Origin of the sequence: Malikia granosa, from assembly GCF_002980595.1 — a bacterium.
Lineage (GTDB): Bacteria > Pseudomonadota > Gammaproteobacteria > Burkholderiales > Burkholderiaceae_C > Malikia > Malikia granosa.
Genome location: NZ_PVLQ01000020.1, coordinates 1 through 56,951, shown reverse-complemented (window position 1 = coordinate 56,951; position 56,951 = coordinate 1). Strand labels below are relative to the sequence as shown.

Annotated in this window: 50 protein-coding genes, 3 tRNA genes and 2 pseudogenes (1 of these 55 running past the window's edge); 29 read left to right on the top strand and 26 right to left on the bottom strand. The window is 61.9% G+C overall.

Features of this window, described 5'->3' with window-relative positions; translation table 11 throughout:
• From chrA to C6P64_RS06230, 5 genes are all read right to left on the bottom strand, one after another.
• Positions 1–976: the 5' portion of a chromate efflux transporter gene (gene chrA, locus C6P64_RS06250; RefSeq protein WP_105747731.1), read on the bottom strand. It extends 392 nt beyond the left edge of the window; 976 of the gene's 1,368 nt are visible here — the first part of the coding sequence; it begins with the start codon at positions 974–976; its stop codon lies beyond the left edge, outside the window.
• A gap of 80 nt (positions 977–1,056) precedes the next feature.
• On the bottom strand, positions 1,057–1,983 hold the full coding sequence (locus C6P64_RS06245; protein ID WP_105747730.1) for a CysB family HTH-type transcriptional regulator: 927 nt from the start codon (positions 1,981–1,983) through the stop codon (positions 1,057–1,059).
• Complete coding sequence (locus C6P64_RS06240; RefSeq protein ID WP_105747729.1) at positions 1,983–2,198, bottom strand: TOBE domain-containing protein; 216 nt, start codon at positions 2,196–2,198, stop codon at positions 1,983–1,985. The genes C6P64_RS06245 and C6P64_RS06240 overlap by 1 nt, the downstream gene beginning before the upstream one ends.
• Positions 2,199–2,260: 62 nt before the next feature.
• The gene (locus C6P64_RS06235) at positions 2,261–3,277 is read right to left on the bottom strand and encodes a sulfate ABC transporter substrate-binding protein (protein ID WP_105747728.1); all 1,017 of its coding nucleotides are present in this window, start codon (positions 3,275–3,277) and stop codon (positions 2,261–2,263) included.
• A gap of 118 nt (positions 3,278–3,395) precedes the next feature.
• Positions 3,396–4,211, bottom strand: coding sequence for a hypothetical protein (locus C6P64_RS06230; RefSeq protein ID WP_105747727.1), 816 nt, complete (start codon positions 4,209–4,211; stop codon positions 3,396–3,398).
• Between the two features lie 119 nt (positions 4,212–4,330).
• On the opposite strand from C6P64_RS06230, the gene C6P64_RS06225 reads away from it, so the two are divergent.
• The 3 genes from C6P64_RS06225 (at position 4,331) to C6P64_RS06215 (ending at position 6,551) form a co-directional block, all read left to right on the top strand.
• Positions 4,331–6,229, top strand: coding sequence for a SurA N-terminal domain-containing protein (locus tag C6P64_RS06225; RefSeq protein ID WP_105747726.1), 1,899 nt, complete (start codon positions 4,331–4,333; stop codon positions 6,227–6,229).
• A 42-nt stretch (positions 6,230–6,271) separates the two neighbouring features.
• Positions 6,272–6,347 (top strand) — tRNA-His (locus tag C6P64_RS06220).
• Between the two features lie 128 nt (positions 6,348–6,475).
• Positions 6,476–6,551: transfer RNA gene (locus tag C6P64_RS06215), tRNA-His, on the top strand.
• A 95-nt stretch (positions 6,552–6,646) separates the two neighbouring features.
• Here the strand turns inward: C6P64_RS06215 and C6P64_RS06210 are convergent.
• Positions 6,647–7,030, bottom strand: coding sequence for a phasin family protein (locus tag C6P64_RS06210; RefSeq protein WP_170073054.1), 384 nt, complete (start codon positions 7,028–7,030; stop codon positions 6,647–6,649).
• A gap of 123 nt (positions 7,031–7,153) precedes the next feature.
• Between C6P64_RS06210 and arfB the strand changes: the two genes are divergently transcribed.
• The 6 genes from arfB to C6P64_RS06180 all read left to right on the top strand — a co-directional run bounded on the left by arfB (position 7,154) and on the right by C6P64_RS06180 (position 13,571).
• Positions 7,154–7,567 carry an alternative ribosome rescue aminoacyl-tRNA hydrolase ArfB gene (gene arfB, locus C6P64_RS06205; protein ID WP_105747725.1) on the top strand — a complete coding sequence of 138 codons (414 nt, stop codon included), beginning with the start codon at positions 7,154–7,156 and terminating at the stop codon, positions 7,565–7,567.
• Between the two features lie 91 nt (positions 7,568–7,658).
• A complete protein-coding gene (locus C6P64_RS06200) occupies positions 7,659–8,381 on the top strand; it encodes an ABC transporter ATP-binding protein (RefSeq protein WP_105747724.1) in 723 nt (240 codons plus the stop codon).
• Between the two features lie 4 nt (positions 8,382–8,385).
• On the top strand, positions 8,386–11,211 hold the full coding sequence (locus C6P64_RS06195; RefSeq protein WP_105747723.1) for an FtsX-like permease family protein: 2,826 nt from the start codon (positions 8,386–8,388) through the stop codon (positions 11,209–11,211).
• 6 nt (positions 11,212–11,217) lie between these two features.
• Positions 11,218–12,513 (top strand): lipocalin-like domain-containing protein, encoded by a 1,296-nt coding sequence (locus C6P64_RS06190; RefSeq protein ID WP_105747722.1) that lies wholly within the window; start codon positions 11,218–11,220, stop codon positions 12,511–12,513.
• Between the two features lie 86 nt (positions 12,514–12,599).
• Entirely contained in the window at positions 12,600–12,791 is a 192-nt protein-coding gene (locus C6P64_RS06185) for a hypothetical protein (RefSeq protein WP_105747721.1), read from the top strand.
• Positions 12,792–12,866: 75 nt separating this feature from the next.
• Positions 12,867–13,571 carry a glutathione S-transferase N-terminal domain-containing protein gene (locus tag C6P64_RS06180; RefSeq protein WP_105747720.1) on the top strand — a complete coding sequence of 235 codons (705 nt, stop codon included), beginning with the start codon at positions 12,867–12,869 and terminating at the stop codon, positions 13,569–13,571.
• Positions 13,572–13,574: 3 nt separating this feature from the next.
• On the opposite strand, the gene C6P64_RS06175 is transcribed toward C6P64_RS06180, so the two are convergent.
• The gene (locus tag C6P64_RS06175) at positions 13,575–15,995 is read right to left on the bottom strand and encodes a penicillin-binding protein 1A (protein ID WP_105747719.1); all 2,421 of its coding nucleotides are present in this window, start codon (positions 15,993–15,995) and stop codon (positions 13,575–13,577) included.
• A gap of 187 nt (positions 15,996–16,182) precedes the next feature.
• Between C6P64_RS06175 and C6P64_RS06170 the strand changes: the two genes are divergently transcribed.
• On the top strand, positions 16,183–18,255 hold the full coding sequence (locus C6P64_RS06170) for a putative bifunctional diguanylate cyclase/phosphodiesterase (protein WP_105747718.1): 2,073 nt from the start codon (positions 16,183–16,185) through the stop codon (positions 18,253–18,255).
• 52 nt (positions 18,256–18,307) lie between these two features.
• On the opposite strand, the gene C6P64_RS06165 is transcribed toward C6P64_RS06170, so the two are convergent.
• On the bottom strand, positions 18,308–19,351 hold the full coding sequence (locus tag C6P64_RS06165) for an AI-2E family transporter (protein ID WP_211296803.1): 1,044 nt from the start codon (positions 19,349–19,351) through the stop codon (positions 18,308–18,310).
• A 5-nt stretch (positions 19,352–19,356) separates the two neighbouring features.
• Positions 19,357–19,962: a C40 family peptidase gene (locus C6P64_RS06160; RefSeq protein WP_245911643.1), complete on the bottom strand. Its 606-nt coding sequence runs from the start codon at positions 19,960–19,962 to the stop codon at positions 19,357–19,359.
• Between the two features lie 59 nt (positions 19,963–20,021).
• On the opposite strand from C6P64_RS06160, the gene clpS reads away from it, so the two are divergent.
• The 11 genes from clpS to rng all read left to right on the top strand — a co-directional run bounded on the left by clpS (position 20,022) and on the right by rng (position 31,284).
• Entirely contained in the window at positions 20,022–20,369 is a 348-nt protein-coding gene (gene clpS / locus C6P64_RS06155) for an ATP-dependent Clp protease adapter ClpS (RefSeq protein WP_105747717.1), read from the top strand.
• A 79-nt stretch (positions 20,370–20,448) separates the two neighbouring features.
• Complete coding sequence (gene clpA / locus C6P64_RS06150; protein ID WP_105747716.1) at positions 20,449–22,794, top strand: ATP-dependent Clp protease ATP-binding subunit ClpA; 2,346 nt, start codon at positions 20,449–20,451, stop codon at positions 22,792–22,794.
• 33 nt (positions 22,795–22,827) lie between these two features.
• The gene (gene sbcB, locus C6P64_RS06145; RefSeq protein ID WP_105747715.1) at positions 22,828–24,285 is read left to right on the top strand and encodes an exodeoxyribonuclease I; all 1,458 of its coding nucleotides are present in this window, start codon (positions 22,828–22,830) and stop codon (positions 24,283–24,285) included.
• A gap of 50 nt (positions 24,286–24,335) precedes the next feature.
• Positions 24,336–25,061 carry a YebC/PmpR family DNA-binding transcriptional regulator gene (locus tag C6P64_RS06140; RefSeq protein ID WP_105747714.1) on the top strand — a complete coding sequence of 242 codons (726 nt, stop codon included), beginning with the start codon at positions 24,336–24,338 and terminating at the stop codon, positions 25,059–25,061.
• A 14-nt stretch (positions 25,062–25,075) separates the two neighbouring features.
• On the top strand, positions 25,076–26,356 hold the full coding sequence (purD, locus tag C6P64_RS06135; RefSeq protein WP_105747743.1) for a phosphoribosylamine--glycine ligase: 1,281 nt from the start codon (positions 25,076–25,078) through the stop codon (positions 26,354–26,356).
• A complete protein-coding gene (gene hemF, locus C6P64_RS06130) occupies positions 26,353–27,273 on the top strand; it encodes an oxygen-dependent coproporphyrinogen oxidase (RefSeq protein WP_105747713.1) in 921 nt (306 codons plus the stop codon). The genes purD and hemF overlap by 4 nt, the downstream gene beginning before the upstream one ends.
• Positions 27,274–27,278: 5 nt before the next feature.
• Positions 27,279–27,941, top strand: coding sequence for a nicotinate (nicotinamide) nucleotide adenylyltransferase (gene nadD / locus C6P64_RS06125; protein WP_245911642.1), 663 nt, complete (start codon positions 27,279–27,281; stop codon positions 27,939–27,941).
• Positions 27,938–28,678, top strand: a complete 741-nt coding sequence (rsfS, locus tag C6P64_RS06120; protein WP_105747712.1) for a ribosome silencing factor — start codon at positions 27,938–27,940, stop codon at positions 28,676–28,678. Before nadD ends, rsfS begins: the two co-directional genes overlap by 4 nt.
• A complete protein-coding gene (rlmH, locus tag C6P64_RS06115; protein WP_105747711.1) occupies positions 28,675–29,142 on the top strand; it encodes a 23S rRNA (pseudouridine(1915)-N(3))-methyltransferase RlmH in 468 nt (155 codons plus the stop codon). Before rsfS ends, rlmH begins: the two co-directional genes overlap by 4 nt.
• Positions 29,139–29,753: a Maf family protein gene (locus C6P64_RS06110; RefSeq protein WP_105747710.1), complete on the top strand. Its 615-nt coding sequence runs from the start codon at positions 29,139–29,141 to the stop codon at positions 29,751–29,753. The genes rlmH and C6P64_RS06110 overlap by 4 nt, the downstream gene beginning before the upstream one ends.
• Before the next feature lie 16 nt (positions 29,754–29,769).
• Entirely contained in the window at positions 29,770–31,284 is a 1,515-nt protein-coding gene (rng, locus tag C6P64_RS06105) for a ribonuclease G (protein ID WP_105747709.1), read from the top strand.
• A 74-nt stretch (positions 31,285–31,358) separates the two neighbouring features.
• Here the strand turns inward: rng and tnpA are convergent.
• A pseudogene (gene tnpA, locus C6P64_RS06100) lies at positions 31,359–31,622 on the bottom strand (IS200/IS605 family transposase); the annotation flags it as partial.
• 69 nt (positions 31,623–31,691) lie between these two features.
• Between tnpA and C6P64_RS06095 the strand changes: the two are divergent.
• The 8 genes from C6P64_RS06095 to C6P64_RS06060 all read left to right on the top strand — a co-directional run bounded on the left by C6P64_RS06095 (position 31,692) and on the right by C6P64_RS06060 (position 38,517).
• Entirely contained in the window at positions 31,692–32,963 is a 1,272-nt protein-coding gene (locus C6P64_RS06095; RefSeq protein ID WP_105747708.1) for an RNA-guided endonuclease InsQ/TnpB family protein, read from the top strand.
• A gap of 87 nt (positions 32,964–33,050) precedes the next feature.
• Positions 33,051–34,370: a Tol-Pal system beta propeller repeat protein TolB gene (tolB, locus tag C6P64_RS06090; protein ID WP_105747707.1), complete on the top strand. Its 1,320-nt coding sequence runs from the start codon at positions 33,051–33,053 to the stop codon at positions 34,368–34,370.
• A 78-nt stretch (positions 34,371–34,448) separates the two neighbouring features.
• Positions 34,449–35,024, top strand: a complete 576-nt coding sequence (pal, locus tag C6P64_RS06085) for a peptidoglycan-associated lipoprotein Pal (protein WP_105747706.1) — start codon at positions 34,449–34,451, stop codon at positions 35,022–35,024.
• A 4-nt stretch (positions 35,025–35,028) separates the two neighbouring features.
• The gene (ybgF, locus tag C6P64_RS06080) at positions 35,029–35,886 is read left to right on the top strand and encodes a tol-pal system protein YbgF (protein ID WP_245911641.1); all 858 of its coding nucleotides are present in this window, start codon (positions 35,029–35,031) and stop codon (positions 35,884–35,886) included.
• The gene (locus C6P64_RS06075; protein WP_105747704.1) at positions 35,883–36,767 is read left to right on the top strand and encodes a tRNA threonylcarbamoyladenosine dehydratase; all 885 of its coding nucleotides are present in this window, start codon (positions 35,883–35,885) and stop codon (positions 36,765–36,767) included. Before ybgF ends, C6P64_RS06075 begins: the two co-directional genes overlap by 4 nt.
• A gap of 24 nt (positions 36,768–36,791) precedes the next feature.
• Positions 36,792–36,867, top strand: a tRNA-Lys gene (locus C6P64_RS06070).
• 67 nt (positions 36,868–36,934) lie between these two features.
• Positions 36,935–37,495, top strand: a complete 561-nt coding sequence (locus tag C6P64_RS06065) for a lipocalin family protein (protein ID WP_105747703.1) — start codon at positions 36,935–36,937, stop codon at positions 37,493–37,495.
• Between the two features lie 20 nt (positions 37,496–37,515).
• Positions 37,516–38,517, top strand: a complete 1,002-nt coding sequence (locus tag C6P64_RS06060; protein WP_105747702.1) for an adenosine kinase — start codon at positions 37,516–37,518, stop codon at positions 38,515–38,517.
• Between the two features lie 53 nt (positions 38,518–38,570).
• On the opposite strand, the gene glmM is transcribed toward C6P64_RS06060, so the two are convergent.
• From glmM to C6P64_RS05995, 16 genes and pseudogenes are all read right to left on the bottom strand, one after another.
• Positions 38,571–39,902 carry a phosphoglucosamine mutase gene (gene glmM, locus C6P64_RS06055; protein ID WP_105747701.1) on the bottom strand — a complete coding sequence of 444 codons (1,332 nt, stop codon included), beginning with the start codon at positions 39,900–39,902 and terminating at the stop codon, positions 38,571–38,573.
• Between the two features lie 17 nt (positions 39,903–39,919).
• Positions 39,920–40,795 (bottom strand): UTP--glucose-1-phosphate uridylyltransferase GalU, encoded by an 876-nt coding sequence (gene galU / locus C6P64_RS06050; RefSeq protein WP_105747700.1) that lies wholly within the window; start codon positions 40,793–40,795, stop codon positions 39,920–39,922.
• Positions 40,796–41,606: 811 nt separating this feature from the next.
• Positions 41,607–42,089, bottom strand: a complete 483-nt coding sequence (locus C6P64_RS06045; RefSeq protein WP_105747699.1) for a WbuC family cupin fold metalloprotein — start codon at positions 42,087–42,089, stop codon at positions 41,607–41,609.
• A gap of 17 nt (positions 42,090–42,106) precedes the next feature.
• Complete coding sequence (locus C6P64_RS06040; RefSeq protein WP_105747698.1) at positions 42,107–43,297, bottom strand: glycosyltransferase family 4 protein; 1,191 nt, start codon at positions 43,295–43,297, stop codon at positions 42,107–42,109.
• Positions 43,298–43,310: 13 nt separating this feature from the next.
• On the bottom strand, positions 43,311–44,438 hold the full coding sequence (wecB, locus tag C6P64_RS06035) for a non-hydrolyzing UDP-N-acetylglucosamine 2-epimerase (protein WP_105747697.1): 1,128 nt from the start codon (positions 44,436–44,438) through the stop codon (positions 43,311–43,313).
• A gap of 23 nt (positions 44,439–44,461) precedes the next feature.
• Positions 44,462–45,592: a UDP-2-acetamido-2,6-beta-L-arabino-hexul-4-ose reductase gene (wbjC, locus tag C6P64_RS06030; protein ID WP_105747696.1), complete on the bottom strand. Its 1,131-nt coding sequence runs from the start codon at positions 45,590–45,592 to the stop codon at positions 44,462–44,464.
• A 49-nt stretch (positions 45,593–45,641) separates the two neighbouring features.
• Positions 45,642–46,670: a polysaccharide biosynthesis protein gene (locus C6P64_RS06025; protein WP_105747695.1), complete on the bottom strand. Its 1,029-nt coding sequence runs from the start codon at positions 46,668–46,670 to the stop codon at positions 45,642–45,644.
• A 9-nt stretch (positions 46,671–46,679) separates the two neighbouring features.
• Positions 46,680–47,900 carry a glycosyltransferase family 4 protein gene (locus tag C6P64_RS06020; RefSeq protein ID WP_105747694.1) on the bottom strand — a complete coding sequence of 407 codons (1,221 nt, stop codon included), beginning with the start codon at positions 47,898–47,900 and terminating at the stop codon, positions 46,680–46,682.
• Between the two features lie 27 nt (positions 47,901–47,927).
• On the bottom strand, positions 47,928–48,704 hold the full coding sequence (locus tag C6P64_RS17885) for an O-antigen polysaccharide polymerase Wzy (protein WP_146115867.1): 777 nt from the start codon (positions 48,702–48,704) through the stop codon (positions 47,928–47,930).
• A gap of 772 nt (positions 48,705–49,476) precedes the next feature.
• Entirely contained in the window at positions 49,477–50,511 is a 1,035-nt protein-coding gene (locus tag C6P64_RS06015; protein ID WP_105747693.1) for an IS630 family transposase, read from the bottom strand.
• 83 nt (positions 50,512–50,594) lie between these two features.
• Positions 50,595–51,692, bottom strand: a complete 1,098-nt coding sequence (locus tag C6P64_RS06010) for a glycosyltransferase family 4 protein (RefSeq protein WP_105747692.1) — start codon at positions 51,690–51,692, stop codon at positions 50,595–50,597.
• Positions 51,689–52,891 carry a glycosyltransferase family protein gene (locus tag C6P64_RS17880; protein WP_146115866.1) on the bottom strand — a complete coding sequence of 401 codons (1,203 nt, stop codon included), beginning with the start codon at positions 52,889–52,891 and terminating at the stop codon, positions 51,689–51,691. Before C6P64_RS17880 ends, C6P64_RS06010 begins: the two co-directional genes overlap by 4 nt.
• A gap of 31 nt (positions 52,892–52,922) precedes the next feature.
• Positions 52,923–53,937 (bottom strand): annotated as a pseudogene (locus tag C6P64_RS06005) (IS630 family transposase).
• A 61-nt stretch (positions 53,938–53,998) separates the two neighbouring features.
• Positions 53,999–55,123 carry a glycosyltransferase family protein gene (locus tag C6P64_RS17875; protein WP_146115865.1) on the bottom strand — a complete coding sequence of 375 codons (1,125 nt, stop codon included), beginning with the start codon at positions 55,121–55,123 and terminating at the stop codon, positions 53,999–54,001.
• 1 nt (position 55,124) lies between these two features.
• Positions 55,125–56,567, bottom strand: coding sequence for an oligosaccharide flippase family protein (locus tag C6P64_RS06000; RefSeq protein WP_105747741.1), 1,443 nt, complete (start codon positions 56,565–56,567; stop codon positions 55,125–55,127).
• 27 nt (positions 56,568–56,594) lie between these two features.
• The coding region (locus tag C6P64_RS05995) for a UDP binding domain-containing protein (RefSeq protein WP_281257944.1) at positions 56,595–56,951 on the bottom strand (357 nt) is incomplete at its 5' end.

Here is a 56,951-nt window from a genome sequence, read left to right as displayed (position 1 = left end):
AGCCGACGAACGCCACCACCATGATCAGCGGCCCCGGCGTGGTCTCGCCCAGCGCCAGCCCGTCCATCATCTGCGCCGGCGTCAGCCAGCCGTAGTGATCGACGGCGCCCTGGAACACATAGGGCAGCACCGCGTAGGCGCCACCGAAGGTCAGCAGCGCCGCCTTGGTGAAGAACCAGCTCATCTGCGTCCACGCATGGTCCCAGCCGTAGCGGGCGCTCAGCCATCCCATCGGCAGCAGCCACAGCAGGCCGCCCGCGCCCAGTACCCTGGCCAGCCGGCCCCAGCCGAAGCGCGCATGCTCGGGCGTGGGCGTGTCGTCGTCGATCAGCGCGGGGCCGAAGGACTTGCCCGCCTTGCCGTGACCGCCGCCGAGCTGGAAGGAATCCGGCGCCATGCGGCCGCCCAGATAGCCGATCAGGGCAGCCGCGGCGACGATGAGTGGGAACGGCAGCCCGAAGGCGAAGATGGCGCAGAAGGCCGCCGCGGCGATCGCGAGCAAGCTGCTGTTCTTCAGCGCACGCGATCCGATGCGGTGCGCGGCCTGGAACACGATCGCGGTGACGGCTGGCTTGATGCCGTAGAACAGGCCGGCGACCAGCGGCAGCTCGCCGAAGGCGACATAGATCCAGGACAGGCCGATCAGCAGCAGCAGCGACGGCAGCACGAACAGCGCGCCCGCCACGATGCCGCCCCAGCTGCGGTGCATCAGCCAGCCGATATAGGTCGCGAGCTGCTGTGCCTCGGGGCCGGGCAGCAGCATGCAGTAGTTGAGCGCATGCAGGAAGCGCCGGTCCGAGATCCAGCGCCGGCGCTCGACCAGTTCCTGGTGCATCAGCGCGATCTGCCCGGCCGGGCCACCGAAGCTGATGAAGCCGAGCTTGAGCCAGAACAGGAAGGCCTGCCAGAAACTGACGGTGACCGGGGCGGTGAAGCTCGGCTCGGGAATGGATGTGCTGATGGGTCGCGAACTCATGATGGAGGACGATTTTCCCACTGCAAATCACGGCAGTGGCTTGCCCAAGCCAGCGGCGTCATGCCGAGGCCAGGCCGTGATCAGGGATTCCCGAACGCCTTGAGCACCTCGTCGCGCGTCAGCGTCGGCACGAAGGTCTCGATGAAACCGAAGGCGAAACCCGGCAGCCAGAGATTGCGCCGCATGCCGAGCCGCGTGACATTGATCTGGAACAGATGGCCGGCATCGATTGCGTGCAGGTGCCGGTCGCGCTCCTCGTCGATCGCGATCGAGGCGACGATGCCCACCCCCATCTCGAGCTCGACATAGGTCTTGATCACGTCGGCGTCCATCGCGGTCAGCACCACGTCGGGCTGCAGTCCGGCCGAGGCGAAGGCCGCATCGATGTGCGAGCGGCCGGTGTAGCCCAGCTCGTAGGTAATGATCGGGTGGGCAGCCAGATCCTGCAGCGTGATTTCCCGTCCGAGCGCGAGCAGGGGATGGCCCGGCGGCAGCACGATGCTGTGGCTCCAGCGGTAGCAGGGCAGGGTGACGAGCTGGTCGTAGCTCGCCAGCGCCTCGGTCGCGATGCCGATGTCGGCCTCGCCCGACAGCAGCATCTCGGCCACCTGCTTCGGGCTGCCCTGGTGCAGGTGCAGGCTCACGCGCGGCCAGCGCTGGCGGAAATCCCTCACCACATGCGGCAGCGCATAGCGCGCCTGCGAGTGGGTGGCCGCGATCGACAGCCGGCCCTCCTCGCGGCCCTGCAGTTCCTGGCCGGCCCGGCGCAGGCTGTCGGCGTCGAGCAGCACCCGCTCGACGATCGGCAGCAGGGCCTTGCCGGCCGAGGTCAGTCCCAGCAGGCGCTTGCCCGCGCGTTCGAACAACTCGACGCCCAGTTCCTCCTCGAGCTCGCGCACCTGGCGGCTGACGCCGGGCTGCGAGGTGTGCAGCGCGGCGGCGACCTCGGTCAGGTTGAAGCCGCAGCGCACTGCCTCGCGCACCGAGCGCAGTTGCTGGAAATTCATTACAGCTTGGCCAGCGAGACTTCGGTCGACTTGACCAGCGCGACCACCTCGGAGCCGATCTTCAGGTCGAGCGCATCGACCGAGCGGCTGGTGATGACCGAGGTCACGATGCCCCAGGGCGTCTCGACATCGATTTCCGACACGACATCGCCGCGGATGATCTCCTTGACCTTGCCCTTGAACTGGTTGCGGACGTTGATGGCTTGGATGGACATGGTTTTCTCCTGAAAAGATGAGGGATGTGAAGGAAGGATTGGTGTGTCAGCGCGTACGGCGCTCACTTCTTGGTGTAGATCTGGTCGAAGCTCGCGCCGTCGGCGAAATGCGCCTGGGTCGCCTGGCTCCAGCCGCCGAAGGCCTGGTCGATGCTGAACAGGTTGAGCTTGGGGAACTGCTTGGCGTACTTGGCCTGCGCCTTGACCGAGATCGGGCGGTAGAAGTTCTTGCCCGCGATGTCCTGGCCCTCGTCGCTGTAGAGGTATTCCAGATAGGCCTGTGCCACCTGGCGCGTGCCCTTCCTGTCGACGGTCTTGTCGACCACGGTCACGGCCGGCTCGGCCAGGATGCTGAGAGACGGGTAGACGATGTCGAACTTGGTGCCGAACTCCTTCTCGAGCAGGTAGGCCTCGTTCTCCCACGAGATGAAGACATCGCCCTGGTTGCGCTGGGCAAAGGTGATCGACGAGCCGCGCGCGCCGGTGTCGAGCACCGGCACGTTCTCGTACAGCTTCTTGACGAAGTCGCGCGCCTGCGCCTCGCCGCCGTACTTGCGCTTGGCGAACTCCCAGGCCGCCAGGTAGTTCCAGCGCGCGCCGCCCGAGGTCTTGGGGTTCGGCGTGATGACCTTGATGCCCGGCCGGGTCAGGTCATCCCAGTCCTTGATGCCCTTGGGGTTGCCCTCGCGCACCACCAGGATGATGGTCGAGGTGTAGGGCGAGCTGTTGTGCGGCAGGCGCTTTTGCCAGTCCTTCGGGATCAGCTTGCCGTTGTTGTGCAGCGCATCGGTGTCGCCGGCCAGCGCCAGCGTCGCGACATCGGCATCGAGCCCGTCGATGATGCCGCGCGCCTGCTTGCCCGAGCCGCCATGCGACTGCTTGATCGTGACTTCCTGGCCGGTCTTGGCCTTCCAGTGCTTGGCGAAGGCGGCGTTGAACTCGACGTAGAGCTCGCGCGTCGGGTCGTACGAGACGTTGAGCAGTTCGACCTTGTTCTGGGCCCAGGCCGGGACCAGGCCGGTCGCCAGCAGGGCGGCGACGGCCAGCTTGTGTTTGATCCAGTGACGGCGTGCTTGCATGAGGGGTTTCCTTGCGATCGGGTGGTGATGGGACCGATCATCGAAGCAAACCCAGCAAACAAGAACTAATAAAAAATCACTTGAAAATTACAAAAACGACTAAAGAGGGCGCACTCGCTCAGCGCTTGGGGTTGAAGTGGCTCAGCATGGCCGACAGCGAATCCATCAGGCACTGGAAGTCCTGGCCGATTGCCGACTCCGCCAGCGTCAGCCGGATGCGGCAGTAATGGCCCTGGTAGCTCGTCAGCGCCAGCGCCGAGAAGCGTTGCCCGGCATCGAAGCTCAGGTAGCGCAGGTTGGCGCCCTTGTTCTCGCTCGCGGGTTGCAGGCCAGGGAACTCGGTCCGCAGATCGGCCAGCGCCTGTTCCAGTTCGACTTGCAGGCCGGTCTCGGTCGGCGTCCGGTCGGGCGCCGGGTAGAGCGTCAGGCTGACCTCGGTCTGGCGCGCCGCGTAATCCAGCCGCAGGCCGCCGGCCGGCTGGTCGAGTGGGCCCATGCGCAAGAAATGCAGCCAGCCGAACTGGGCCGGCAGCCCGAAGCCGAAGCGCTCGCCCAGGCCAAAGCCGCAGGCCGGGGTGCTGCGCCCGGGCGCCAGCTTGAGGCTGCGGGTGTCGAAGTAGAGCTGGCGCGGCTCGGCCACCAGCTTGTCGCCGTCGATGAAGCGGATCTCGTAGTGGCAGCATTCGACCGCCGGCCGTACCGGGTCGGCCTGCTTGGCCACCAGCCGCCATTGCTGGCCGCCGAACAGGCAGGCAGCGATGCTGTCCTGCGCCTCGACCGCAAGGTAGAGCGAATCGGTGGCGATGACGATCGGGTCTTCGGCATTGCGGCCGGAGCCGCCCGCGATGGGCAGGTCCAGGCCAAAGTCTTTGAGCAGCAAGTCGCGCAGCATCGGTTTCCAGTCTTCGAGCGCGGCGGCCAGCCTGGCCGCCATCAGGGATGTCGAGCGGCGATTCTCGCACCGTGCCGCGTCCCCGGCCGCTGCCGGGGGTCTGACATCGATCTCAAGTAAACTCTTTCGGCTCGACTTTTTTGTTCTGACTGGTACCGGCTATGTTCGATTTTTTCCGCAAGCACATGAAGCTTTTCATGGGTTTGCTGTTCATTCCGCTCGTGATCGGCTTCGTGCTGTTCGGCGTACAGGGTTATGACCGCAGCGGCGGTGCCGACAAGGTGGCCGAGGTCGCCGGCAAGGCCATCACGCGCCAGGAACTCGACAACGCGCACCGCAGCGAGGTCGAGCAGCGCCTGGCCAGCATGCCCGGCCTGGATCGGGCCCAGCTCGAGTCCGACGCCGCGCGCCGCCTCACGCTGGATCGCCTGATCGGCCAGCGCGTGCTGGCGCTGGCGGCCAAGGACCAGCATGTCGTCACCTCCGACCAGCGCCTGGTGCGCGAGCTGTCGCAGGACCCGGCGATCGCGTCCTTGCGCAAGCCCGACGGCCAGCTCGACCTGCAGCGCTACAACGAGGCCCTGCGCGCCCAGGGCATGACACCCGAACAGTACGAGAACTCGCTGCGCCAGGACCTCGCGCAGCGCCAGGTGCTGGCGGGCATCAGCGCGAGCTCGCTGTTGCCGGCCGCCTTGGCCCAGCCCGCGCTGGCGGCCTGGTTCGAGCGGCGCGAAGTCCAGATCGCCCGCTTCGTTCCGGCCGACTTCGTCGCCAAGGTCCAGGTCGGCGACGCCGATGTCGAGTCCTACTACCAGGCCAACCTGGCCCGTTTCCAGACGCCCGAGCAGGCCGACATCGAGTACCTGGTGCTCGACCTCGACGCCGTCGCGCGCCGCCTCACGGTGTCCGATGCCGACCTGCGCGCCCGCTACGAGCAAAAGCTCGCCCAGCTGGCCAAGGACGAGCAGCGCCGCGCCAGCCATATCCTGCTGACCGTCGCGCCCGATGCCGCTGCTGCCGACAAGGCCAAGGTCAAGGAGCAGGCGCAGGCCCTGCTGGCCGAGCTCAAGCAGAAGCCGGCGCGCTTTGCCGAACTGGCCAAGGCCCGCTCGCAGGACCCGGGCTCGGCCGCCAAGGGCGGCGACCTCGAGTTCTTCTCGCGCGGCAGCATGGTCAAGCCCTTCGAGGACGCGGCCTTCGCGCTTGCCAAGGGCCAGATCTCGGACCTGGTCGAGTCCGAGTTCGGCTTCCACATCATCCAGTTGACCGACATCCGCCAGCCGGCCAAGCCCAGCTTCGAGTCGCTGCGTGCCGAGCTCGAACGCGAACTCAAGCAGCAGCAGTCGCTCAAGGCCTATGTCGAAGCCGCCGAGCAGTTCGGCAACCTGGTCTACGAGCAGGCCGACAGCTTGAAGCCCGCCGCCGACAAGCTGGGCCTGAGCATCAAGACCCAGGCCGGCTTGCAGCGCAGCGGCCCGACCGCCGCTGGTGCCGATGCCCTGCTGGCCAACCCTAAGCTGCTGCAGGCGGTGTTTGCCGACGACGCGCTGCGCTCCAAGCGCAACACCGAGGCGGTCGAGGTCGGCCCCAACCAGCTGGTGGCCGCCCGCGTGCTGCAGCACCGCCCGGCCGCGACCCGTCCGCTGGCCGAGGTCAGCGCCCAGGTACGCCAGGCCCTGGTCCAGCAGCGCGCGCTCGAGCTGGCCCAGGCCGACGGCAAGGCCAAGCTCGAGGCCTGGAAGGGCGGCGCTGCCGCCAGCCTGCCGGCGGCCATCGTGGTCTCGCGCCAGCAGGCCCAGGGCCTGCCGCAGCCGCTGGTCTCGGCCCTGCTGTCGGCCCCTGTCGCCAAGGGCCAGCCCGGCTGGGCCGGCGTCGATCTGGGCCCCCAGGGCTATGCGGTGGCGCGCGTCAACCAGGTGCTCGCGCCCGAGACCCTGCCTGCCCCGCAGGCCGAGCAGGGCCGCCAGCAGCTGGCCCAGATGTGGGCCCAGGCCGAGGCCCAGGCCTATCTCGAGGCGCTCAAGAAGCACTACAAGGTAAAAATCCTGATCAAGTCCTGATAGGGCCGGTTTTTCTGTATAGAATAGCGGCTTCGACAGACGGTGGCTGTAGCTCAGTTGGTAGAGTCCAGGATTGTGATTCCTGTTGTCGTGGGTTCGAGTCCCATCAGCCACCCCAAGAATTCCCGGCATTCGCAAACGCGATTCCCAGCAAGTCAGTCGCAAGATACTACTGGGGCGCTTTGTGAAGCGAAACGAAAAAGCCCGGTCCTTCGGGCTTTTTTCATCGATAGATTGTCAGCCGTGGTGGCTGTAGCTCAGTTGGTAGAGTCCAGGATTGTGATTCCTGTTGTCGTGGGTTCGAGTCCCATCAGCCACCCCATCCCTACAAGGCGCTTGCAGAGCGCAGCCAAAAGCCCGGTCCAGCCGGGCTTTTTTGCGTCCTGGCCGGCGCGCCATGTCACGCCGGCGGCGCGCTTACTTGCTGCCCTTGCCGGCCTTGCTTTCCGCCTTGTCGCCAGGCAGCGCCAGCGACTCGCGCACCTGCTCCTGCTGGGCCTGGAACACCTGCGCAACGCCCGCGCCCCAGTGACTGACGATGTCCATCAGGTGGCGGGTGTAGGTGGCGATCCGGTCGACATGGGGCTGCAGGCTGTTGCCGTGCAGCTGCAGCAGCTCCTGGCCGTCCTTGGCGTTCAGGCTGGCCTGGGCCTGCTGGGTCTGGTCATTCAGCGTGTCCTGGGACAGCCGGAGGTTCAGTGCCGTCAATTGCTTGACGCTCGACAGATAATGGGTCGACAGCTCGTGCAGCGCCTTGAGCTGGGCCTGCTGGGCGGCAATGATTTGTTCGGTGGTCAACATGCGGTCTTGCTCCTGGGTTGATGAATGACAACTGCTTGTATCCCTTGATTGTGAGACCTTGATGACAGCTTGCCCAGCGGCGATTTCCCCGCACCCAGCGCCTGCCTGGCGGCAACCCCCCCAATGAACCCGGCCCATCCTGCCTTGAGCGTTGATCCGTCCGAGCTCGAATTCCATGCCATCCGGGCCCAGGGTCCGGGCGGACAGAACGTCAACAAGGTCTCGAGCGCGATCCAGCTGCGTTTCGACATCGCGGCGTCCTCCCTGCCCGAGGCGGTGCGGGCCCGCCTGCTGGCCTTGTCCGACCGGCGCATCAGCGACGCGGGCGTGCTGGTCATCAAGGCCCAGTCCTTCCGCACCCAGGAGGCCAACCGCGAGGATGCCCTGCGCCGCCTACAGGAACTGGTCAACTCGGTGGCCGAGGCGCCCAAGACCCGCCGGCCGACGCGGCCGACCTACGGCTCGCAGCAGCGCCGGCTGCAGGGCAAGGCCAGGCGCGCCGAGGTCAAGGCGGGCCGGGGCCGCATCGACGGCTGATCGACGGCCGAATCCAGCCCCTGGCTCCAGGCCGCCGCTGGCGCAAAGCCCGCATGGCTCCGGGGCCGGGCGCCGTGGCTACACTGGCCCCATGCCTGTCGCTACCACCGCTGCCCCCGATTCCACCGCCGCGACTCAAGCCCGGCCCGATGTCCAGCCCCAGCCCTGCCTGCAGGCCACCGGCCTGGGCAAGCGTTACCAGCAGACCCCGGTGTTCGCGGGCGTCGACCTGCAAGTGCGGGCCGGTGAGTTCGTCGCCATCGTCGGCGAGTCGGGGGTCGGCAAGTCGACCCTGCTCAACTGCCTGGCCGGGCTGGACCGGGTCGATAGCGGCCAGGTCCGCCTGCTCGGCAGGGACTGGGCGGCCTTGAGCGAGCCGCAGTCCGCCGCCTGGCGCCGCGCCCACCTGGGCTTCGTGTTCCAGGCCTTCCATGTGCTGCCGCACCTGAGCGTGGAGCAGAACGTCGGCCTGCCGCTGCTGCTGCTCGGCCAGTCAGCGCCCGAGCGGGTGCAGGCCATGCTGGCTGCCGTCGGCCTGGGCGGGCTCGGGCCGCGGCTGCCGCAGACGCTCTCGGGCGGGCAGCTGCAGCGGGTCGCCATCGCGCGCGCGCTGGTGCACCGCCCCGAGCTGATCCTGGCCGACGAACCGACCGGCAACCTCGACCCGCGCACCGCGGCCCAGGTCATGGAACTGCTGCAGGCCCAGACCCGGGAGCAGGGCGCAGCGCTGGTGCTGGTGACGCACTCGCAGGCGGCAGCTGGTCAGGCCGACCGGCTGCTGCGCCTGACGCCCGACGGCATGGTGGAGGATTGAAGGGATGCGCTTGTCCACCTATTGGACCCTGCTCAAGACCTTTTCCTGGCAGGAGCTGCGCCTGCACCCCTGGCGCCATGCGATGGCGGTGCTGGCGGTCATGCTCGGGGTCGGGCTGGCGCTGTCGGTGCAATTGATCAACGCCTCGGCGCTGTCCGAGTTCTCGGCCGCGGCCCAGAGCGCCAGCGGCGAGCCCGACGCCCAGCTGCGTGGCCTGGCGGGACGGCTCGACGAGCGCTGGCTCGATCTCGCGCGCGCCCAGCCCGGCGTGCGCGAAGCCAGCCCGGTGCTCGAGCTGCAGACCCAGCTGCTCGATGCCCTGGGCCAGCGCCAGTCCGTGCGCCTGTGGGGGCTGGACGGACTCAGCATGCCGGCGATCCAGCCGGCGCTGGCGCTGCAGCCCGACGCCGGCGTCGACCGGCTGGCCATTTTCGCTGCCGATACCGTGTTTGCCAATCCGGCGGCCTGGCGCGTCATCCATGATGCGGCCCGCAGTGATGGCGCCAGCCGCGCCGCGGAAGACCCCGCTGCGGCGTCCGACCCGGCCCGGCAGGCTCCGGACCAGGCCAATCCCGAGGCCAATGCGATCCTGGTCCAGGTCGGCCTGCAGCGCCAGCGGCTGCGCCTGGCGGGCCGGGTCGCGCAGGGCGGGGCGGCGCTGCTCGCGATGGACGTGGCGGCCTTGCAGGACCTTAGCGGCAACGCCGGCTTCATCAGCCGCATCGACCTGCGCCTCGAGCCCGGCGCCAAGCCCGAGCTGCTGCTGGCCGCGCTGCGCCAGGCTGCCCAGGCCAGCAAGGCCTCGGCTGGGACCCAGTCGCTCGATGGCGGCGAGCTGCTGCTGCACAAGCCCGGCGACGGCGGGGCCCGGCTCGGCCAGCTCTCGCGCGCCTACCGGGTCAACCTGACGGTGCTGGCCCTGGTCGCGCTGTTCACTGGCGCCTTCCTGGTGTTCTCGGTATTGAGCCTGAGCGTGACCCAGCGCCTGCCGGCCTTCGCGCTGCTCGGCGTGCTCGGGCTCGATGCGCGCCAGCGCCAATACCTGGTCTGGGCCGAATCGGTGCTGCTGGGGGCCGTTGGCAGCCTGCTCGGGGTGGCGCTGGGCACGGCGCTGGCCTGGGCCGCACTGCGGCTGCTCGGCGGTGACCTGGGCGGCGGCTATTTCGATGCCATCGCGCCCAGCCTGGACTGGGATCCGCTGGCTGCCGCCGGCTACTGCCTGCTCGGCATCGGCGCCGCCTGGCTCGGCGGCTGGTGGCCGGCGCTCGCGGTGCGCGGCCTGGCACCGGCACAGGCGCTCAAGGGCTGGGCCATGCAGCCCGATGGTCCAGCCGGGCTCGCGGCCTGGTCCGGCCCGGCCCTGCTGCTGCTGGCCTTCGGCCTGTGCTGGCTGCCGCCTATCGATGGCCTGCCACTGGCGGCCTATGTCGCGGTGGCCTGCGGCCTGCTGGGCGGCATCCTGAGCTTGCCGGTGCTGGTCCGGCTGGGCCTGGGCCGGCTCGCGCCCTGGGTCCAGAACCGGCCGCTGGCGCTGCTTGCGCTCGAGCGAGCGCGGCGTTTTCCGCACAGCGCCTCGATCGCGACCAGCGCGGTTGTCGCCAGCCTGGCCCTGTCGGTCGCGCTGACCGTGATGGTCGGCAGCTTCCGCGAGTCGGTCATGCGCTGGCTCGACGGCGTGCTGCCGGCCGAGCTTTACCTGCGCGCGGCCCCGGCCGCCGGCGGTGCCGAGACCGCGCGGCTCACGCCCGAGTTCGTCGCCAATGTCGCTGCCATGCCCGGCGTGAAACGGGTCGAGGGCCTGCGCCTGCGCACGCTGACGCTGGACCCGCGCCGCCCGCCGATCACGCTGATCGCGCGCCCGCTGCGTGCCGCAGGCCATCCAGTCAAGGATCCAGCCCAGGATTCGGCCAGTGCATCGGCCGGCATCTCGGCCGGCATCTCGGCTGGAATGTCGTCTGGCATCTCGTCTGGTGCTGCCGTGCCGCTGCCGCTGGTCGGCCAGACGCTGCCCTGGCCGGCCCAGGCGACAGCGTCCGATCTGGCTGCCGCAGCCAGCGACAGTTCGGCCGCTGCTGCCACCGAGGCGCCGCGCATCGCGGTCTTCGCGAGCGAGGCGATGGCCGAGTTGCACGGCGCCCGCCTCGGGCGCGAGCTCGAATTGCCGGGCCTCGGGCCGACCGGTATCCGCTTTGTCGTCAGCGGCATCTGGCGCGACTATGCGCGCCAGCAGGGCAGCCTGGTGATCGACGCGCAGGATTATGCGCGCCTCACCGATGACCATTCGGTCAACGACCTCGCGATCCATCTCGAGCCCGATGCGCCGGCCAACCTGCGCCAGCGCCTCGAGCGGGCCAGCGGCGGCCTCTACGAGCTGAGTTCGGCGCAGGACATCCGCGCCATCTCGCTCGGCATCTTCGACCGCAGCTTCGCCGTCACCTACTGGCTGCAGGCGGTCGCCATCGGCATGGGCCTGATGGGGGTCTCGGCCAGCTTCAGCGCCCAGGTGCTGGCGCGCCGGCGCGAGTTCGGCCTGCTGCAGCATATCGGCCTGTCCAGGCGCCAGTTGCTGGGCCTGGTCGCGGCCGAGGGCGCGCTCTGGACCCTGCTCGGCGCGGCGGCCGGCCTGCTGCTCGGGCTGGCCGTCAGCGTGGTGCTGGTGCATGTGGTCAATCCGCAGAGCTTCCACTGGACCATGGAGCTGCACCTGCCCTGGGCCCGGCTGCTGGTGCTCGCGCTCTCGGTCGTCGCCGCCGGCACCCTGACCGCCTGGCTCAGCGGCCGGCTCGCCGCCAGTCAGCAGGCGGTGCTGGCCGTCAAGCAGGACAGCTGAACCACCATGAACCCTCCCTTCGATCGCCTGCGTCGCCGCCTGCTGCTGCAGGGCCTGGCCCTGTCCGGCACCGGGGCCTTGCCCGCGCTGCCCGCGCTGGCGGCGCAGTCCTCCCGGGCTGCCCAAGCCGCCCAAGCCGCTCCGGCAGTTCGGGCCGCTCAGGCCGCTCAGGCTGCAGAGGCCGATGCCGGCCGGCTGCTCAAGCCCCGGCCGCTGGTCTTTCCGGCCGACCACGGCAGCCACAACGGCACGCGCACCGAATGGTGGTACCTGACCGGCTGGCTGCGCGACGAGGCGCAGCGCTTGTATGGCTTCCAGGTCACCTTCTTCCGCTCCCGGGTCGATCCGGCGCAGGGTCTGCGCAGCCGGCTGGCGGCGCGCCAGCTGCTGTTCGCCCATGCCGCGCTGACCGATGTCGCCGCGCAGGCGCACTGGCACGACCAGGCCCTGGTGCGCTGGAACGGCGAGCCCACGCAATGGCCCGCCGGGCCGCAGGCGAATCCGGCCCTGCCGGGTGATGCGGGAATCCCGGCCAATCTGGTCATGCCACCCCATGCGGCTGCCAGCGACACCGACGTGCGGCTGCGTGGCTGGAGCTTGCAGCGCCAGCCCGGTGTCGGCCTTGGTGCTGGCGCCTACCGGACCCAGGTCCGCGCGCGCGATTTCGCGCTGGCGCTCGACGCCGCGCCGACCCAGCCGCTGCTGCTGCAGGGCGACCGCGGCTGGTCGCGCAAGGGCCCGAGTCCTGAGCAGGCCAGTCACTACTACAGCCAGCCGCAGCTGCGCGTGAGCGGACAGCTGCAGCGCGCCGGGCGCAGCCTGCCGGTCGGGGGCCTGGCCTGGCTCGACCACGAGTGGAGCGAGGCGCTGCTGCACCCCGATGCCGTCGGCTGGGACTGGATAGGCATGAACCTCGATGATGGTGCCAGCCTGACCGCCTTCCAGCTGCGCCGCGCTGACGGCTCAGCGCTCTGGGCCGGCGGCTCCTACCGTCCAGCACCCGGGCCGACTGGCCGCCAGGTCACGCGCATCTTCCAGCCCGGCGAGGTGCGGTTCGAGCCCGGCCGCCACTGGACCAGCCCGAGCACCGGCACCCGCTATCCGGTCGAATGGCGGATCGCGACCCCGGCCGGCCGCTTCGCGGTCGCGGCGCTGCTCGACGCGCAGGAACTCGACAGCCGCCGCAGCACCGGCGCCGTCTACTGGGAGGGCCTGAGCGAGCTCAAGCCCGCCGACGGCGGGCCGCGCCTGGGCCTGGGCTATCTCGAACTGACCGGCTACGGCGAGCGGCTGGCGCTCTAGCGCGATCGCCTGGCAGGCACTACCATTGCCCCAGCCGGGCTCGGTCATGTCCGCTGCGGACAGGACCCGGCGTCCAGGGAGGCCGTATGCAAGACTGGTCAGACGACATCGACGATGTTTCCGACGAGAACCCGGAAAACTACGACCTGCGCGGCCGCTTCAAGCCGCACCAGCGGGCGCAGATCGAGCATTCGCAGATCGCGCACGAGAAATTCGACGACGAGCTGCGGCCGCGCCATGGCTGGTCGCCGCCGGCAGGACCCAAGATCCAGCGCTGACGGGTTTTCGCGCCTGAGTCATGGTCTTGGAGCCCGGCCGCTGTAGCAAGGCGGCCAGCTGTGTACGATGTGCTCATGAACGACCTCAGCGCCTTCCCCATCACCCGCAAATGGCCGGCTCGCCATCCCGACTGGCTCCAGCTCTACTCGCTGCCCACGCCCAACGGCGTCAAGGTCTCGATCCTGCTCGAGGAGCTCGGCCTGCCCTACGAGGCCCATCGGGTCAGCTTCGAGACCCGCGACCAGTTCTCGCCCGAGTTCCTGTCGCTGAACCCGAACAACAAGATTCCGGCCATCCTGGACCCGAGCGGTCCCGGCGGCCAGCCGCTGGCGCTGTGGGAGTCGGGCGCGATCCTGATCTACCTGGCCGAGAAGAGCGGCCGCTTCCTGCCGCAGGACCCGGCTGCTCGCTTCGAGACCCTGCAATGGCTGATGTTCCAGATGGGCGGCATCGGCCCGATGTTCGGCCAGGTCGGCTTCTTTCACCTGTACGGTGGCAAGGATTTCGAGGACAAGCGCCCGCGCGACCGCTATGTCGCCGAATCGGCGCGCCTGCTCGGCGTGCTCGACCAGCGGCTCCAGGGCCGCGACTGGATCATGGGCGACCAGTACACGATTGCCGACATCGCGATCCTGCCCTGGGTGCGCAACCTGGTCGAGCATTACGGTGCCGGCGAGCTGGTCGACTACCCGCGCTTTGCCCAGGTCCAGCGCGTGCTGTCGGCCTGGCTGCAGCGCCCGGCGGTCCAGCGCGGCCTGAACATGCCGCCGCGCGGCTGAACCTCAAGGCGAGGCTGGCGCCGCTGCCGGTTCGTTCGACAGGATCTGGTCGATCTTCTCTTGCAGCGGGTCCGGCTGGGCCGACTCCGGCGGCAGGATGACTTCCTCGGCCGGCGGCAGCTCCGGCACCGGCTCGGGCAGGGCGTCGCGCACCGGCACTTCGCTCGACGGCGTCCGGGCCGGCTTGCGACCCCCTCCCAGCCACTCGTCCCACAGCGCGCCCAGCTCCTTCCAGATCCCGCCCCACTGGCCTTGCAGCCAGTCGGTCGCGCCGCGCCAGAGCCGGCCCAGCCAGTTGCCGCTGTCGGGCTCCTCGAAGCGCGCGCGCGGGTCGGCGATGCGCGCGCGCAGCGCCCGCGAGGTCAGCTCGCCGACCATGGGCAGCGCGCTGTGCGCGCCCTGGCCCCAGTGCTCGCTGCGCAGCGTGATGCGGCTGTCGTTGAAGCCGACCCAGGCCCCCGCGACCAGCTGCGGGTGCATCAGGATGAACCAGCCGTCGGCATAGTCCTGGGTGGTGCCGGTCTTGCCCGCCACATCGGCGCGGATGCCGTACTGGCTGCGGATCGCGCGTCCGGTGCCGCGGTCGACCACGCCGCGCATCAGGTCGTACAGCTCCCAGGCGGTGCGTGGTTTCAGCACGGCCTCCGGGGTAGCCGGCTCGAATGCCTCCAGCAGCTTGCCGTCGCGGTCCTCGATCCGGGTGATCATGACCGGCTCGACATAGTCGCCGCCATTGGCGATGGTGCCGTAGGCGCTCACCATCTCCTTCAAGGTGACCGGGCTGGTCCCGAGCGCGAGCGAAGGCACGGCTTCCAGCTTGCTCTGGCGCACCCCCATCGCGCGCGCGAGCTTGGCCACCTTGGCCGGGCCGACCTCCTGCATCAGCTCGGCCGTGATGGTGTTCTTCGAGTAGGCCAGGGCCTCGCGCAGGCTCAGCTCGCGCCCGCTCGGCGGGCCGCCGTCGCGCGGGCGCCAGATCTCGCCGTGGCCGACGTCGATCTCGACCTCGCGGTCCGGCCGTCTGTCGTCCGGGCTGAGCCCGGAGCGCAGCGCCTCGCCATAGACAAAGGGCTTGAAGGTCGAGCCGGGCTGGCGCCTGGCCTGCTGCACATGGTCGAAGGCGTCCTGCTCGTAGCCGCGGCTGCCGACCCAGGCCAGCACATGGCCGTTCCTGGGGTCGAGCGCCAGCAGGCCGGCTTGCACCCGGGTCTTCTGCTCGCGCAGCCGCTCCATCAGGGGCCAGTCGGCCTGCAGTTTCTTCAGTGCCTGCGCCTCGTCCAGCCCTTGCGCGCGCGCGGCCTGGTAGTCGGGCGTGGCGCGCAGGATCTCGCGCACCGTCGGGTCCTGCACGTTCCAGCCGCGGCGCCAGGCTGCGTCCGCCACCGACTGCAGCCGCGTGCCCTGGCGCGCCACCGCCTGGTTGGCCGCCGCCTGCAGCCGCGCGTCCAGCGTCGTGTGCACCACCAGCCCATCGGCGTACAGGTTGTAGCCCCGGCGGTCGGCCCAGCCGATCAGCCAGCGCCGCAGCTGCTGCGCGAAATGCGGCGCCGGCCCGAGCGACTCGCTCTGGCGCTCGAACTCCAGCCGCAGCGGCCTTTGCTTGAGCGCGGCGTACCGCTCCGGGCTCAGCTTGCCGCGCTTGACCATCTGCGCCAGCACGGTGTTGCGCCGCTGCAGCGCCCGCTCGGGGTTGAGCACCGGGTTGTAGTAGCTGTTGCCCTTGAGCATGCCGACCAGCGTCGCGCCCTGCAGCAGGTCGAGCCCGTCGGCCGAGCGGTCGAAATAGGTCCGCGCCGCCATCTCGATGCCGTAGGCGTTGTAGAGGAAGGGCACGGTGTTGAGGTAGGTCTCCAGGATCTCGTCCTTCGAGTACACCGCCTCGATCTTGAGCGCCGTGATCGCCTCCTTGAGCTTGCGCGTCAGCGTCGGCGCGCGGCCGATCTCCTCCGGATACAGGTTGCGCGCGAGCTGCTGCGTCAGCGTCGAGCCGCCCTGGCGGTCGCCGCCCAGGGTATGCAGCGCCGACGACGCCGTGCGCCGCCAGTCGAGCCCGAAATGCTCGCGAAACCGGTGGTCCTCGGTCGCGATCAGCGCGTCGATCACATGCGGCGCGACGTCCTTGAGCTCGACCCAGACCCGGTTCGAGCGCTTGAACTCGGTCAGCTTTCTGCCGTCGGCGCTCATGATCTGCGCCGGCTGCTCGGTCGCGGCCTTGCGGATGTCGCTGATCGCCGGCGTGAACGGGATCAGCAGCAGGGCGTAGAGCAGCAGCAGCGCTGGCAGCGCGGCCAGCGCCAGCAAGGCGCCACGCCAGCCCAGCCGCCGCGCCAAGCGGACAGCAGCCGCCCACCAGCCCTGGCAGGCTGGCGCGAAGCGGGAGTAGAGGCCGCGCAAGGCGGCTGCGATCTGGGGCAAAGGGTTCATGTCGGACGGGCGGCGCAAGGCCGGCGAAACGCTGCCGGCAGCGCCGATCGTAAACGCTGGGCCATTTGCCCCCTTTCGTCTGCTACCGAGGCCATGGGAGATTTACCCCCTGTTACAGGACATCGAAGTCATATAGCATGGCTGAAAACCAGAAAGATCCTTGTCTTGTTGTCACCCAGGCCAGCCCATGCGTCATCGTGCTGATTTCCGCCAGCTGTTCGAGCTCCAGCCGGTGCCGAGCTGGCTGCTCGACGACAGCGGCCGCACGCTGCTGGCCAACGCCCAGGCGCGGGCCTTGCTCGCCGGCATCGATCCCAGGGTCGATCTGCCGCCAGACCCCTGGCAGCTGCTCAGCCTGCTGTCGCCCAAGGACCGCGTGCGCTTGCGTGGCGCCCTGTCCGAGACCGGTCCGCCAGTCCCGGTCCGGCTCGACGAGCTCTGGCTCGAGGGACCCGGCCATGGCCGCTTGCCTCTCGATGCCCTGGTCCGGCGCTTCGACCCGGGCCGCAGCGGCGCCCATCGCGGCCCAGGCGTGCTGCTGCAGCTGCTTGAGCGCCAGGCCCCGCCCAGCCTGGAGCTGCCGCGCGACCCGCTGATGAGCGAGACCGTCTTCCTCAACAGCAACGACGCCATCGTCGTGACCGACGCGCAGGGCCGGCTGCGCCGCGTCAACCCGGCCTTCGAGCGCCTGACCGGCTTCTCTATCGACAGCTGGCAGGGCCGCTTCGCCGAGCTGCTGCAGCCGGCCCGGGCGGGCGAGGGCGAGCTCGAGCCGACCATCCTTGCCGTCCTCGGCCGTGAGGGCCGCTGGAGCGGCGAGGCGCGGCTGCGTACCGCCGATGCCAGCGAGCGCCTGGTCCGGCTCAGCCTGACCGCGCTGGCCGATGCCGACGGCTGCGCCCAGGGCTATATGGCGATCATCGGCGACCTGACCGAGTCGCGCCGCGCCAGCGACGAGATCCTGCGCCTGGCCACCACCGACAGCCTGACCGGACTGCCCAACCGCGCGTTGTTCCAGGACCGGCTCAACCAGTCGGTGCTGCTGGCGCAGCGCGAACAGCAGACCTTCGCGCTGCTGTTCGCCGATCTTGACCATTTCAAGGAGGTCAACGACACCCTGGGCCACGCCGTCGGCGACCAGCTGCTGATCGTGATCGGGCGCCGCCTGCGCGAGGCCGTGCGCGACATGGACACGGTCGCGCGCCTGGGCGGCGACGAATTCGTCATGCTGCTGCCCAATATCAGCCGTTCCCATGCGCTCGACCTGGCCGAGCGCCTGGTCAGCCAGCTCAACGAGCCGATCGCGCTCGAGGGCATGCCCGACTACCGGGCCCAGGTCTCGGTCGGGCTGGTCATGTTTCCCGACGATGGCGACAGCGCCGAGGCCTTGCTGCGCCATGCCGACCAGGCCATGTATGCCGCCAAGCGGGCCGGGCGCAACCAGCTCCAGGCCTACACGCCCGAGCTCGGGCAGCACATGCGCCAGACCTTCAGCCAGCACCAGGAACTGCGCGCGGCGATCGAGCTGGGCCAGCTCGAGGTGCACTGGCAACCCAAGTTCCGGCTTTCCGACATGGCCGTCATCGGTGCCGAGGCCCTGCTGCGCTGGCGTCACCCGCGCCTGGGCCTGCTGTGCTGCTGCGACTTCCTGCGCGTGGCCGAGCAGCATCAGCTGCTGGCGACCATCGACAGCTGGGTGCTGCGCACCACCTTGCAGCAGCTGGAAACCTGGGCCGGCCAGGGCCGCTGGCCCGCGGACTGGAAGCTCGCGCTCAACCAGAGCGCCTCCGACCTGCGGCAGCCGCACTGGCTCGAGCAACTGCAGCAACTGCTCGAGCGGCCGGGGCTGAACCCGGCCTGGCTCGAGCTCGAGCTGCCCGAGGCCGCCTGGTCCCATCCCGCGCCCGAGCTGCAAGAGCGCCTGCGCCAGTGCCGCGAGCTCGGGGTCTCGCTGCTGATCGATGATTTCGGCACCGGCTATGCCAGCTTGTCCTGCCTGCGCCAGCTGCCCGTCAGCGGCGTCAAGATCGATGCCTGCTTCGTCCAGGGCATGGAACAGTACGAGAGCGACCGCGTGCTGGTCGAGATCCTGTGCCAGCTGGTGCGCCGCCTCGGGCTCGGACTGCTGGCCGAAGGCATAGAAACCGAAGCCCAGCGCGAGCTGCTGCTGCAGATGGGCTGTCCCCACGGGCAGGGCTATCTGCTCAGTCCCGCGCTGCCGGCGGCCGAATTCGCGAGCCGCTTCCTGCCGCCGGCCTGATCGGCCCCGATTACCTGCCGCGTGCCGGGCCAGCGGCCGGGGCGGCGATCCTTCAGTCCTGGCTCGCGCTCCACTCGTTGAGCAGCCGGAAGCCCACCGCCAGCAGCGCCGGCCCCAGGAAGGCACCGATCACGCCAAAGGCCAGCACCCCGCCCAGCACGCCCAGGAAGACGACCGCGAACGGCAGCTTGGCGCCGCGGCTGATGATGAAGGGCTTGATGAAGTTGTCGACCGTGCTGACGACGAAGAAGCCCCAGCTTGCCATGAACACCGCCCACATCGGGTCGCCCTGCTGGAACAGCCAGAACGCGGCGCCGCCCCACACCAGCGGCGGCCCGACCGGCACCACCGACAGCAGGAAGGTCGCCGCGCCCAGCAGTACCGCGCCCGGCACGCCGGCAATTGCCAGCCCGATCGAGGCCAGCACCCCTTGTGCCAGCGCCGTGCCCAGCACGCCATAGATCACGCCGCTGACCGTGCCGCGCGTGAGCTCGAGCAGATAGACCGCCCGCGCCCCGCTGAGCCGCTCGAGCGCGAACTGCACCCGGCGCGCCAGCGACTCGCCGTGCAGGTAGAGGAAGAAGGCCAGGAACACCGACAGCGCGACATCGATCACCCCGCGCCCGGCCATCCGGCCCGCGCCGAGCGCGAAGTCCTGCGCCGGCTCGGCCAGCTTGGTCAATTCCTCGAGCAGGCGGTCGCCGTTGTGCGCGAACTGCAACCAGTAATTCAGCAGCGCGCCGCCCACCAGCGGCAACTTGCCCAGCCAGCTCGGCGCATCGGGCAGGCCCTCGCGCACCAGGTCGCCGATCGAACGGCCCAGCTCGGCGATGTTGTCCGACAGCGCCACCGACAGCGTGACCACCGGCATCAGCACCACCAGCGTCACCAGCAAGGTCATCAGGCTTGCCGAGAGCGCACGCCGCCCGCCCAGCAGCCGGTCCAGCCGGTAGAAGGCGCCCCAGCTGCTCGAGACCAGGATCGCTGCCCAGGCCAGCGAAGTCAGGAAGGGCCAGAGCACGAACAGGCAGCCCACTCCGAGCAGGGTCAGCGACAAGACGGCCAGGACGCGATCGGCGATACGAGGAGTCATCATTGCGGCTAATCTAGCATGGTCTTGGCACCCTCGAAGCGGGCCGCGTAGTAGCGGTCGCTCAGCCGGTCCATGCGCACGCCGCTGCGCTCGTTGGCCGCATGCACGAACTTGCCCTGGCCCACATAGACCCCGACATGCGAGTTCGGCTGGCCCAGGGTGTTGAAGAACAGCAGGTCGCCGGCCTGCAGCGCGCCCGCCTGCACCGGACGCGACAGGCGCGACAGCGCAGCGGCGTTGCCGCTCAGGTCCAGCCCGGCCGCCTCGCGAAACACATGGACCACCAGGCCCGAGCAATCAAAGCCGCTGTCCGGGCCGCGTCCGCCCCAGCGGTAACGCTGGTCGATCAGCGACATCGCGTACAGCGCCACGTCGCGGCCGCGCTCGACCGCCTGCTCCGAGCGCTGCAGCACTGGCCTGTCCTGCGATGCTGGCGGTCGGGTCGTGCCGCAGCCCTGCAGCAGCAGCGCCAGCCCGGCCGCGCCGATCAGGCAGGCCCAGCAGCGCGGCTTCGGGGTCGGAAAAACATTCGGGTTCATCATCTCATGGCAGGCGGACAGCGGCGGATGCGCCGATTTTGCGGTGCCGCGATCGATGCGGTCAATCGCCCTCATGGACAGGACAAGCGAGGCTGCTGTCACACAGGTGCAACGCTGCCGCTAGAATCATTTTCATGGCCACCACACCCCAGAATCCCGACCACAAGCCGCCCGTGCCCTCCGACGGGGCCGCGGTAGTGCTCGAGCGCAAGACCCAGCGCGTCGAGCCGCCCAAGATGTACCAGGTCGTGCTGCTCAACGACGATTTCACACCGATGGAGTTCGTCGTGCTGGTGCTGCAGGAATACTTCAACAAGGACCGCGAGACCGCGACCCAGATCATGCTCAAGATCCACCTCGAGGGGCGTGGCGTCTGCGGGGTCTTCACCCATGACCTGGCCACCACCAAGGTCGAGCAGGTGCTGCAGGCCGCGCGCCATCACGGCCATCCCTTGCAATGTCTGGCAGAACCCGTTGAATAAGCCGGGTCAAGCCCCCAAGTGTCGCAGCATCCGCTTGCAAAACGCGATAAATTAGAGACACGTTTAAAGGAAGTGCCACATGATTGCCCAGGAACTTGAAGTCAGCTTGCACATGGCCTTCGTCGAGGCGAGGCAGCAAAGGCACGAATTCATCACGGTCGAGCACCTGCTGCTGGCCCTGCTCGACAACCCCAGCGCCGCCGAGGTGCTGCGCGCCTGCGCGGCCAACATCGACGACCTGCGCCAGGCCCTGACCACCTTCATCAAGGACAACACGCCCCAGGTCGCCGGCACCGAGGAGGTCGACACCCAGCCCACGCTGGGCTTCCAGCGCGTGATCCAGCGCGCCATCATGCATGTCCAGTCCACCGGCAACGGCAAGAAGGAAGTCACCGGCGCCAACGTGCTGGTCGCGATCTTCGGCGAGAAGGACTCGCACGCGGTCTACTACCTGCACCAGCAGGGCGTCACCCGGCTCGATGTCGTCAACTTCATCGCGCACGGCATCAAGAAGAGCGACAGCCCCGAGCAAGGCGCCAAGCCGGCCGAGAGCAGCTCCGCCGCCGAGAACGAGGAGCAGGGCGCCGAGGCCAAGGGCAACGAGAAGGCCAGCCCGCTCGAGCAGTTCACGCTCAACCTGAACCAGGCCGCCAAGGACGGCAAGATCGATCCGCTGATCGGCCGCGAGTTCGAGGTCGAGCGCGTGATCCAGATCCTGTGCCGCCGGCGCAAGAACAACCCGCTGCTCGTCGGCGAGGCCGGCGTCGGCAAGACCGCGATCGCCGAAGGCCTGGCCTGGCGCATCGTGCAGAAGGACGTACCCGAGGTGCTGGCCGAGGCGGTCGTGTATTCGCTCGACATGGGCGCCTTGCTCGCCGGCACCAAGTACCGCGGCGACTTCGAGCAGCGCCTCAAGGGCGTGCTCAAGACGCTGAAGGACAAGCCCAACGCGGTGCTGTTCATCGACGAGATCCACACCCTGATCGGCGCTGGCGCTGCCTCCGGCGGCACGCTGGATGCGTCCAACCTGCTCAAGCCCGCGCTCTCGAGCGGCGCGCTCAAGTGCATCGGTGCCACCACCTTCACCGAATACCGCGGCATCTTCGAGAAGGACGCCGCCTTGAGTCGCCGCTTCCAGAAGGTCGACGTGGTCGAGCCCACCGTGGCGCAGACGATCGACATCCTCAAGGGCCTGAAGTCGCGCTTCGAGGAGCACCACAACGTCAAGTACGCTGCCGCCGCGCTGCAGGCCGCTGCCGAGCTCAGCGCCAAGTACATCAGCGACCGCCACCTGCCCGACAAGGCGATCGACGTGATCGACGAGGCCGGTGCCGCCCAGCGCATCATGCTGCCGTCCAAGCGCAAGAAGACCATCGGCAAGAGCGAGATCGAGGAGATCGTCGCCAAGATCGCGCGCATCCCGCCGGCCAACGTCTCGAGCGACGACCGCGGCAAGCTTGCCACGCTCGAGCGCGACCTCAAGTCGGTCGTGTTCGGCCAGGACAAGGCGCTCGAGGCACTGTCCTCCTCGGTCAAGATGTCGCGCGCCGGCCTGGGCAAGGTCGACAAGCCGATCGGCAGCTTCCTGTTCTCGGGCCCGACCGGCGTCGGCAAGACCGAGGCCGCCAAGCAGCTGGCCTACATCCTGGGCATCGAGCTGATCCGCTTCGACATGTCCGAGTACATGGAGCAGCATGCGGTCAGCCGCCTGATCGGCGCGCCTCCGGGCTATGTCGGCTTCGACCAGGGCGGCCTGCTGACCGAGGCCATCACCAAGAAGCCGCATTGCGTGCTGCTGCTCGACGAGATCGAGAAGGCGCACCCGGCGATCTTCAACGTGCTGCTGCAGGTGATGGACCATGGCACACTGACCGACAACAACGGGCGCAAGGCCGACTTCCGCAACGTCATCATCGTCATGACGACCAACGCGGGCGCCGAGACCATGAACAAGTCCGCCATCGGCTTCACCAACCCGCGCCAGGCCGGCGACGAGATGGCCGACATCAAGCGCCTGTTCACGCCCGAGTTCCGCAACCGGCTCGACGCCATCGTCAGCTTCAAGCCGCTCGACGAGCAGATCATCCTGCGCGTGGTCGACAAGTTCCTGCTCCAGCTCGAGCACCAGCTCGCCGAGAAGAAGGTCGAGGTCACCTTCACCGACGCGCTGCGCCAGCACCTGGCCAAGAAGGGCTTCGATCCGCTGATGGGCGCGCGCCCGATGCAGCGCCTGATCCAGGACATGATCCGGCGCGCGCTGGCCGACGAGCTGCTGTTCGGTCGCCTGACCGACGGCGGTCGCCTGACGGTGGACATCGACCTGGCCGACGCCGACAAGCCCGAGGTCAAGCTCGACATCCAGCCGCTGCCCAAGAAGGAAAAGCACGCCAAGGCCGAGCCCGAGGAAGCTGCGGCGGCCGACTGATCAGGCCCGCATATAGGTTCTAATACGCTCACGATGAGCGTATTAACCTTCCTCTGGCTCGACTACGAGACCTTCGGCATCAGCCCGCGGCGCGACCGGCCGGCCCAGTTCGCAGCCATCCGCACCGACGCCGAACTCAACGAGATCGGCGCGCCGCTGATGCTCTACTGCCGCCCGGCGCCCGACTACTTGCCCGCGCCCGAGAGCTGCCTGGTCACCGGCATCACGCCCCAGCTCTGCCTGGAGCAGGGCCTGCCCGAGCATGAATTCGCCACCCGGCTCGAGGCCGAGCTGGCCCGGCCCGGCACCGTCGGCGTCGGCTACAACTCGATCCGCTTCGACGACGAATTCACCCGCTTCCTGTTCTGGCGCAACCTGATCGATCCCTACGCGCGCGAATGGCAGAACCAGTGCGGCCGCTGGGACCTGATGGACGTGCTGCGCTTGTGCCATGCGCTGCGCCCCGAGGGCATCGCTTGGCCCAGGAAGCCCGACGGCAAGCCCAGCTTCAGGCTCGAGGACCTGACCCGCGCCAACGGCATCGCGCACGAGGCCGCGCATGACGCGCTGTCCGACGTGCGAGCCACCCTGGCGCTGGCGCGCCTGCTGCGCGCCAAGCAGCCGCGGCTGTTCGACTTCGCGCTCGGCTTGCGCCAGAAGAAGCGCGTGCTCGACGAGCTTGGCCTGCCCGCGCTGCCGGCCGATGCCAAGCCCTTCCTGCATGTCTCGGGCATGTTCTCGCCCGAGCGCGGCTGCCTGGCGCTGATGTGGCCGCTGGCCATGCACCCGAACAACCGCAACGAGCTGCTGGCCTGGGACCTGGCGCAGGACCCGCGCGTGCTGCTCGAGCTCAGCGCCGAGCAGTTGCGCCAGCGCCTGTTCACGCCGCAGGACCAGCTGCCCGAAGGCGTGCGCCGGCTGCCGCTCAAGAGCGTGCACCTGAACCAGTCGCCGATGGTGGTGGCCAACCTGCGTACGCTCAAGCCCGAGCTGGCCGCAAAGTGGGGCATCGACCTCGAGCGCGGGCTGCAGCATGCCGAGCTCGCGCGCGCCATGCCCGACCTCAGCGGGCGCTGGAGCGAGGTGTTCGCCCGGCCCGAATCGGCCAGCCCGGTCGATGTCGACCAGGACCTCTACGGCAGCTTCATCAGCGACGCCGACCGCAGCCGGCTGGCCCGATTGCGCGGCTGCGACCCGACGGACCCGGCCTGGCGCGAGGCCGGCTTCGATGACCCGCGCCTGCCCGAGCTGGTGTTCCGCTACCGCGCGCGCAACTTCCCCGAAACGCTGGCGCCCGAGGAAGTCCAGCGCTGGCAGGCCCATTGCCAGGCCCGGCTGCTGCATGGCGCGGGTGGGGTGCTCAGCAGCGAGGCGCTGCTCGCGCGGCTGGACCAGTTGCAGGAGGCCGCCGCCGAGCGCGAGGACGAGCGCGCCGAGGCCATCCTGTCCGCGCTCTACGACTACGCCGATTCGATCACGCCCGAGGCCTGAAAAAGTACAATCCCCGGCTTCGTACAGCATTTCCATTACACGAGGTTTTCATGGCAGGGCATTCCAAGTGGGCCAACATCCAGCACCGCAAGGGGCGGCAGGATGAAAAGCGCGGCAAGATCTGGACGCGCATCATCCGCGAAATCACGGTCGCCGCGCGCGCCGGTGGCCCCGACCTGAGTGCCAACCCGCGCCTGCGCCTGGCGGTGGACAAGGCCAAGGCCGCCAACATGCCTGCCGACCGCGTCAAGTACAACATCGACAAGGCCTCTGGCGCGCTCGAAGGCATCAACTACGAGGAAATCCGCTACGAAGGCTACGGCATCGGCGGCGCGGCCATCATCGTCGACACCATGACCGACAACCGCGTGCGCACCGTGGCCGAAGTGCGCCACGCCTTCTCCAAGCATGGCGGCAACCTGGGCACCGAAGGCTCGGTGGCCTTCCAGTTCAAGCATTGCGGCCAGCTGGTCTTCGCCCCCGGCACCTCCGAGGACCAGGTGATGGAAATCGCGCTCGAGGCTGGCGCCGATGACGTGATCAGCGACGACGACGGCGCGATCGAGGTGCTGACCTCGCCGGCCGAGTTCGAGGCGGTCAAGAACGCGCTCGAGGCCGCCGGCCTGACGCCCGAACTGGCCGAAGTCACCATGCGCGCCGACAACCAGATCGAACTCAGCGGCGACGATGCCGCCCGCATGCAGAAGCTGCTCGACGCGATCGAGGACCTCGACGACGTGCAGAACGTGTTCCACAACGCAGAAATCAACGAATGAGCGCGGACAACAAGATGAAGGTACTGGTCATCGGTGGCGGCGGGCGCGAGCACGCGCTGGCCTGGAAACTGAAGCAATCCCCGCGCGTCGAACAGGTGTTCGTGGCGCCGGGCAATGGCGGCACCGCGCTCGATGCGGGCCTCACCAACCTGGCCGTGACGGATGTCGTCGCGTTGCGCGAATGGGCGCAGGCCAACGGCATCGCGCTGACCGTGGTCGGCCCCGAGGCCCCGCTGGCCGCTGGCGTGGTCGACGAATTCCGCGCTCATGGCCTGCGCATCTTCGGCCCGACCCAGGCCGCCGCCCAGTTGGAAAGCTCCAAGGCGTTCTCGAAGGCCTTCATGGCCCGCCATGGCATCCCGACCGCGGCCTACGAGACCTTCAGCGATCCGGTCCAGGCCCATGCCTATGTCGACCAGGTCGGCGCGCCGATCGTGGTCAAGGCCGACGGCCTGGCCGCCGGCAAGGGCGTGGTCGTGGCCATGAGCCTGGCCGAGGCGCACGAGGCGATCGACTTCATGCTGGTCGACAACACCCTGGGCGTGACGCACAACGAAGGCGGCGCCCGCGTCGTGATCGAGTCCTTCCTGCAGGGCGAGGAAGCCAGCTTCATCGTGCTGTGCGATGGCAAGAACGTCACCGCGCTGGCCACCAGCCAGGACCACAAGCGCCTGCTCGATGCCGACCAGGGTCCCAACACCGGCGGCATGGGCGCCTATTCGCCGGCGCCGGTCGTCACCCCCGAGGTGCACCAGCGCGCGATGGAGCAGATCATCCTGCCGACCATCCGCGGCATGGAAGCCGACGGCATCCCCTTCACCGGCTTCCTCTACGCCGGCCTGATGATCGCGCCCGATGGCTCGGTCAAGACGCTCGAGTTCAACTGCCGCATGGGCGACCCCGAGACCCAGCCCATCATGATGCGCCTGCAGTCCGACCTGGCCGAAGTGCTGCTGGCCGCGACCGAACAGCGCCTGGACCAGGTCAGCCTGGAATGGGACGAACGCTGTGCGCTCGGCGTAGTGCTGGCCGCTGCCGGCTATCCCATGAACCCGCGCAAGGGCGACGTCATCAGCGCGCTGCCCGTGGACAGCGACGATGCCGTCGTCTTCCACGCCGGCACCACGATGAAGGACGGCCAGGTCGTGACCTCGGGCGGACGCGTGCTGTGCGCGACCGCGCTGGGCCAGGGCGTGGCCGACGCGCAGCGCCGCGCCTACGAGCTGGTCGCTGGCGTGGCCTTCGACGGCATGCAGTTCCGCCGCGACATCGGCTACCGGGCCATCGCCAAATGAGCCAGTCGCAGGCGCAGATCATGCGTGACTACCTGCTCGGCTTGCAGCAGCGCATCACCTGGGCGATTGCCGAGATCGACGGCAAGGCCTTCCAGTCCGACGGCTGGCAAAAAGCCCCGGGCGAGCCGCTGCAGGGCCAGGGCGTGACGCAGATCCTCGAGGGCGGCAATGTCTTCGAGCGCGCCGGCTGCGGCTTCTCCCATGTGTCGGGTGCCAGCCTGCCGCCGTCCGCGACCCAGCACCGGCCCGAGCTCGCCGGGGCCCCGTTCGAGGCCATGGGCGTGTCGCTGGTGTTCCACCCGCGCAACCCCTATGTGCCGACCGTGCACATGAACGTGCGCATGATCAGCGCCACCCCGGTCGGCGGCGGCGAGCCGGTGGCCTGGTTCGGCGGCGGCATGGACCTCACGCCCTACTACGGCTTCGAGGAGGACGCGGTCCATTTCCACCGCACCTGCCGCGACGCGCTCGCGCCCTTCGGCGCCGACAAGTACCCGCGCTTCAAGGCCTGGTGCGACGACTACTTCTTCCTCAAGCACCGCAACGAGCAGCGCGGTATCGGCGGCGTGTTCTTCGATGACTTCTCCGAGCTTGGCTTCGAGGGCGGCTCGGCCATGACGCGCGCGGTCGGCGACGCCTTCCTGCATGCCTACCTGCCGATCGTCGAGCGGCGCAAGGGCCTGGACTACGGCGAGCGCGAACGCCAGTTCCAGCTCTACCGGCGCGGGCGCTACGTCGAATTCAACCTGGTCTGGGACCGCGGCACCCATTTCGGCCTGCAGTCGGGTGGCCGCACCGAATCGATCCTGCTGTCGATGCCGCCGCTGGTGCGCTGGTCCTACCAGGAACAGCCCATCCCCGGCAGCCCCGAAGCGCGCCTGTACAGCGACTTCCTGCCGCGCCGGGACTGGGTGTGAGCGACTTGACTGCATCCCGCCCGCCGCAGTCCGAGCCAGCCGGCTTGCGCATCGGCATGTTCGGCGGCGCCTTCGACCCGCCGCACTGGGCGCATCGCGCCCTGGCCGAGACCGCCTTGAAGCAGCTCGGCCTCGACCGGATGCATATCCTGCCGACCGGCCAGGCCTGGCACAAGACCCGGGTCCTGATACCGGCCGAACACCGGGTCGCGATGTGCGAACGTGCCTTTGCCGGACTGCCCAATGTCCTGGTCGATCAGCGCGAGATCCGGCGCGACGGCCCGTCCTACACGGCCGACACCCTGGCCGAGTTGGCGGCCGAATACCCGGGTGCCCAGTTGTTCCTGGTGCTCGGTGCCGACCAGCTGCTTGCATTCAAGACTTGGGTTCGCTGGCAGGAAGTGTTACAGTGCGCGACCCTGGCGGTGGCCAACCGGGGCGTCAACATCGGCGCCGAGGCCGTCTCCGACAGCCAGGTCGAGCAGGACTTGAGCGGGGTGGACATTCCCTTCATCCGGCTCGACATGCCCTTGCACAACCTGAGCGCCACCGCCGTGCGTGCGCAGGTGCACGGCAAGAGCCGCCGCTATCCCGACCTGGACGTGCTGGTGCCCGAGGGCGTCGCGCGCTATATTTCCGAACATCACTTATACCGACACGCCACATGAGCGAAACCGCCGACAAGAAAAAGATCCAGAAACTCCAGCGCGCCATCGTCGACGGCCTCGAGGACGTCAAGGCCCTGGATATCCAGGTCTTCAACACCGAGGGCCTGTCGCCGCTGTTCGAGCGCGTGATCGTCGCCAGCGGCAGCACCAACCGCCAGACCCGCGCGCTCGCCGCCAGCGTGCGCGATGCCGTGCGTGAAGCCGGCTTCGAGAAGCCGCGCACCGAAGGCGAGGAAAACGGCGAATGGATCATCGTTGACTGCGGCCAGGCCGTGGTCCACGTGATGCAGCCGACCATCCGCCAGTACTACCGCCTGGAAGACCTGTGGGGCGACGTGCCGGTGCGCCTGAAGAGCAGCGAAGCCCGCGGCAAGGCCGCGCGCGCCGCCGCCGAGAAGGCCAATGCCGCCTCGGCGCGCAAGGCCGGCCTCAAGGGCGCTGCCGATGCCGCAGCGGCCGATGCCGCCAAGGCCGTCTCGCCGGCCGAAGCCGCCAAGAAGGCGACCCGCGCCGCGCGCAAGTCGGCCGACAGCGCCGCTGCCGCCACCGACGAGCCCAAGAAGGCACCGGCCCGCAAGGTCGCCAAGACGGTCAAGACCGCTGGCGGCTCGGCCGCTCCTGCCGCCAAGAAGGCCCCGGCGCGCAAGGCCGCGGCCAAGAAGGTGCAGGTCGTCAAGGTCGGCGAGCCGGTCAAGAAGCCTGCTGCTAAGCGCGCAGCCGCTCCCAAGAAGGCATGAAGCTCGTGATCGTCGCGGTCGGGCAGCGCATGCCCGACTGGGCCCAGACCGCCTACGACGATTTCGCCAAGCGCTTTCCGCCCGACTGCCGGGTCGAGATCAAGACCGTCAAGACCGAGCCGCGCGGCTCCAAGACGCTCGAGACCCTCTACGCCGCCGAGCGCGCGCGCATCGAGGCCGCGATCCCGAAGGGCGCGCGCATCGTCGTGCTCGACGAGCGCGGCAGCCAGCTGACCACGGTCGCGCTGGCGCGCCAGCTGAAAAGCTGGCAGCTCGAGGGCGACGATGTCGCGCTGGTGATCGGCGGCCCCGACGGGCTCGATCCCGAGTTCAAGGCCAAGGCGCAGATGCGCATCCGCCTGTCCGACATGACCCTGCCCCATGCCTTCGCGCGCGTGCTGCTGATCGAGCAGCTCTACCGCGCCTGGTCGATCAACGCCAACCACCCCTACCACCGCGAATGAGCACCGAAGCGCCCTGGCTCTACCTCGCCTCCCAGAGCCCGCGCCGGCGCCAGCTGCTCGAGCAGTGGGGCCTGCGCTGCGAACTGCTGCTGCCCGACCCGCACGAGGACGCCGAAGGCCTCGAGGTCGTGCGCCCGAACGAAGCCCCGGCGACCTATGTCAGGCGCGTGACCCGGCTCAAGCTCGAGCACGCCGTCGCGCGACTGCAGCGGCGCGGCCTGCCCGCCGGTCCTGTGCTGTGCGCCGACACCACGGTGGCCCTGGGGCGCCAGATCCTGGGCAAGCCCGAATCGCCCGATCATGCCGTGCAGATCTTGCGCCAGCTCTCGGGCCAGAAGCACCAGGTGCTGACCGCGGTCGCCTTGCATCACCAGGGCCGCATCCACCAGGCCCTGAGCCGCTCGACGGTGCAGTTCTCCGCGCTGACCGAGGCGCAGATCGCGCATTACGTCGCCAGCGGCGAACCGATGGGCAAGGCCGGCGCCTACGGCATCCAGGGCCTGGCCGGCTTGCTGATCGCGCGCATATCGGGCAGCTACACCGGCATCATGGGACTGCCGGCCTTCGAGACCGCCCAGCTGCTGGCCGAAGCCGGCCTGCCCATCACCTAAGAGGCGCATTCCATCCATGGCACAGGACATACTCATCAACTGGTCGCCGCAGGAGACCCGGGTCGCCGTGGTCGAGCAGGGCGCGGTGCAGGACGTGCTGGTCGAACGCACGCTCGAGCGAGGCCTGGTCGGCAATGTCTACCTCGGCAAGGTCTCGCGCGTGCTGCCCGGCATGCAGTCGGCCTTCATCGACATCGGGCTCGACCGCGCCGCCTTCCTGCATGTGGCCGACCTGATGCCCAACATCAACGCGCGCCATGCCGGCAAGGACAAGCCCCCGGCCCAGGCCTCGGCCAGCGCGGGCGCCGCCTTGCCGGGCGCCGACGCCGCGCTGCCGATCGAGCGCCAGATCTTCGAGGGCCAGTCGCTGATGGTCCAGGTGCTGAAGGACCCGATCGGCACCAAGGGCGCGCGCCTGACCGCGCAGATCAGCATCGCCGGCCGGCTGCTGGTCTTCCTGCCGCAGGACAAGCATGTCGGCGTGTCGCAGAAGATCCCGTTCGCCCAGCGCGAGGCCTTGCGCCAGCGCCTGGTCGCGCTGACCGAGGAGGGCGGCGGCGGCTTCATCCTGCGCACCAATGCCGAGGACGCCTCGGACGAGGAACTGGCCGAGGACATCGCCTACCTGCGCAAGACCTGGGCCCACATCAAGAACGGCGCCACAAGACTGCCGCCGGCCTCGCTGCTGTACCAGGACCTGACCCTGCTGCAGCGCGTGCTGCGCGACCTGGCCAGCGCCCAGACCCAATCGATCCGGGTCGACTCGCGCGAGCAGTTCGCCCTGCTCGAGGCCTTCGCGCGCGAGTACATGCCGAGCACCCAGGACCGGCTGCAGCTCTACACCGGCGAGCGCCCGATCTTCGACCTGCACCAGATCGACGAGGACATCGCGCGTGCGCTGAGCCGCCGGGTCGAACTCAAGTCGGGCGGCTACCTGGTGATCGACCAGACCGAGGCGCTGACCACGGTCGACGTCAACACCGGCGGCTATGTCGGGGCGCGCAACTTCGACGACACGGTGTTCCGCACCAACCTCGAGGCGGCGCAGGCGATCGCGCGCCAGCTGCGGCTGCGCAACCTGGGCGGCATCATCATCGTCGACTTCATCGACATGGTGCGCGAGGACCACCGCGAGGCCGTGCTGAGCGAATTCCGCAAGCAGATCGCGCGCGACCGCGTCAAGACCATGGTCGGCGGCTTCTCGCAGCTGGGACTGGTCGAGATGACGCGCAAGCGCACGCGCGAATCGCTGGCCCAGATGCTGACCGAGACCTGCCCGGCCTGCGAGGGCAAGGGCCGGGTCAAGACCCCGCGCAGCGTCTGCTACGACATCCTGCGCGAGATCCTGCGCGAGGCGCGCGCCTTCAACCCGCGCGAATTCCGCATCGTCGCCTCGTCCCAGGTGGTCGAACTCTTCCTCGACGAGGAAAGCGCCCACCTCGCCGGCCTGTCCGACTTCATCGGCAAGCCGATCTCGCTGCAGGCCGAAGGCTCGATGACCCAGGAGCAGTACGACATCGTGCTGCTTTGATCGAGATGCGCGTCAAACCCTATCCTTTAGGGCGGCGAAGGAAAGCGCGGACGCCGAAGGTGTCCTTGGGGCGATCAGTGCGGCGTCTGCTGTTGCTCGATGCACTGTCGTATGACGGCGATGGGTGTACCGCCGCAGCTACCGACGATATAGTAGGGAGATCACAGTGCATCACCCCACAACTTCTTGCGGATGGTCGGGTAGTTTTTCTTGCGGATCGTGCGGCTGGAAACGCCCTTGAGGCTCTTCGCCAGTGAGGATACAGCTACCTTGGGCGGGTAGTTCGCCAGCAGGTGGACATGGTCGTCCTCGCCGTCGAACTCGATCAGACATGCATCAGGAATACGCAGTGTCTCCCGCGTCGAAGATCGCTTCCTTGGCTCATAGGCCAAACTATAATGGAGACTATGCGACGCCTCCAGGCATTCAAGTACGAACTGCGCCCGAACGGCGAGCAGGCGCGGCAGATGCGCCGCTTCGCCGGGGCGTGCCGGTTTGTGTTTAACCAGGCGCTGGCGTTGCAGAAGGCCAATCACGAGGCCGGCGGCCAGTTCATCGGCTATGTGGCGATGGCCAAGCACCTGACCGCGTGGCGCAATGGCAGCGAGACGCCGTGGCTCAAGGATGCACCCGTACACCCGTTGCAACACGCGCTCAAGAACTTGGATCGGGCGTACCAGAACTTCTTTGCGCAGCGCATGGCCTTCCCGCGCTTCAAGAAGAAGGGCAAGCGCGAGAGCTTTCGCTACCCCGATCCGAAACAGATCAAGCTCGATCGAGCCAATGGCCGCCTCTTTCTGCCCAAGCTCGGCTGGCTGCGTTACCGCGACAGCCGCGAGGTGCTCGGGACAGTGAAGAACGCCACTGTGTCCTGCATTGGCGGCAAATGGTTCGTGTCGATCCAGACCGAGCGCGAAGTCGAGCCGCCTGTGCCAGCATCGAGCAGCGCCATTGGCATCGACGTAGGGATTGCCCGCTTCGCCACGATGAGCGACGGCAGCTACCTGGCGCCGCTCAACAGCTTCAGGAAGCACGAGGCGCGCTTGCGCCGCTACCAGCGGGCCATGAGCCGCAAGGTGAAATTCAGCAGCAACTGGAAGAAGGCCAAGGCCCGAATCCAGCGTCTCCATGTCCGCATCGGCAACGTCCGCCGCGACTACCTGCACCAGGCTACGAGCGCCATCAGCCAGAACCACGCGATGGTGTGCATCGAGGACTTGCAGGTCAGGAACATGTCGAAGTCGGCGGTCGGCAGCAGCGAGCAGCCGGGCAAGAACGTCCGGGCCAAGTCGGGGTTGAACAAGGTCATCCTCGACCAGGGCTGGTTCGAGTTTCGTCGCCAGCTCGACTACAAGCTGGCCTGGAACGGGGGGCTGCTGATTGCCGTGCCGCCACAGAACACGAGCCGGACCTGTCCCGCCTGCGGCCATGTGTCGGCGTACAACAGGCGCACGCAAGCGAAATTCGCATGCGTGGCATGCGGTTACGAGGAAAACGCCGATGTGGTCGGCGCGATGAACATACTGGCGCGGGGACACCGCGTTGCAGCCTGTGGAGAGGCAGTCAGTCAAGCCCGGCCCGCGAGGGCCAGGCGTGCCGCCTCGGTGAAGCAGGAACCCACCGAAGCGACGGAGTCAGGCGCCATGCCCCTCCGCGCCGTAGGAATCCCCTGCCTTTAGGCAGGGGAGGATGTCAAACCATTCCGGGCGGTGCCCTGGCGCACCCGCTAAACCCTCCACGACGCAGTCCATCCCCCAAGCCGCAGCATGATGAAGATTTCGGGCCCTGACGACCATTCCCCGGCCTCGGGCCGACGCCGCAGCCTGCTGACCCTGGCCGGCGCCGGACTGCTAGTCGCTCCGCTCGCGCCCGCCTGGGCCCAGTTCCGGGTCGAAGTCAGCGGTGTCGGCGCCAAGCAGATCCCGGTCGCGATCGCGCCGTTCCAGGGCGCCACGCCCGCGAACGCCGACGTGCCAGCCGTCATCCGCGCCGACCTCGAGCGCAGCGGCCTGTTCCGCCTGATCGCGGCCCAGGGCGGCGCGCTCGACGAGAACTCGCGCCCCGACCTCGGCCCCTGGCGCGAACGCGCCGACGCGTTGCTCACCGGCAGCGTGATCCGGCTCGCCAACGGCCAGTTCGACGTGCGCTTCAGGCTCTGGGACACGCTGAAAGCCCAGGACCTCGGCGGCTTGAGCTTTCCGGTCGCCGCCGCCGACCTGCGCCTGGCCGCGCACAAGGTCGCCGACTATGTCTACGAGAAGCTCACCGGCCTCAAGGGCGTGTTCTCGACCCGCATCGCCTATGTCTCCAAGAGCGGCGCGCGCTACAGCCTGTGGGTCGCCGACGCCGACGGCGAAGGCGCGCAGGCCGCGCTGACCAGCAACGAACCGATCATCTCGCCGGCCTGGTCGCCCAACGGCGCCCAGCTGGCCTATGTCTCGTTCGAGGCGCGCAAGCCCGTCATCTACGTGCACGACATCGCCAACGGCCACCGCCGCCCGGTCGCCACCTGGCGCGGCTCCAACTCGGCGCCGGCCTGGTCGCCCGACGGCAGCCGCATGCTCGCCACCCTGACCCTGTCGGGCAACTCCCAGGTGCACGAGATCAGCCCCAACGGCGGCGGCAACCCGCGTCGCCTGACCCAGACCGGCGGCATCGACACCGAGGCCGTGTTCAGTCCCGACGCCGCCAGCATCTATTTCGTCAGCGACCGCGGCGGCTCGCCGCAGATCTACCGCATGCCCGCGCGCGGCGGCAACGCCGAGCGCGTCACCTTCAACGGCAGCTACAACATCTCGCCCGCCATCAGCCCCGACGGCCGCTGGCTGGCCTATATCACGCGCGTTGGCGGCGCCTTCAAGCTGCAAGTGATGGAACTCAGTAGCGGTAATATCGCATCTGTCACAGATACCAGCGATGATGAGCGTCCCACGTTCGCGCCCAACAGCCGCCTGATCATGTACGCCACCAAGGTCGGCGGCCGCGAGGCCCTGATGACCACCACCCTGGACGGCCAGATCAAGACCCGGCTGGCCAGCGTGCCCGGCGACATCCGGGAACCGAACTGGGGCCCGTTTCCACGCTGACTTTCACGCTGATTTTCTTGCTGATCGTCAGCGCTCGTAGCCATCTCTCGTCAACAACAACTCATCCACCACAAGCCGATGCAAGTCTCCAACGCCTTTGAATCCCAAGCCCGCCGCCTGACCCGCCTGGCTGCCGTCGCCACCCTGAGCGCTGTGCTCGCCGCCTGCGGCTCCAGCGTCAAGCTCGAAGACGCGGCCCCGGTCGCCGACCGCAGCAGCTCCAGCCTGGCTGGCGGCAACGGCGGCGCTGGCGCCAACGGCCTCGGCCAGCGTGGCATCTCCGGCGTGCAGGCCGACGGCTTCAAGGCCGGCCAGGCCCCGGCCAACGTCGAGCGCGTGGTCTACTTCGACTTCGACAGCTACGCCGTGCGCCCCGAATTCAGCGGCCTGATCGACGCCCACGCCAAGTTCCTCAACGGCAACAGCCAGCGCCGCGTCAACCTCGAAGGCCACACCGACGAGCGCGGCGGCCGCGAATACAACCTGGCCCTGGGCCAGAAGCGCGCCGAAGCCGTGCGCCGCGCGCTGGCCGTCTCGGGCGTGTCCGACAGCCAGATGGAAGCAGTCAGCTTCGGCAAGGAAAAGCCGGCCGCCCAGGGCAGCAACGAGGAAGCCTGGGCGCAGAACCGCCGCGTCGAACTGACCTACCGCTGATCCGATGAGCCGTCCGACCCTCCATCCCTGCCAGGCCCCGAGCTTCATGCGCCCCATGCGCTCCGTGCGACCGCCCAGCGCTGGCTCCCGCCTGGTGCAACTCGCCTGCGCCGGGCTGCTGGGTCTGGCGGCCAGCCTGCCGTCCCAGGCCGCGCTGTTCGGCGACGACGAGGCGCGCAAGGCCATCCTCGAGCTGCGCGCCAAGGTCGAAGCCAACCGCCAGGCCGGCGACAACGCGCTGGCCGAACTGCGCCGCAAGCAGGACGAGCAGAGCGCCAACAGCGGCCGCGTCGTGCTCGAGTTGGCGAACCAGGTCGAGGCGCTGCGCACCGAGCTGTCCCAGCTGCGCGGCCAGAACGAACAGCTCCAGCGCGACGTGACCGAGCTGCAGCGCCAGCAAAAGAGCACGCTGAACCTGATCGATGACCGCCTGCGCAGCCTCGAGCCGGTGCGCGTGAGCCAGGACGGTGTCGACTTCACGGTCCAGCCGCGCGAGAAGGCCGAATTCGAAGCCGCCATGTCCGCCCTGCGCGCCGCCGACTTCGACAAGGCCGCCGACCTCTACGGCCAGTTCATGCGCCGCTACCCCGACAGCGGCTACCTGCCCGCCGCGCTCTACTGGCAGGGCAATGCCCGCTACGCCTCGCGCGACTACAAGCCCGCCATCGACAGCTACCGCGCGCTGATCGCCAAGGTGCCCAACCACAGCCGCGTGCCCGAAGCCATGCTGGCGATTGCCAACTGCCAGCAGGAGCTCAAGGACGCCAAGGCCGCCAAGCGCACGCTGGAAGAGCTGTTCAAGAGCTACCCCAAGACCGAAGCCGGCATCGCCGCCCGCGACCGACTGGCCCGCATGCAGTGAGCGACTTCGACAGCAGTGACAGCGACGGCGCTGGCGCCGTCTTCGAGCGCCGCTTCGGCGGCCTGCGCCGGCTCTACGGCTTTGAGGGCGCGCAGCGCATCTTCGACGGCCACGCCATCGTGGTCGGCATCGGTGGCGTGGGCAGCTGGGTGGCCGAAGCCTTCGCGCGCAGCGGGGTCGGGCGCATCACGCTGATCGACCTCGACCATGTCAGCGAATCCAACATCAACCGCCAACTGCAGGCGCTGAGCGCGACCCAGGGCCAGGCCAAGATCGAAGCCATGCGCGACCGCATCGCGCAGATCAACCCGCAGGCCCGGGTCCAGCTGATCGACGACTTCGTCACGCCCGACAACTGGGCCGACTGCCTGCGCCTGGCCGGCGTCCAGCCCGGCGAGCGGCTGGCCGTGGTCGACGCCTGCGACCAGGTCAAGGCCAAGACCGCCATGGCCGCCTGGGCGCTGCGCACGCGCGCGCTGTTCATCAGCGTCGGCGCCGCCGGTGGCAAGCGGCTCGCGCATGCGGTCGAGATCGCCGACCTGAGCGACACCACCCACGACCCGCTGCTGGCGCAACTGCGCTACCGGCTGCGCAAGGCCCATGGCGGCGCGCGCCAGGGCAAGATGCAAGTCCCCTGCGTGTTCAGCCGCGAAGCGGTGGCGCCGCCCGACGCCTCCTGCGTGCTGCCGGGCAGCAGCGACGGCACGCTCAACTGCCACGGCTATGGCTCGATGGTCAGCGTCACCGCCAGCTTCGGCCTGTGCGCGGCCGGCTGGGCCATGGACGCCTGGGCGCGCGGGCAGGGCATCGCCAAAAAACTCCTGCCCGAGCCGGAAAACGCCAAAAATCCCGCTACAATGCTGGCTTCGGCGAACGGCTAGATCGATTGCCAACAGTTTCAGGTGGGGTCGTTAGCTCAGTTGGTAGAGCAGTTGACTTTTAATCAATTGGTCGCAGGTTCGAGTCCCGCACGACCCACCATCCCTTCAAAAGCCCCATGCCTAGCATGGGGCTTTTGTCTTTGGCGCGCTCGCGCTAGCATGATGGGATGATCAAACACCGCCTCGCAAGCGCTGCGCTGGCCCTGCTGGTGGCCGGCTCTGCCTTCGGCGCCGGCACCGAGCCCGCCGCGCCCCTCAAGACCATCGAAAAGCTGGACCTGGTGCGCTATCTCGGCACCTGGCACGAAATCGCGCGCACCCCCAACTGGTTCCAGCAGAAATGCGCCTCCGACACAAGGGCCGAATACCGGCCGCTGGCCGGCGACCGGGTCGAGGTCATCAACCGCTGCCGCAAGGCCGACGGCCAGCTGACCGAAGCCATTGGCGAAGCGCGCCGCGTCGGCGGTCCCGACTCGGCCCGGCTCGAGGTGCGCTTCGCGCCGGCCTGGCTGTCCTGGCTGCCGGTGGTCTGGGGCGACTACTGGGTGATCGACCTCGATCCCGAATACCAGCTGGTCGCGGTCAGCGAACCGCAGCGCAAATACCTCTGGGTGCTCGCGCGCCAGCCCCAGGTCGACGCGCAGACCTACGCCGCGCTGCTGGGCCGGCTCAAGCAGCAGGGCTTCGACCTGAGCCAGCTCGAGCGCTCGCCGCAGTCGGGGCACTGATCTCGCGTAGACTCCCGCGCATGTCTAGTCACCACTACCACCTCTACGCGATCGGCAACGCCCTGGTCGATACCGAATACGAAGTCTCCGATGCCCAGCTGCAAGCCATGGGCGTGGACAAGGGCCACATGACCCTGATCGATGCCGCGCGCCGCACCGAACTGCTGGCCCAGCTGCAAGGCCAGCAGGCGCGCCGCACCGGTGGCGGCTCGGCCGGCAACACCGTGGTCGCGCTGGCCCAGCTTGGCGGCCATGCCTTCTACTCCTGCCGCGTTGCCGACGACGAACTCGGCGCCTTCTACGCGCAGGACCTCGCGCACAACGGCGTCGCCACCAACCTCAGCCACACCCGCGCGCCGCACGGCCAGACCGGCAGCTGCCTGGTGCTGGTCACGCCCGACGCCGAGCGCAGCCTCTGTACCTTCCTGGGCGCCACCGCCGAACTCGAAGCCAGCGCGCTGCACCCGAAGGACATCGCCCGCGCGCAGGTCTTCTACATGGAAGGCTATCTGGCCGCCTCGCCCAGCGGGCTGCAGGCTGCGCTCGAGGGCCGACGCATCGCGCGCGAAGCTGGCCAGGCGCTCGCGCTCACGCTCAGCGACGTCAGCATGATCCAGTTCTGCCGTGCCGGCCTCGAAGCCATGGCCGAAGGCGGGCTGGACTACCTGTTCTGCAATGAGGAAGAGGCCCGCGCCTGGACCGGCCTGCAGGACATCGCCGAAGTTGCCACCGCTATTGCTCAGATGGCCAGGACCGTCTGCATCACGCGCGGCGCCCAGGGCTGCCTGGTGCTGGAAAACGGCGCCAGCATTGAAGTGGCAGCACCAAGCATCGATCCGGTCGATAGCAACGGCGCGGGCGACATGTTCGCCGGCGCCTTCCTGTACGCCGCCACCCATGGTTGTACGCACGAGCAAGCCGCGCTGCTGGGCAACCGCTGCGCCGCCGCCGTGGTGGCCCAGCACGGCAACCGGCTCAAGCCGGAGCAGATGCGGGCGTTGCTGGACGGTTTCGGGCGCTAAAACGACAAAAGCCCCGAAAGGGGCTTTTGCTTGAGTCGATCACGTGCCGCGTATCAAGCGCGCGCAGCGTCCGCCATGCGCTCAGCCAGCGTCCGTGCCTGGTCCGCATCGCGGGCCTCGACCATCACGCGCAGCAGTGGCTCGGTGCCGCTGGCACGGATCAGCACGCGGCCGGTCTGGCCCAGCTCGGCCTCGGTCGCTGCAATGGCGGCCTGTAGGGCCGCATTGTTCTTCCAGTCCTGACCCGGCTGCAGCCGCACGTTGATCAACACTTGCGGGAACAGTTCGACACCACTCAGCAGCTCGGCCAGGCTCTGGCCCGAGCGTGCCACCGCCTGCAGCACCTGCAGGGCCGACACCAGCGCGTCGCCGGTGCTTTGCTGGTCCAGCACCAGCAGGTGGCCCGAACCCTCGCCGCCCAGCAGCCAGTGGTGGCGGTGCAGTTCCTCCAGCACATAGCGGTCGCCCACCTTGGCGCGCACGAAGGCCACGCCCTTGGCTTTCAGCGCCAGCTCGACCGCCATATTGGTCATCAGCGTGCCGACCACGCCCGGCACCACCTCGTCGCGCGCCAGCCGCTCGGCGGCCAGCAGATACAGCAGCTCGTCGCCGTTGTACAGGCGGCCTTGGGCATCGACCATCTGCAGCCGGTCGGCGTCGCCGTCGAGCGCAATGCCGATGTCGGCGCCATGCTGCTTGACCGCTGCCACCAACGCCTCGGGATGGGTGGCGCCCACGCCATCGTTGATGTTGAGTCCGTCCGGGCTGCAGCCGATCGCCACCACCTCGGCGCCCAGCTCGTGGAACACCTTGGGCGCGATCTGGTAGGCCGCGCCATGCGCCGCGTCGATCACGATCTTCAGGCCCTTGAGGCTGAGCTCGCGGTCGAAGGTGCTCTTGCAGAACTCGATGTAGCGCCCGGCCGCGTCCTCCAGGCGCCGGGTCTTGCCCAGGCTGGCCGAATCGGCCCAGACCGGCGGCTCCTCGAGCGCGGCCTCGACCGCCAGCTCCCAGTCATCGGGCAGCTTGGCGCCATGGTCGCTGAAGAACTTGATGCCGTTGTCGCCAAACGGGTTGTGGCTGGCCGAAATCACCACGCCCAGGCTGGCGCGCTGGGCCGTGGTCAGGTAGGCCACGGCCGGGGTGGGCACCGGGCCCAGCAGCACGACATCGACGCCGGCCGAGTTGAAACCCGACTCGAGCGCGGACTCTAGCATATAGCCCGAGATCCGGGTGTCCTTGCCGATCAGCACGGTCGGTCGTGCTTCCTTCTGCCTGAGCACGCGGCCCACCGCATGCGCCAGCTTGAGGATGAAGTCAGGGGTGATAGGGCTGTGGCCGACAGTGCCACGGATGCCGTCGGTACCGAAATATTTGCGGGTCATATCAAGTTCTCGTAATGTCAAGCGAGTGCGTGTTCCTGCAGCCAGGCGACAAAATCCGCCCCCACCTCGTCGTGCTCGCGCCCCAGGTCGACCGTGGCCTGCAGGAAGCCGAGCTTGCTGCCGCAATCGTAGCGTGTGCCCTGGTAGCGGTAGGCGAACACCTTCTCGCGCCGCAGCAGCTGCGCGATGCCGTCGGTCAGCTGGATTTCGCCGCCAACGCCGCGAGGCAGGTTTTCCAGTTCGGCAAAGATGCCGGGCGTCAGGATGTAGCGCCCAGCGACGGCCAGCGTGGTCGGCGCGTCTTCGGGCGCGGGCTTCTCGACGATGCCCGACAGGTCGAGCATGTTCTCGGCCACCTGCTGGCCCGAGACGATGCCGTAGCGCTTGGTGTGCTCGCGCGGCACGTCCTGCACCGCCAGCAGGCTGGCACGCCATTCGGCGAACTGCTGCACCATCTGCGCCATCACCGGCGGCTTGCCCACCATCAGGTCGTCGGCCAGCAGCACGGCGAAGGCCTCGTGGCCGACCAGCTCCTTGGCGCACAGCACGGCGTGGCCCAGGCCCAGCGCGCGTGGTTGGCGCACGTAGACGCAGGTCATGTCGTCGGGCGCGATCGAGCGTGCGACCTGGAGCAGGGCGGTCTTGCCTGCGGCCTCGAGTTCGCTCTCGAGTTCGTAGGCGGTGTCGAAATGGTCCTCGATGCTGCGCTTGGTGCGGCCGGTGACGAAGATCATCTGGCGGATGCCGGCGGCATAGGCCTCCTCGACGGCGTACTGGATCAGCGGCTTGTCGACCACGGGCAGCATTTCCTTGGCGCTGGCCTTGGTGGCGGGCAGGAATCGGGTGCCAAGACCGGCAATCGGAAAAACAGCCTTGCGAATAGGTGAAGTCATTTTGTCTTTAATTGGCTGGTTTAAAAGTATTCGATGAGGATATTACTAATATTTCGGAAATATTTGCCACTTTTCTACAGCCAAGAGGCAGCCCTCCAGAGGGAGTTGGCGGAAGCTATGGTGACTCTACTTTCTGAAAATTTAGTAATTGTGTTAGAGCAGCTTTTTTCAAACCATCGGAGTAATTTCCATGCATCAGTCGAAGGAAGTATGTCTATGACATCAAAAGATTGGTTGATGCTTGCCTTAAAGAGGATAGTTTAAACCGAACATTGCGAGTCAGTTTTCTCTAATAGATAGGGATTTTGTGGAGTTTTAAAAACTGAAGTTGCTATCAAGATTTTCCGCGCTGTGTTATTTGCCACATTTTGTGATGTATAATAGTAATATTTTTTGCGGCAGTTGCTTTATTCGCGGTGTTCATGACTTAGTTCGTGATTTGATTAGATGATGCCATCATGCTCTGTGACTTGCATTAGCTTGATTTTGTCGATAATTCAGGCGACAAAGACGACCTGTTAATGTTTGATATAAGTAAGTAGATACTGCTTGATCGGATTGCTTTATTATAGCTCCAAAAGAAATTCTAATTCATGAATCTGTTGGCGCAAGCAGAGCCCGGTGGGAAGTTTGATATTTATTTGGAGGCGCAACCGAAGCTAAAATTAATAGTCTCGTCTGGATTTTGGAGCTAATGCTGTTAGCTGTGGGGATGGATCGGCTAATGAATGTAAAGCCGGATTGTCAAGGTAAATTTTTGAATATAATTTCAATTAATGACTGAAGTGTGTTGGTCGTATTTTTTGTATTATTACAGTAAGAATTTTTGAGCTAGTTGATTTAAGTAATTTACTGCAAAAGTACTTCCTTCTTCAGGTGCCCACGGCGCAAGTTCTTTGGGATTGTTAGGATCAAATGGTCCAGATTTGATTTCAAGTAAAATGCAGTTTGATCTCAAGGCGATAACCGTATGCCATGTGTTGGCTGGAATTTCAAACCCTGCTGCCATGCCTGAACCATATTTTTCGGATCCGAATCTTAAAGCCTGAATAATGTCGCCATTGTTATTAAAAATTAATAGTCCGATTTCTCCGCGAATGGTGATTAATAACTCATCTTTCGGATCAATCGAATGGCGGTGAGGGCGGATGTAACTGTCAGGCTCTATGGCGTTGAATAAGCGCTGACAGCTCTCTTGGTAGTTGTAATGAATATTACGGTGCTGCCGTTGACGTGGATTGATTTTTGCCTGCGTTGATAATTCGTCAAGATATTTGGCGCAAAAGATTTTCATAAGATGCTTGGTGTATTTTAAGTGGATAGTGCGGTGACGATTTGTTTCACCGTTTTATTGACGGAAAACTCACGAAAAAATAGATTTCGACAGCGGTTAGGGAGTTCGACTTCAGTATTTATCTGAAATAATATTTTTTCTGCTAGTTGCAAAAGATCGATTATGTTATTGCTTTCGCATGCTTGGCCAACGCGTTCGTTCCTTATTAATTTTGCCAAATCATTGCCTTTATTCACGTTGGCAAGGACGGGTAAGCCGTTTTGCATGTAAGTCAAGAACTTGCCAGGAATATTATGAGATTGGTGCTTCGAATCCAGCGCAACAATTCCTATGTTGCACTGAGAGTAAAGATCAGGTATTTCATCAGGGTGAATTTCGTCAAAAAACAGGACATTCCTTAGCTTTCTATCCTGGGCTGAGGTTTTCAGGCGTGCAGCGTCACTACCACGCCCTACGAACAAGAAGCCTACATCAGATCGATTGCTCAGTTTTTCAGCTAAATCCAAAAGTATGTCCATGCCTTGGGCGATTCCCATGTTGCCCGCATACACAAAAATCTTTCGTCCCTCCAAAAAAGTTTCACTCACGCGTATTGAGCACCGTACTTGGGCTGGCATGTCGAGCCAATTTTTCAGGACTTCCAACTGACGACCCGACTGTTTCAGCCACTGATCGAAGTAGCCCAAATTGCCAGGGGTTTGTACGCCAATCACATCTGCTACGGAGTATTGGTAACGAGCAATAGCATCAAAAAAACGGTATGGTAGCCCACGCCCCATCAGACCCATGTCAACCGCCCATTCTGGAAATATGTCACGGATGATCAGGTAGCCTTTGCATTTGCTGGATTTTTTTATTTCATTGGCCAGTGGGCCGTGAAAAATCGATGGAGCGTACCATATCACTCCATCCCATTTTTCATTGGCTAATGGGCTCTTTTTCAACTGTCGCAGCATGGAGAATGGCATGACTAATTCACCCAGCGTACGGCGAACGTAGCCTATGTCCTTCGTACGCGGCGCTTTAAGCCGTAGTACCTGCACCCCGTCGATTTCTTCTAGCTGCCAGGGATTATTCTGGTCTGGTGCGGGCAACAGTACTGTCAGTGCATGACCCTGACGTGCAAATTCACGAGACAAGTCCCGTAATTGCACTGCACCTGAAGTCCGAAGGGGAGGGAAGGTGTCTGCGATCAGAGCTATTCGCATGTTTCAGAGCTCACTATTTCTTCCATACCACGCGGTTCACGTAGTCAGTGTAGCTATGGATGATGCGCAGTACCTTGTCCGACACATTGGGCATGCTGTAGTCATAGACCTGACGCAGCAGGCGCTCCTGTCCGCGCGGCTGGCTTTCCAGGATGGCCAGACCCTGCATGACGCGCTCGACCTCCAGGCCAACCATCATCACGGCAGCTTCCTCCATGCCCTCGGGACGCTCGTGCGCCTCGCGCAGGTTCAGCGCCGGGAAGTTCAGGATCGATGATTCCTCGTTAATAGTGCCGCTGTCCGACAGCACGGCCTTGGCCGACAGTTGCAGCTGGTTGTAGTCGGTGAAGCCCAGCGGCTTGAGCAGCTGAACTTGCTCATGGAACTTCGCACCGGTGGCTTCCACGCGCTTGAGGGTGCGCGGGTGGGTCGACACGATCACCGGCAGGTCATAGGTTTCGGCCACGGTGTTGAGCGTCTGCACCAGCTTGCCGAAGTTGGTGTCGGAGTCGATGTTCTCCTCGCGGTGTGCACTGACGACAAAGAACTTGCCGGCTTCCAGGCCCAGGCGCTCGAGCACGTTCGACGCCACGATGCCCGCGCGATAGTGGGTCAGCACCTCGAACATCGGGCTGCCGGTCTTGATCACCTGGTCCGGCGGCAGGCCCTCGCGCAGCAGGTACTCGCGCGCGATCGAGCTGTAGGTCAGGTTGATGTCGGCGGTGTGGTCTACGATGCGGCGGTTGGTTTCTTCCGGCACGCGCAGGTCGAAGCAGCGGTTGCCGGCTTCCATGTGGAAGATCGGCACCTTGCGCCGCTTGGCCGGGATCACCGACAGGCAGCTGTTGGTATCGCCCAGCACCAGCAGGGCGTCAGGCTTTTCGCTCACCAGCACGCCATCGACAGCGGCAATGATCTTGCCGATCGTCTCGGCCGCGCTGCCGCCAGCCGCGTTCAGGAAATGGTCCGGCTTGCGAATGCCCAGGTCGTCGAAGAAGATCTGGTTCAGCTCATAGTCGTAGTTCTGTCCGGTGTGGACGATCACATGTTCGCAATGCTCGTCCAGCTTGGCCAGCACGCGCGACAGGCGGATGATTTCGGGTCGGGTACCGACCACGGTCATGACTTTGAGTTTTTTCATGTTCTGTAGTGGAGCAGAGCAGATCACAGCGGGCAGGCGAAGGTGTCGGGACGCTGGCGGTCGAAGACCTCGTTGGCCCACAGCATGACGATCATCTCCTCGCTGCCGATGTTGGTGATGTCGTGGGTCCAGCCTGGCACGGTCTCGACGATCTCGGCCTTGGCGCCGCTGGTCACCAATTCGTGCGATTCTCCGGTCTGCATGTGACGGAACTTGAAGCGCGCCTGGCCCTTGATCACCAGGAACTTCTCGGTCTTGGTGTGGTGGTAATGGCCGCCGCGCGTGATGCCCGGGTGCGCCGTGAAATAGCTGAACTGGCCGCAGTCGGGGGTCTTGAGCATTTCTGCAAAGACACCGCGCGGGTCGTCATACATCGGCACGGTGTAGGTGAATTCCTCCACCGGCAGATAGCTCACATAGGTCGCGTAGAGCGCGCGCACCAGACCCGTGCCGACGCGTTCGGTCATCAGGGTCTGGCGGCTGTCCTTGAAAGTCTGGATCAGGCCCGCCAGTTCGCCCACGGTGCTGGTGTACTGCGGGGTCACGGTGGCAAAGCCTTCCGAATCCACGGCGGCATCAGCGCCATCCATCAACTGCACGAAGCGTTCGATCACATCGTCCACGTAGACCAGGGTCACCACCGCGGCCGGATCGTTGATCTGGATCGGCAGCTCGCGCGCGACGTTGTGACAGAAAGTGGCAACAGCCGAGTTGTAGTTGGGCTTGCACCACTTGCCGAACACATTGGGCAGGCGGAACACATGCACCGGAACGCCATGCTCGCGCTGCAGCGCGAACAGCGCGTCCTCGGCGGCCCGCTTGCTTTGGCCGTAGGGGTTGTCGCGCGCCGCCTGGGTAGACGAGGTATAGACCACCGGTACCTTCTTGCCCGAGGTCTGGGCGATTTCAGCCACTGCATCGCACAGTACTTGCGTCAGGTCGGCATTGCCGGTGACGAATTCCGCCGGGTCCTGCGGCCGGTTGATGCCCGCCATGTGAAAGACAAAGGCTACGCCCTGCAGCAAGGCCGGCAGTTGCGCCGTGGAATGCTCCCGCGTGAAGCAGACGACCTCGACATCCTTGCGTTCTGCCAGGTGCAGTTGCAGGTTCTTGCCGACGAAACCGTTGGCGCCAGTGATCAGGATTTTCAGCATTGAATTAATGGAAGAGGAAGAATTTTTGATAGATCACTTATTTAGTCTGTCATTCCTCAGCTTCTACATGCTCACCTCGTACAGTTGCTTGCATGAAGCGCAGCTTCATCAGCAACTTCTGCATGCCATTTACGTCAAGTCGGATGGTATTGTGGGAGTTGTATTCCACCGCTTCAGAAATTTTTACTTCACCCTGTTCCGTGAATTTTCCGTAGTTCAAGTCTCTCAAATCTGGCGGCACGCGGTAGTAACCACCTAGGTCTTGCGCCGCAACCATTTCTTCGCGGCTGAGCAGTACCTCGAACAGCTTTTCGCCATGGCGAGTGCCAATGATGTTGATAGGGTGTTCAGGAATACCGAGCATGTCTGTTAAGGACTTGGCTAGCACTTCAATCGTTGCTGCGGGTGCCTTTTGCACAAAGATCTCGCCTGGTTTGCCGTGTTCGAAAGCAAATAATACCAAATCCACCGCGTCGTCTAGCGTCATCATGAAGCGGGTCATATTTGGATCAGTGATTGTGATTGGTTCACCGGCGCGAATCTGGTTAGTGAACAGTGGAATTACGGAGCCGCGCGAACACATTACATTGCCGTATCTGGTGACGTTGATGACAGTGCCATTGCTGCTACGCGACTTAGCTACCGCCACTTTTTCCATCATGGCCTTGCTGATGCCCATGGCATTGATGGGGTAGACGGCTTTGTCGGTGCTAAGCACCACAACGCGGCTTACGCCACAGCTGATCGCTGCTTCCAACACGTTCTCTGTGCCCAAGACGTTGGTTTTGACCGCTTCCAACGGATGAAACTCGCAGGAAGGCACCTGTTTGAGAGCAGCAGCATGAAAGATGAAGTCTGTCTCACGCACAACATTTAGCACAGACTGGTAGTCGCGAACATCTCCAATATAGAACTTTAGCTTTGGGCTATTGTACTTTTTTCGCATATCGTCCTGCTTCTTCTCGTCGCGACTGAAGATTCGGATTTCACGCAGGTCAGAGTCAAGGAAGCGACGTAACACTGCATTACCGAAAGAGCCGGTACCACCAGTAATAAGCAAGGTTTTGTTTTGAAACATAATGATCTATCACCCGAAAGTTTTGGTTGGTAAAATTTTGAAAGGCGCTTCTGCGACATCGAAAAACATTTTCAGATTGTCTTGGGTAGCCAGGCTTGATTCTAGATATTTTTTTGCATATCGTAATGCTGATTGACGGCGGTCAAGGAACTCCTCTGGAGTGAGATGTGAGTATTCTTCAATGCAATTTTTCCATGCACTGAGGTCATTCGGGGGGAGTATGCGAATACCACTTGATGGATCTTCTTTCCATGGTGTTTCATTTGTAGTTATAACTGGAGTTCCTGCGCAAAGCGATTCGAAAATAACATGTCCAAAGTTTTCGCCATGGGTGGGGAAAGCGAATAAATCATATTTTTTGAAAGTTGAGTTGATTTCGTTTGGAGTAAGTTCGCCACAGTATTTGAATTTAACATTGCGGGGCAAATTTTTAGATAGATCTAAGCATTTCTTCCAGTAGTTAGAGTCTTCTTGTGGTCCATAGACATCAAGATCAACTTTAGAGTTGACTTTTGTTAAAATTTTGAGCAATCCATCAAGATTTTTTTTGGGGGATATGCGGGAAATAAAAATAATTTGCAATGTATCGGTTTTTTTATTATTGAATTGAACCGATTGGTTGTCGTCCTGCAATGTAACGAGGTCAGCAGCAGTGTGGATTTTAGCGTCAGGTATGACGCGAATTATGTCCGCTGCTTCACTTTGTGTTGAAGCATGCCAGTGAATATTGCGGTAGATACCCAAGAAACGAGAAAATGCTAGATATATTTTCTTTTTGAAGGATTTAATTGAAAGAGCTCCTCTAGAGAATTCGCCGCGAGGAGCAAGCAAGATGGGAGGAAGTTTATTTTTATAAAGCCAGCCTCTAATGGCGATTGAAATGGAAGCGCGATAACTGAAGAAACTGTTAAGATAAATGACATCAAAGTGCTTATCTTTTTTTGCTCGTATTAATCCTGGCCATCCAAAGTAATTTGGACTCGTATAAAACACAGGCCCATCGGGTAATTTTGTCCATTCGTTAGATTTTATTCCGTCATATGGAGTGATGCCGCCAAGATCACGATCGCGAGTATAAATTGATAAATCGACGTGATTTAGTAATTGATAGCGCATGTTGTATAGTGTTGTGATAGGTCCGCCGCCGAGATAGCCCGGAATGTAATAATCTGTGACACAAAAAACACTAATCCGACCCTTGTTTTTATTGAGCTCTTTAATTGATTGCATGGTATTTGTTTTTATTTAATTAATATTTTATTTGAAGGAAAATTTGAGTATATTAACATATCGAGCGAAATTTTTAACAATTACCCAAGAAAATAAGCTTCCTATAATATAGGCTGTGGATGATAAAAGATCTCCGCGTAGCATGAAAAATAACGATCCAATTAAGAAATAATATAAGATTTGATGGTATGAGGTTGATTTGATAAATTTTATATTTAGAAAGTATTTATCTATGCGAGCCATGTAATAAGCAGTAATTGATGCGAAAATTAAAACGCCAGCTAATCCGAAATTTACATAACCTTCACCTAGGAGTGGCATTGATACATTGTTGAATACATATCCTAGCTGTTCTGCCATTTCGTAACCGCTACCAACTGGTTTGCTACTCCAAAATAATCTAGGAATGAAGAAAAACAGAGATCCGAGAAGTTGATATCCATTTGTTACGAAATTAGCTTCGACAGCGCTGGCAAAGTTTTCGTAAGCATCAAAGTGCGCAGCATAAAAGAATTCAGCAGAAGGCAATAAATTTATATTACTGAAATTTGAAAAATATCTAAATTGATCCAAGAATGGAAACATGAAAATTAGTGAGAAAATTAGTGCAGCAGAAAAAAATGATGATTTTCTCATTGGCGGCACAAGCATTATTATTAATGGAATATATGCAAATGCAACCATGTAGCGCGGAACTCCAGTAGGGAAAACAGATATTAACATTAATATAAAAAGAAAACTCTTTTCGGTTACACAGTTTTTAATCTGTGTTGCTGCATAAAAGAAGCAGAAAGCTGCATTCATTCTGGTTATCATTCCGATGACTAGTGCTATTGATGAGGATTCAATATTAATTGTTTTTTGTTCGTTGGCTAGGCCTCTGAAAAATAGTTGCGTGAATGAAAAGTTATTCATGTAAAAAAGAATTATGAAACTTAATATAGATAGCATTATCAGCATAAGTGCTGTTAATTTGGGTTTTATTATATAATTGGGAGTGGGGGTTATTTTTTTAATTGCTTTAAAGTTTAATGAATAAATAAAAATTACTAACAAATTCGCTGTAAATATAATTCCATTAACAAGTATATATGTGGATTCCGGTATAAAAGATGATCGCCATATTATCTGTCCCATTGAGTAATGTAGCCAAGGTAGTAGACCTAGAAAAACAAGAGAGAAAATGAAATAAATTGTATTTAGACTTGTATTGCGGCCAAATGAGAGGCTTAAGCCTATTGCACTTTGGAATACTAACGTCAAAAACGTTAAACCTGATAGATCGTAATTTAAATCAAATGAAATTAAAAAAATAATAATTGAAGTTGGAAGCCATAGATATGAAAGTAGTTTTTTATGCATTTCGAAGTTTTTGATTTTTAAAATTTATTGAGGGTCAAATTTTAATAAAATATTTTTTTAAATAATTTAATAATTAAAAAATGCATCATTCCAAATAATGTTTGGAAATCGCATGAGATTTCAGGTTTTTTGGCCGTACGTCGTGCATATTGAAACGATTGCCGATTCGTGTCTTTGTTTTCTGTATCAGTTACTAAGGTTTCGGAAAGAATTGTCACATTAGGGCGTACAGGCATTCGTTATGACGGAAGAACGACTTGACCAGTTCGGGCAGCTTCTGGATGCGGCGCAATGCGCCGAGAGCCAGCCGCTTCATGTCGTCTCTGCTTTCGACGAACTGGCTGCTGACGCGCTTCTTGACATGCGCCCAGACCTGCTCGTCCGGGTTGAGCTGGGGCGAGTACGGCGGCAGCAAGAACAGTTGCAGCTGGCCGGCCTGGCTCTCGACGAACTCCCGCACCAGCTTGGACTTGTGCACGGGGTGACCATCGACCACCACGAATACCGGATTCGTCGCACCCACCATCAGTCGCTGCAGGAAAGTTTTGAACACTGGGGCCGTAACGGTGCCCTCGTGCAGCATGAAGCGGAACTCGCCCTTGGGGCTGACGGCCGAGAGCATGTTGAGCGAGAAGCGTCGGCCGGTGGCTGTCACCACGGGCGTCTGTCCCGCCGGTGCCCAGGTCGTACCCGTGTGATAGTCCGAACGGATGCCCGCCTCGTCGGCAAAGAACACCGTCGCACCCTGTTCACGGGCTTGCTGCTTGATAGCGGGAAATTCCTCGGTCTCCCACTTCTGCACCCGTTCGGGGTCCTGCTGCCAGGCACGGTAGAGGGGCTTTTGCACCGTGATGCCCAGCAGCGACATGACGCGACTGACCGAGGACAGAGACATGGTGTGACCAAACTGGCGCCGGATGAGCTCGCGCAAGATCGACAGCGTCCACAGTCCAACTTCGAAGCCGTGCTCCAGCGGCGTCTGGTCGGTCACTGCCTGGGCCAGCGACTGCATCTGTGGCTCGGCGAGCTTCGGAGGACGACCCGGAATCGGCTTGGCCTTGAGCGCTGGCTCACCGCCCTTGTAGAAGTCGGCCAGCCAGCGAAAGACCGTGCGGCGATGCACCCCATAGGCCAGCGCCAGGTCGGTCGCTTTCATGCCGGCCTTGGTCGCTTCAATCGCACGAAACCGCATGGCTTCGAGCGTGGCGTGGTCAAGCTTGCGGGCGTCAGTCTTCTTGTCGGTGGTCATGCCTCGATTCTACGGAAGTGACTTTACTTCCGGAAACATTAGTATACTCACAGACTGCTCGGAAACATTTTTGGAGGAAATTCTTAGTGATCAATAAATTCAATGAAGCGTTTTGCCATGGAGTCAGTGTTGTACTCCGTATCAGCGAGTTCTATAGAAGCATGAGACATTTGAATTCGCATTTCAGAATTTTCAAGTAAGGAGGAAAGTGTTTTAGCTAATCCGTCTGAGTCGCCTTTTTTAAAAGAAAGACCAGTAATGTTTTCTTTAAAAGCTGCGATTTCAGGCATGTGAGAAAGTAGGTCATCATGAACTACTGATGGAAGACCATATGCCATAGCATGTATTAAACTGAGGCCGACTCCACCAGGATAGCAAAAAATGGAAGCTTTATTAGCCACCGAGGCAATATATGCTTCATCAACAGTAGCGCCATGCCAGACAACTCGAGAATTTAGATCATTATCTTGAGTCCATTTATTTAATATGGCTGTGTTGCTTCCTTCGCCAATAATATGCAGCGTTGCTTTTTTTAGTTGCGGGTTAAGCATTGCTTGCAATAGTAGGGATATTTCTGATTTTTCTGTCAGTCTGCCTATGAATAAAATGTTATATCCCCGCTTGTTTGGGGTATAATTAGCACGAAGTTTCTGAATTGGCTTGACATCTATTCCGTTATTTAGTGCGGCAATAGGCCGCCGATCTGAATTTCCAAATCCAGATTTGTATTTTAAAACCTCTGCGTCAGTGTAGAATAAAACAGCGTTTGCAATCCGCATCAGTGCCATGCGTAGAATGAAACGATGAAAACGAGAAGTTGCACTCCAATATTGCCCCCACCACACAGTTCTGGCACCACGAATGCGTGCCAACAAGAGTAGGGCGATATTTGAAAGACAGCGCGGAGCACCAGATACTACCACTACATCGTCATGTGAAAATGGTAAAGAAAGCGCCCCCGACTGCCATTCAGCACCGCTAAAGAGCCGCTTCGTTGGCCCAATGGGATGTGACCATGACTCATTGTGCAAATTTTCTGTTAGCACACCCATTTGAAGTTTAGATGAATAAACAGAAAAACGTGGCCCTAGGTTTTCTGCCAATGCGGAAAAGAAAGCTTTTCGGTAATTTGGCACAACAGGCTGCACAATGACGATGCGTGGTTTTGATTCTTTAGTCATTTGATGCAGTTCTCCATTTGTGCGGTAGGTGATAAAGCAGTAAGCTGTCTGAATGCATTGATCATGGCATCATCCGACAGTGCCTCTTGTATTGCTTGTGATCTAACTTGTATGTGTTCTTCGCTAGCTGTATTTTTAATAAGCTGTTCCAATTGTTTTAGTATGATTTTAGGATCTAGGCTGTCGCAGGCTATACCATAGGGATATTTCTCTAAAAAACCGGTCACACTACTGCTGCGTGGGCCATGGTGAAATATGCTTAATCCAGCCGCTGAGTATGCAGTCATTTTTCCGGGGAAGGATGTGCGAGCAACAAATTCTTTATCTGGATGCAACCAGTAAGGGAGATAGCCGATGTCCATCTGAGACATGAGCATTATTGCCTCATTTTGTGGCATGGGGCTATAGAGCTTTAGGCGTGAAGGACGTGCTGCCCCTTTGAGTGGAAATCGTCCAGCAAAAATAATATTAATATCATGCCCGGATATTTTCCAGTTAGAATTTTCTATTGCCTCAATAAAAGCGTTCCATTCATCTTTTGCGTATAATGAGCCTGCAAAAATAATTTTAATCGAGTTTTCTGAATTTGATTTGCGAGTGGTATTGATTGGGGCGATTCCATGCTGCATAAGATATAATTTAAGCCTTGGAAATTTATCAGAATAAATTTGACGCATGTTTTCACTCACTACAGTAGCAGCATTTGCTTTTGACATGAGTCTTTTGAAGTAACTCTCAAGTATTTCGCAGTTTCGCTTTGAAAATCCCAGATTATGTAGAAGATATTCTGGTGCATCCCATACGGTTACGCGTATGTCATGTCCGCGTTCTGCAAGTAGTGCAGTTATACATATAAGTTCTGGGCTGGAAGTTGTAGTCCAAATAAGCTTAGATCCAGATGCAATAATTTCTTTCTCTATTTTATTAACACGGTTCTTTAGTTCGAAATTTAGAAAAGTCGAGAATCGCAGATTCTGCCATGAGCGAAGCCTAATAAGCGTTGAATTGATCGACCTGCTAATAATTCCGTGGCCGGCAATTGAGAAATTTAATAAAAACGGCGCTTCAAAGTTCCATATTATATCAACATCGCTTATTTTATTTATTATGTCATTTATAAAAATACTTCCTATTCCGTTGCGATTGGGTTCGGCTGATGTCAGTAGAAATATTTTATTTTTTTTAGAGTTTTTTGGCATAAGTTATGTACTAAGGTTTCGGAAAGAATTGTCACATCAGGGCGTACAGACATCCGTTATGACGGAAGAACGACTTGACCAGTTCGGGTAGCTTCTGGATGCAGCGCAATGCGCCCAAGACCAGCCGCTTCATGTCGTCCTTGGTCTCGACGAACTGGCTGCTGACACGCCGCTTGACATGCGCCCAGACCTGCTCGTCCGGGTTGAGCTGGGGCGAGTACGGCGGCAGCAAGAACAGTTGCAGCTTGCCGGCCTGGCTCTCGATGTACTCGCGCACCAGCTTGGACCTCTGCACGGGGTGGTCATCGACCACCACGAACACCGGCCGGAGCCGTCGCGCCCACCATCACCCGCTGCAGGAAAGTCTTGAAGAACGGGGCAGTGACTGTGCCCTCGTGCAGCATGAATCGGAACTCGCCCTTGGGACTGACAGCCGAGAGCATGTTGAGCGAGAAACGGCGACCCGTGGCTGTCACCACGGGCGTCTGTCCCGCCGGTGCCCAGGTCGTGCCCGTGTGATAGTCCGAACGGATACCCGCTTCATCGGCAAAGAACACCGTCGCACCCTGTTCGCGCGCTTGCTGCTTGATGGCGGGAAACTCCTCGGTCTCCCACTTCTGCACCCGTTCGGGGTCTTGTTGCCAGGCACGGTAGAGCGGCTTCAGCACTGTGATGCCCAACTGCGACATTACGCGACGGACCGAGGACAGGGACATGGTGTGACCAAACTGGCGCAGGATCGACAGCGTCCACAGTCTGACCTCGAAGCCGTGCTGCAGTGGTGTCTGGTCGGTCACCGCCTAGGCCAACGACTGCATCTGAAGCTCGGCGAGCTTCGGAGGACGGATTGGCCTTGAGCGCTGGCTCACCGCCCTTGTAGTAGTCGGCCAGCCAGCGAAACACTGTGCGGCGATGCACACGCCATAGGCCAGCGCCAGGTCAGTCGCCTTCATGCCGGCCTTGGTCGCTTCAATCGCACGAAACCGCATGGCTTCGAGCGTGGCATGGTCAAGCTTGCGGGCGTTGGTCTTCTTGTTGGTGGTCATGCCTCGATTCTACGGAAGTGGCTTTATTTTCGGAAGTCTTAGTATTTTATTTACTAGATTTTTATAAATCTACATGATAATTTTTTATGTATTTTGATAGTGGTTCGATTTGATTTTCGCTGTTCATTGTTTTTATATGGTAGGCAAGGGAATTGAGTCTAATTTCCTCTATTTTATTTCTACTTTCTATGATATCGAATAAATTTTTAATTGTTTTATTTATATCCCATGGGTTAATCTTGAATGAGATATTTTCTGGCAAATAACTCAGCCCCGGATTTCCGGTGTGAATTATACCTAATCCACTTGACTGATATTCGCATATTTTGTTGGACGCAGCAGATGCATAAATCGATCTGTTTAATTTTGTCGTTTCTTCAGAATATGGTGCCCAAAATAAACCGAAATCATAGTTTCGCTGAAGATTTAGGAGTTCGCTTTTTCTTACAGGGGGATAAACTGTATAGTTGGGATGGTTTGATAGTTTTTTTGCTTTTTCTCTTATGTTATCAGTTCCTGGAAGGTACCAGTCAAATAAAATTCCTTTTTCACATAGTGTGTTTATGAAGTCTCCAAGTAATTCCCAGTTCATCCCTGCTCCGTAGTTAGACCCAGTAAATATTATTTTTGCTGGGCCACAATGTTTATCTAGTTTTATATTTTTTTTAACTGGGGTTGCTTGCCTAACAACAATGGTTTTACATTGTAGTTTTGGCCATTCAGTGATTCTCCATTGAACTCTTAAATCGCAAACATCTATACATAGGTCTAAGTAGCGGCTAAACTTTTTTATAATTATTTCATTGATGTTGTTTTCTATATAATCTGAAAAGTAAATCCCTGCTTTTACTTTGCGTTTTGTATTCATTATTATTTTGTATATGACTCCTATTATTGAGTATTGGTGTTGACCTATCACCCAATCTGGTTTTATCTTAAATAATTCACCCAATATCCCATGTGAATTTCCTTTTAATAATGGAATGAAGCGTGTGATGCTGCCTGTATTTTTAATTTCAATCCATTTAAAGTTAATTTGTATTTCTAATGAGTTTGACAACTCTAATGGATTTGTTCTGGATAGCAAAGTCACTTCATGACCATCTCGGGATAATTTTTCTGCTATGTAAAAAAATGCAGGATAAAGGTTTATGTTGTTTAATGCTATCAATGCTACTTTTGCCATCTTATCTTTGCTTTTTGATGAAGTTATTAATAGTAATTCTAGCAATTTCGTTTATTCGTAGTTCTATTAATATGTAGGTGAATAGGAGTGCTATTGCGAAAATGCCTAACAATATGATTTCATCTATTTTTTTGGAAATGATAAATGCAAATAAAATAAATATTGCTGATGAAGTTGTTGACTTTAAATTGTTGCTGATTGCATTGTTTAATTTTAATAGAATGGCTGCGTCAATTAAAACTCTTGCCGTCCACGCATAAGCGGCACCGATCGGTCCGAGTGTTTTTATTCCGGCATATAGAAGTATTAAATATATTGGTATTTCTATGGCAAAAATTATAACTATTTTTTTTGGGTTATTATTGGATATGAAGTTGGTGTGGTATGGAATTACTAGTGAGTTAATCCAAACTCCAATTAGTAATATTTCTCCTATACCTTGACTGTTTGCATGGTTTTCGCTGTTAACCCAGAACTTTAAAAAGGTGTCAAATCCAATAATGGATAGTATTACTACTGATGTTGACGCAAAATTTAAAATTGCGGAGGATTTTTTTGCAATTTCACTGCCTTTGATATTTCCCTCTGTTGCTAATCTTGGAAATAGCGCGCTAGAAAATGATGATGAAATTATCATCGATCTTGAAACTAAGTCATATGGTATTGTATATGCGCTTACCGCTATTGGTCCTTTAATTAATCCAATTATTGATCTATCAATTATTGTTAGTAAAGGAGATAAGAAATTTATTGCTGATATCCATCCTCCATAATTTATTAGCCTTTTGAATATTTTAGTATTAAAATCAATTTTACGATGCTTTGTAAATACATCTCTGCACGTTTTTATTAACCATAGCAATGATATTATACGTGCAGCCAATGTTGATGCAATTAATATGCGTAAATCTATATGGCCATTGTAGGCGATAACTAGAGGTGCCGTTTGCGAGGCGATAGATCCTATCGTTTGTATAATTGAAATTTTGCCAAACATTTGTTTGGCTTGTAGAGCACCTATGTTTACCGATGAGATGAGTAGTATCGGGGCGCAAGCTATTGCAATTAATATTGCTCCTATTGTTTCATTTGATAGTTTTTGATTTATTCCGAATAAATTTATATTATGTGATAAGCTTAAAAGTGAAATGATGATTGCGGATGTGATTCCACTTATAGCTCCTATTGCTATAGTCGCTGTCCAGTATATTTTGCAGTGCCATTCATTATTGTTTGGGTTGCTTTTTGATATTTCTTTTGTTACTGATTTGCCAAGTCCTAAGTCCATAAAGCTAAAGTAGCTTTGAATTGTAAGTATTATTGCTATAATTCCATAATTTTCTGCTCCGATCAGTTCTAAATATTTTGGTATAGTTAGTAGTGCGATTAAGAGTGGTGCAGTGGCGCTTGCAATGTTTATTATTGTATTTTTTGCTATACTCATATTGAAATTAATATTGTTTATGAGTTTTTAGTTGTCGCCAAATAGGTCGCGAGTGTAGATTTTTTCTCTGACGTCGTCGAGGTCGGCGGTCTGGCGGTTCGCGATGATGACGTCGCACTGCTGCTTGAAGCGGGCCAGGTCGCGCACGACTTCCGAGCCGAAGAAGTCGTCAGCCTCCAGCACCGGCTCGTAGACGATGACCTTGATGCCCTTGGCCTTGAGCCGCTTCATCACGCCCTGCACGCTGCTGGCGCGGAAGTTGTCGCTGCCGGCCTTCATGACCAGCCGGTAGACCCCGACCACCTTCGGGCCGCGGCGCAGGATGTCGTCGGCGATGAAGTCCTTGCGCGTGCTGTTGGCGCTCACGATGGCCGAGATCAGCGT

Bases quoted from the DNA above. Each gene is read 5' to 3' on its own strand.
- C6P64_RS06245 (WP_105747730.1), bottom strand. From the start codon at position 1,983: ATGAATTTCCAGCAACTGCGCTCGGTGCGCGAGGCAGTGCGCTGCGGC.
- C6P64_RS06210 (WP_170073054.1), bottom strand. From the start codon at position 7,030: ATGTTGACCACCGAACAAATCATTGCCGCCCAGCAGGCCCAGCTCAAG.
- C6P64_RS06180 (WP_105747720.1), top strand. From the start codon at position 12,867: ATGAACGACCTCAGCGCCTTCCCCATCACCCGCAAATGGCCGGCTCGC.
- C6P64_RS06225 (WP_105747726.1), top strand. From the start codon at position 4,331: ATGTTCGATTTTTTCCGCAAGCACATGAAGCTTTTCATGGGTTTGCTG.
- C6P64_RS06060 (WP_105747702.1), top strand. From the start codon at position 37,516: ATGTCTAGTCACCACTACCACCTCTACGCGATCGGCAACGCCCTGGTC.
- clpA (WP_105747716.1), top strand. From the start codon at position 20,449: ATGATTGCCCAGGAACTTGAAGTCAGCTTGCACATGGCCTTCGTCGAG.
- C6P64_RS06140 (WP_105747714.1), top strand. From the start codon at position 24,336: ATGGCAGGGCATTCCAAGTGGGCCAACATCCAGCACCGCAAGGGGCGG.
- clpS (WP_105747717.1), top strand. From the start codon at position 20,022: ATGGCCACCACACCCCAGAATCCCGACCACAAGCCGCCCGTGCCCTCC.
- C6P64_RS06195 (WP_105747723.1), top strand. From the start codon at position 8,386: ATGCGCTTGTCCACCTATTGGACCCTGCTCAAGACCTTTTCCTGGCAG.
- glmM (WP_105747701.1), bottom strand. From the start codon at position 39,902: ATGACCCGCAAATATTTCGGTACCGACGGCATCCGTGGCACTGTCGGC.
- C6P64_RS06025 (WP_105747695.1), bottom strand. From the start codon at position 46,670: ATGTTTCAAAACAAAACCTTGCTTATTACTGGTGGTACCGGCTCTTTC.
- C6P64_RS06185 (WP_105747721.1), top strand. From the start codon at position 12,600: ATGCAAGACTGGTCAGACGACATCGACGATGTTTCCGACGAGAACCCG.
- C6P64_RS06230 (WP_105747727.1), bottom strand. From the start codon at position 4,211: ATGGCGGCCAGGCTGGCCGCCGCGCTCGAAGACTGGAAACCGATGCTG.
- pal (WP_105747706.1), top strand. From the start codon at position 34,449: ATGCAAGTCTCCAACGCCTTTGAATCCCAAGCCCGCCGCCTGACCCGC.
- C6P64_RS17875 (WP_146115865.1), bottom strand. From the start codon at position 55,123: ATGGCAAAAGTAGCATTGATAGCATTAAACAACATAAACCTTTATCCT.
- C6P64_RS06065 (WP_105747703.1), top strand. From the start codon at position 36,935: ATGATCAAACACCGCCTCGCAAGCGCTGCGCTGGCCCTGCTGGTGGCC.
- C6P64_RS06010 (WP_105747692.1), bottom strand. From the start codon at position 51,692: ATGACTAAAGAATCAAAACCACGCATCGTCATTGTGCAGCCTGTTGTG.
- C6P64_RS06020 (WP_105747694.1), bottom strand. From the start codon at position 47,900: ATGCAATCAATTAAAGAGCTCAATAAAAACAAGGGTCGGATTAGTGTT.
- C6P64_RS06175 (WP_105747719.1), bottom strand. From the start codon at position 15,995: ATGAACCCTTTGCCCCAGATCGCAGCCGCCTTGCGCGGCCTCTACTCC.
- C6P64_RS06200 (WP_105747724.1), top strand. From the start codon at position 7,659: ATGCCTGTCGCTACCACCGCTGCCCCCGATTCCACCGCCGCGACTCAA.
- purD (WP_105747743.1), top strand. From the start codon at position 25,076: ATGAAGGTACTGGTCATCGGTGGCGGCGGGCGCGAGCACGCGCTGGCC.
- arfB (WP_105747725.1), top strand. From the start codon at position 7,154: ATGAACCCGGCCCATCCTGCCTTGAGCGTTGATCCGTCCGAGCTCGAA.
- C6P64_RS06160 (WP_245911643.1), bottom strand. From the start codon at position 19,962: ATGAGGGCGATTGACCGCATCGATCGCGGCACCGCAAAATCGGCGCAT.
- C6P64_RS06015 (WP_105747693.1), bottom strand. From the start codon at position 50,511: ATGACCACCGACAAGAAGACTGACGCCCGCAAGCTTGACCACGCCACG.
- C6P64_RS06190 (WP_105747722.1), top strand. From the start codon at position 11,218: ATGAACCCTCCCTTCGATCGCCTGCGTCGCCGCCTGCTGCTGCAGGGC.
- hemF (WP_105747713.1), top strand. From the start codon at position 26,353: ATGAGCCAGTCGCAGGCGCAGATCATGCGTGACTACCTGCTCGGCTTG.
- rsfS (WP_105747712.1), top strand. From the start codon at position 27,938: ATGAGCGAAACCGCCGACAAGAAAAAGATCCAGAAACTCCAGCGCGCC.
- tolB (WP_105747707.1), top strand. From the start codon at position 33,051: ATGATGAAGATTTCGGGCCCTGACGACCATTCCCCGGCCTCGGGCCGA.
- C6P64_RS06040 (WP_105747698.1), bottom strand. From the start codon at position 43,297: ATGCGAATAGCTCTGATCGCAGACACCTTCCCTCCCCTTCGGACTTCA.
- C6P64_RS17880 (WP_146115866.1), bottom strand. From the start codon at position 52,891: ATGCCAAAAAACTCTAAAAAAAATAAAATATTTCTACTGACATCAGCC.
- C6P64_RS06170 (WP_105747718.1), top strand. From the start codon at position 16,183: ATGCGTCATCGTGCTGATTTCCGCCAGCTGTTCGAGCTCCAGCCGGTG.
- wecB (WP_105747697.1), bottom strand. From the start codon at position 44,438: ATGAAAAAACTCAAAGTCATGACCGTGGTCGGTACCCGACCCGAAATC.
- C6P64_RS06110 (WP_105747710.1), top strand. From the start codon at position 29,139: ATGAGCACCGAAGCGCCCTGGCTCTACCTCGCCTCCCAGAGCCCGCGC.
- sbcB (WP_105747715.1), top strand. From the start codon at position 22,828: ATGAGCGTATTAACCTTCCTCTGGCTCGACTACGAGACCTTCGGCATC.
- galU (WP_105747700.1), bottom strand. From the start codon at position 40,795: ATGACTTCACCTATTCGCAAGGCTGTTTTTCCGATTGCCGGTCTTGGC.
- C6P64_RS06095 (WP_105747708.1), top strand. From the start codon at position 31,692: ATGCGACGCCTCCAGGCATTCAAGTACGAACTGCGCCCGAACGGCGAG.
- C6P64_RS06235 (WP_105747728.1), bottom strand. From the start codon at position 3,277: ATGCAAGCACGCCGTCACTGGATCAAACACAAGCTGGCCGTCGCCGCC.
- C6P64_RS06165 (WP_211296803.1), bottom strand. From the start codon at position 19,351: ATGATGACTCCTCGTATCGCCGATCGCGTCCTGGCCGTCTTGTCGCTG.
- ybgF (WP_245911641.1), top strand. From the start codon at position 35,029: ATGAGCCGTCCGACCCTCCATCCCTGCCAGGCCCCGAGCTTCATGCGC.
- rlmH (WP_105747711.1), top strand. From the start codon at position 28,675: ATGAAGCTCGTGATCGTCGCGGTCGGGCAGCGCATGCCCGACTGGGCC.
- C6P64_RS06000 (WP_105747741.1), bottom strand. From the start codon at position 56,567: ATGAGTATAGCAAAAAATACAATAATAAACATTGCAAGCGCCACTGCA.
- rng (WP_105747709.1), top strand. From the start codon at position 29,770: ATGGCACAGGACATACTCATCAACTGGTCGCCGCAGGAGACCCGGGTC.
- C6P64_RS17885 (WP_146115867.1), bottom strand. From the start codon at position 48,704: ATGAATGCAGCTTTCTGCTTCTTTTATGCAGCAACACAGATTAAAAAC.
- C6P64_RS06240 (WP_105747729.1), bottom strand. From the start codon at position 2,198: ATGTCCATCCAAGCCATCAACGTCCGCAACCAGTTCAAGGGCAAGGTC.
- C6P64_RS06045 (WP_105747699.1), bottom strand. From the start codon at position 42,089: ATGAAAATCTTTTGCGCCAAATATCTTGACGAATTATCAACGCAGGCA.
- wbjC (WP_105747696.1), bottom strand. From the start codon at position 45,592: ATGCTGAAAATCCTGATCACTGGCGCCAACGGTTTCGTCGGCAAGAAC.